We start from the raw sequence: 57,671 nt of genomic DNA on the forward strand, positions 1-57,671 counted from the left end.
ATGGAGGAATAAAACCTATTGCTAGTTTCTTGAAAAAACAATAAAATGTCGAAACTTCTAGAAAAAAGGAGTTTATCTAATGTAATTCAATGTGTATGCATGTTTATTCTTTCGACTTCAACAATATTTCCACGGAAATCTCGACATCATCCACTAGACTTTTAGTCTTTTTTGTCGCAAAGAAAAACAGAGGCGGGATGCCTCTGTTCATTTGTTTATTTTGAGATTAATCTCAAAGCAGTTTGCAGCTGAATATCATTTTTCTCTTTTTTCATTTCCTTTATTGCTTCTTCTTCAAGCTTTGCAGCGGTTTTTGTATCAATTTTCCCTGTAGGCTGCATTTTATGATTCTGCTGGAAGGCTTTAACCGCTGTCTTTGTTTCAGAACTGAAATAACCATCTGTTCGTCCCGGTGCAAACCCTAATGCATCTAAGATTTCTTGTGCATTTTTGACCTGCTCGCTGTTCATATCCTCTTGAAGCGGTTCTTCAATTTGAAGCGGATGCGTATCATAGATGGCTGGTTGTTTCACGTCTACGTCCGGTTTTATCCCCTTTTTGTGAATCCAGTTGCCATCCGGTGTCAGCCATTTATATAGAGTCAGCTTTATATTGCTGCCATCTCCCATCGGAACAGCCTGTTGAACGGTTCCTTTACCAAAAGTTGTTTCCCCGACTAATTGGTATCCAGCCGCTTCTTGTAAAGCACCAGCTAATATTTCAGAGGCTGAAGCACTGCCTTTGTTGATTAAGACAGCTACGGGGTATTTCTTTTTCTCTGTAAGATTAGAGAAGTGGCGTTCCTTTTCCCCATTTCTTTGCTCTATTTGAATAAATGGCTTTTCCTTTGTAACAAACTCTTTTAAAATATCCTCTACACTAACAAGCAATCCCCCAGGGTTTCCACGGACATCTATGATAAGTCCTTCTATATCTTTCCCTTCTAAACTACTCAGTTCCTTTTTAAAATCAGCGGCTGTCTCTTTTGAGAACGAGGTAATTTCGATGTAACCAATATTTTTCCCATCTTGTTTTTTCACGGAGGCATGAACAGTCTCGAGTGGAATTTCATCACGTGTGACTTCAATGGTAAGAGGTTCCTTTAAGCTCTTCCGTTCGACCTCTAACTTTACTTTTGTTCCCTTCTTACCGCGTATTTTTAATGTCGCCTTGTTGAGGTCCAGTCCTTCTACACTCTTGCCGTCAATCTTTAAAATTTCATCATTTGGCTTTAACCCTGCTTTTTCCGCCGGTGAGTTTTTAAATGGAGAGATAATGACAATTTTCCCATCGACCATTCCCACTTCTGCCCCGATACCTTCAAACGAGGAATCTAAAGTCTGAGTAAATTGCTGTGCCGTTTCCTTGTTCATATAAACAGAATAAGGATCATCTAAGACGGTGAGCATTCCTTGAATAGCCCCTTCCACTAAGGTGTCACTATCTACCTTTTCCACATAACTGCTCAAAATTAGCTCATAGGCCTGATTAACCTTTGCAAGGTCCTCGATTTCTGCTTGACCTGTAACAACTGTTTCAGACTTTGTTAATGTTTGTTCAAGCGCTGTGTTTTTCTCTGTTGTATCCAGCCATTGCATTCCTGCATATGTGCCCCCCGCCCCTGTAAGAAGCGATCCAACCATCATTAGGGCAATCCATTTTCTGTTCATCCTGTTCCCCCTCATGTGCAGCGTCTATTGACTTTCATTATCGAAAAAAGTGTCTCTTTCCTGCCCGTTTATAAACTATTATGTAAGGTATGGACGAGTTATTCCTGTAAAAGTTTTAAGCAAAAAGAAAAGGAAGAAGCATGGCTTCTTCCTTTTTCCTATTATGGCATTGGTACAATTCCGACTGGATTGATCGCATTGCTCTTGCTCGCATTCCATTGGCCTCTATGGAGTTCAAAGTGTAAATGTTTCCCTTGTGAATCACCGGTATTACCCATAATACCAATTTGCTGACCCTTTTTAACAACTGCACCAGAGCTGACATTTCTCGTTTCCAAATGAGCAGAAACCGTAGTATAAGTTTGTCCATTAATAGAGTGGGCAATAAAAACAACATTCCCATAACTGCTAGAATAGTAGGATTGAATAACAACACCATCAGCAGCTGCCCAAACTGGTACATTTGCAGCACGATTAGCTATATCCACACCATAGTGGAATGAGCCCCATCTAGGAGCAAAACTTGATGTGAAGGTCCCATTCGCCGGCAATGTGAATGCCCCGCTAGAAACAGGTGCACTTGGTTGTGGTGCACTTGGTTGTGGCGAAGTACTACCTCCTCCACCGTTACCAGACCCAGCGTTATTATTTGCAGCAGCTGCTGCGGCTGCGGCTTGTGCGGCTGCAGCTGCCGCTGCTTCTTCCTGATGTTTCTGTTCAAGCGCAATGGCCTTTTGGAGGGCTGATGATTGGGCAGCAAGTAGTTGTGCCTCTTCCTGCAGCTCCATTTTGTGCTCGTGAATTTCTTCTTCTTGTTTCTCTAGAGAAGCTAGTAATCTATCCTTTTCAGCTCTTTGTGCATTCAATTGCTGTTTCATTTTTTCTAAATCATCCAGAATCGTTTGAACGCTTGCAAGCTCTACTTCTAGCTTAGCTTGATTTTCCTCTAAACTCTTTTTATCCGCTTCATGCTGTTTTAAGATATCCTGGTCGGCCTGCATAATTGTCGCAACCGCGCTCGCACGGTCAATAAAGTCACTAAAGTTTTGCGAACCCATTAAAACATCAATGTAACTAACCAACCCACCTGTTTCTTGATAGTTGCGGGCGCGTTCTTTTAAAAGCTCATTTCGCTTTTCAATCCGTTCCTTTGTAACTTTAATTTCTTCTTGAAGTCTTTTAATTTCTGCCTCTGTTTTCTCCAATTCAGCTGTCTTCTCACTGATTTTTCTATGAGTTTCATCAATAGAAAGATCAAGGCGTGTCATTTCTGCTTTCACATTTGACTGCTGTTCATTTAAACTATTAATCTGTTGGTCTGCATTATTTATAGTAGAATTTAATTCAGATTTCTCTTTTTCGATTTTATTTTGCTGATCTCTTAAACTTGAAAGGGAGGCAGCTTCAGCAAATCCCCCAAAAAAACTGGTCAACGTAATCGTTCCTGCAACTGCAAATGTTAGTATTGGTTTTTTCAAAGTCCAATTTCTCCTTCCCATTTATGTACATCTGAATCCATATCAGTAATCAGGAAGGACTGTACTCATTGCCCTTCCTGATGACAATTAATTTAAACCTTTAAGAACTTTCTAACTGACATTACACTGCCCCAGATTCCAATCAATCCTCCCATTAAAATAAGAACGCCAGATACCTGGTAGATAAATGGATTATAAGGGAGAATTTGAATAAAGTTCCCGACAAGCTTTGGTGCTAGATATTCATAAGCGTTATAGTAGGCAATTGAAATCAAGATAATTGGCAGGATAGCACCAAGGATACCAAGCCATAATCCTTCTAAGAAGAATGGCCATCTAATAAAATTGTTCGTTGCTCCTACCAATCTCATAATCTTAATTTCTCTACGTCTTGCAATGATGGTAATTTTAATAGTATTGGAAATAAGGAAAACTGCAGTGAAAAATAATCCAGCAATTAGTACAATTCCCACGTTGCGGCTAGCTTCTATAAAGTTAAATAACTTTTCAACTGTTCCCTTACCATAAACAGCCTTTGTAACATACTGTAGCTTTCCTATGGCTTTCGCTGCCTTCATTGTATCCTGTGGATTTTTCGTTTTTACGATAAATACATCATTTAGCGGATTGTCTTGTTCAAATAGTTTAAATGCTTGTCCATCCTCACCCATACTCTTAATGAGTTCTTGAAGTTCCTGCTCCTTGGATGAAAACTTTACACTCTGTACTTCTGGAATATTTTCAATCTCACTCTTTAATTTTTGCTGATCCTCTGGATTAGCAGCCACGTCGATGTGAACGCGAATTTGTACGTCCTCTTCGATCGTTTCGGCTACTCTATTTAGGTTCATCATAATAACGAAAAAGACACCGACTAAAATGAGTGTTACCGTTACGGCACTCACTGAGGCAAACGTCATCCAGCCATTCCTGCCAATACTCTTAAAGCTTTCACGCGCATGACGGCCAAGGGTTCTAATTTTCATAACCGTAATCACCTCTTTGTTCATCACGAGCGATTTTTCCAGCTTCAATCGCAATTACACGATGTTTAATTGTGTTGACGATTTCTCTATTATGGGTTGCCATGACAATCGTGGTACCCCTATTATTGATTTCCTCAAAAATACTCATGATTTCCCATGATGTCTCTGGATCAAGGTTACCTGTTGGCTCGTCCGCTATGACAATTTTAGGCGAGTTTACAATCGAACGCGCAATTGAAACACGTTGCTGCTCCCCTCCCGATAACTCTGTTGGAAGCATTCTAGCTTTATGCTTAAGGTTAACAAGGTCAAGGACTTCCATCACGCGCTTTTTTATGAATTTCGGCTGAGCTTCAATAACCTCAAGTGCAAAGGCTACATTCTCATAAACGGTTTTCGTTGGCAGCAGTTTAAAATCTTGGAACACAACACCAAGGTTGCGTCGGAATATAGGTACTTTTTTGTTCTTTATTTTTGCAACATTAACACCATTCATGGTAATCGTACCGGAGGTCGGAACCTCTTCACGATACATCATTTTAATGAAGGTTGATTTCCCTGCACCACTTGGACCCACCACATATACAAATTCGCCTTGATTAATCCGAACATCTATTCCATTTATCGCAGTAACCCCATTTGGGTACTTTTTAAACACATCTTGCATTTCTATCATTTAGATCACCTTTATCAGTTAGTTTCGAAACAATAAGATTCGACAATAACCTCTTATTTTCTTGCACAAAAACAAAATCCTAGACAAAATACTGCAGGATTTCGCACAATTTCATTATAACACTCTATACTGGTAAAAAAAGCGGTAAAAATATTACAGTTTCTTTTCAAAACATGCATAAATTGTTATTTATAACCTATATTTTTCGACAAAAGGTAATAATATCTTAATAAAGTCATAGATTAACAAAAATAAAAAAACGTTCTGTAAAAATCACAGAACGTTGAGGTAAATTACTTTTTCGCTGCCAACCACTCAGCAACCTTGTCTAAATCATCGCCTTCGATAAGGCCTGCAGGCATTCCGCCATTAGTACCATCCTTAATAATAGCGGCAATTTCATCTTTTGATTTGCTTGCTCCTACTGCTGTAAGCTCAGGCCCCATGCCTCCCTTTAGGTCACCGCCATGACAGCTTGAGCATTTTTGTGAATAAATTTTTTCAGCATCCCCAGCTGCGGCTGTGTCGCCACCAGCTTCATCATTGCCGCCGCCACAGGCAGCTAGACCCATAACAAGTGCAGATCCCAATAGCATCTTTAACAGCTTTTTCTTCATAACTACTCCCCCTTCAGAAGAAATTTCCATACAAGGAATAGTATAGCAGTATTACGCCCTTTTGAAACCTTCTCCCAACACTTCAGACGCATCCATAACGACGACAAATGCAGACGGGTCAAGGGATTTAACCAATTGTTTCAATTTTGTGAACTCACGCTGGTCGACGACGCACATAAGCACTGGACGCTCGTTGTCTGTAAACCCGCCATAAGCCGATAGTTTTGTGACTCCTCGGTCGATTTTATTCAATATCCCTTCTCTTACTTCTTCTTGCTTGTTGGTAATAATCATTGCGGTTTTTGATCTCCCAAAGCCTACTTGGACTAGATCTATCGTTTTGCTTGTTACATATAAGGCAATCAATGCATATAGGCCTCGTTCAATATCAAACACAAGAGCTGCAGAGAGGACAATGAGTCCATCAATTAGAACCACACTGGTACCAAGAGTAAGCCCAGTGTACTTCGTAATAATCTGAGCGGCTAAGTCGGTTCCACCGGTCGAGCCGTTCCCCCTAAAAACAATTCCTAGTCCAAGACCGACTACAATCCCGCCAAATAGTGCGCCAAGCAAGGCATCATTTGTCCAAGGGTCAATATTCTTTGTTAAGAAAACAACAAAAGGTAAGAATATTGTTCCAATTAGCGTCTTTACTCCAAACTGTTTTCCTAATAGAATTACTCCTGCAATGAACAAGGGAATATTAAAAGCCCATTGAACATATGCCGGCTCCCATCCAAATACACTTAATAAAATCGTACTTATGCCGCTTACGCCGCCTGACGCAATTTGATTTGGCAGAAGAAATACATTAAAGGCGAGCGCGATAACGGCGGATCCAACTAAAACGTTTATGTATTCTAAGGCACTTGCCAATCTTGGTGCCGGCTGACTGTTTCTTCTTTTATTCATACTGCGATTCCCCTCTATATTACCATTTTGCTATAATTTTCTTACTTAACCGAAGTGAGTATAGCATGGCATTAATTTGCTGTAAATGGCATTCAGATAACGCATTAAAGGGTTAAATTTTTATTAGTATTTGTCAATAAAATAATTTTCATAAGGGATTCTAAGAATACGATGATTTATTTTAATAATGGTATAATTGTCGAATAGCGGAGGTGATACAATGGAACAACAATTACTGAAAATGATGGAACAAATAAATAATCAGTTTGATAAAATGAATCAACAATTTGCTGCAATCGATAAAAGATTTGATGGTATGGATAGACGGTTTGATAGTATAGATAGACGTCTTGATAAGGTAGAGTCAAGAATAGAGTCCCTCCAAGAAACAGTCGAAAACAATGCTGTTGAGTTTAGAAGTTCTTTTAGACATATTGAAGAAAAACTAGGCCACCACGATAAAATGTTTGAATTGGTTTCTGGAGAATTGAACAATAAAAGGTGGTTGTAATTTATTTATAAAATCACACATACAATAAATTTCCTGCAAAATCCTCATTAATTCCACCAAGAGCGGTAAAAAAAATCCCAATAATGAAGCCTTTGCCGACTCAATGGGCAAAGGCTTTTTAAGTTTATTAAGAAATTCTCGAACGGAGGTACGCATCAATAAATGGGTCTAAGTCTCCATCCATAACTCCCTGAACGTTTCCGCTTTCGGTATTTGTACGGTGGTCCTTAACCATAGAATAAGGATGGAAAACATAGGAACGAATTTGACTTCCCCAGCCGATTTCCTTTTGTTCGCCGCGAATCTCCAACAGTTCTTTTTCTTGCTGTTCAATTTCGCGTTGATAAAGCTTGGCTTTTAGCATTTTCATCGCTGCTTCACGGTTCTTAATCTGCGAACGTTCCGATTGACATGTTACCACAACTCCTGTTGGTGTGTGGGTAATCCTCACGGCAGAATCCGTTGTATTGATATGCTGTCCGCCGGCACCGCTGGCACGATACGTATCTATTTTAAGATCCTCTGTACGGATATCAATTTGAATTTCATCATTAAATTCCGGCATGACCTCACACGAGACGAACGATGTATGACGGCGTCCTGAAGCATCGAACGGCGAAATCCGCACCAATCTGTGTACACCTTTTTCCGCTTTTAAATAACCGTAGGCATTGTGTCCTCTTATTGCCAAGGTTACACTTTTAATCCCCGCTTCATCGCCTGGAAGATAATCAAGTGTCTCTACCTTAAAGCCCTTTTTCTCAGCCCAGCGTGTATACATACGCAGCAGCATTGAGCCCCAGTCCTGTGATTCGGTTCCACCAGCTCCAGGATGCAGCTCTAAAATCGCATTATGTTTATCGTATTCTTCACTAAGAAGCAGTTGAAGTTCAAAATCATTGAGTCTTGAGGTTAGGTTTGTTAATTCTTCTTCCAACTCTGCTTGTAATTCCGCGTCACTTTCTTCTTTTACAAGCTCGTAGCTCACTTCTAGATTCTCAAATGTTTCATACATCTGGGTAAACTCATTAACCTGATCCTTTAGCGCATTGGCTTCACTGATGACAGTTTGGGCTGCCTGCTGGTCATTCCAGAAATCAGGATGAAGCATTTGATCATCAAGTTCAGCTATACGCGCTTCCTTATTTTCAAGGTCAAAGAGACCCCCTAAAGTCCGCTAAACGCTTAGCTGTTTTTTCTAGCTCATTTCGAATTTCTGCTAATTCCATTTTCTTCACCTCTATAAAAATTACGGTCAGTTTCTAGCTTATGTCCTGGTCGTACGATTGTTCCTTATTCATTATAGCCTGTAATAAGGAGAAATTTCAAAATTGATTACATATGACTACTCCAAGGGAGCATGTGGAAGACAGGAAAACTCAAATATCACCTTATTAGGTAAAATAGGTATTTATCTTCTGTGGATAACATTAGTAATCCACAGATATTACAGCGATATGGAAAATTCACATTGATATCTGTGTGGATAAATCAGATTATATACATAATATTAAAAATAATCATAAAATTTTATCCACATATCTACATATTAACAATACTTATCAACATTTACGAATGATTCCCAAACAAAAAACGAGAGGTCTTGATTCTCTCGTTTTTAAGAATTATTTTGATTATAAGTTATTTACTAACAAGGTAAGCAAAGTACTAAATACGATGGTTCCAAGCATGATACTTACATAAAGAATATTTTTCTTCATTTTTTTCTTACGAAGTGCTTCTTCCGGCGTAATCCAAAGACTTTTTGACATCAATATTTCTCCTTTGCATTGGTTCATTTATTCTTCACATAGATATACTGTTGTTTCCAACATACCGAAAGTAGAAATGATATATTAAAATAAAATATTTGTCTTTCAATCATTGATTTATATTGTAATTATACAATATCTTTTAATTTTTAGTATAGTATCACTTAATGTAAAAAAACTTACTTCATTATATTAAGAAATCAAATATTCATCCGCAAACATATTCCCAAAACAACGAAAACAGCTGATTTATAAGGAGAAATATCATTTATAATAACTACATAATGGAATAGATATAATTGGAATTATCATTATAATAAATATGTTTTATTTGTGAATTTCCTGTACTAAGCTTCGTATAAGCAGTAGAGTTTTTTCTTACTTGCTCTTTAAAGCTAAAGGATAAATCCGTTCCAAATTTTACTTATCCACATAAAAACGGGAAGACTGTTCCTCGCGTTTTTATTGCTCATTAGAGTTATCCTAGTCTAATGTGAAGATTAGTGAGTTCGGGTTAGCAACTTTTAATAGAAAAGGGGAGTTTTAAATGTCTCATTAAAAGTTAATTTATTATTTGAGATGCAACTATATATTTTTCATTACAAAAATTTTTAATCACACCTTATCACTAAATACCATCATGGTTTCTGCAAACGATACAAACTTTAGCAACTGATTTCCTGCAAATACCACCATGATAGATTTAAGTCAAATTCCAGCTAATAGTTACCATCTAATCCCACTTTCCTTGAGATATCATTAAAATCCTAGAAATAACAAATAGACCTATTTTAAAATTGATCTATTGACAACTTGCTGCTAGAAAAAAATTCGTTATTCTTTGTTAAGAACAATTAATTCTAAATAAAGAGTATTTCAATGGAACATAGAATAATGTAGAAGTTTGTCGAAGACATAATAGTTTTCGTATTCAATCACACCAATTATTTTTGCAGATTTACCATAATAATAGATATTTTTTCGGAAAGAGGAAGATCACCACATAAACAAATTCGTATTTAATTTCTCAACAAAAAAACGAGAGGTATTCCTCTCGTTTTTCCTAAGGATTTCTAACCCTTTTTGGAGCATGTGCTGCTTCACTAAAAGAATTGTTATTACTATGACATTCAGAACATGCTTGTATATTGTCTTTGTTATGGGCACTTCTTGCAGGGTTAATGGCTATCCCTGTTGTTTCATCGTAAATTGCCCTCCCGATTACACCGTAAATCGCTGTTTCTCCGTTATGGCATGCTATACAGAAGGCACGTTCCTTCGCCGCATCCCATTCACCAGTAGGTGCAACAAAAGTCTTAGGATTTTCATGACCTATTTGTACTTTTAAATTATAAACATTGTTCGAACCATGTGTATCATGACACTCTGCACATGGAATATGTCCTGCTAAAAAACTGCCATCTTGTGCTTTTATAATGTGCCCTGAGAAATTCTTCTCTTGTTCAGTGATTTCCCGATTAGGGAAGGACCCAGTACCATTTACTAATTCATATTGTTTCTTTATTGTTTCTGTCAAATTATTATAATAAATTTTAATGTCAGGAGTTAGGTCATATTTTTGTTTAAAATTAAGATTATGGCAGCGTAAACATAGCTCATAGTCTTCACTTATTCCTACTGCAGTATTCCATTTTTTATACTGGAAAATACGGTATTCCACTGCAGGATTTGCAATCCTTTCAGCACTATCTGATTCGTGACAGGATTCGCACATTTGTTCTTTGCTGCTAATTATGCCTGTTGGTTTAACCATATCTGGTTTAGCCGGGTCAGGTGGTAGATGAGTATAGATTATATGATCCTGGGTTAAGTTGGGATTTTGTTCTGACCACTCCAAATGCGGATTATGGCAGCTAGCACAGGAACTTCCACTCGGTTTCCCTTCAATGTTTACTGCAGCATTATGGGTATGTGTGCTTTCCATATTCTCAGACTTTGGAGCAACTGTACCGTCATGGCAAGCCATACAATAATCATCTACTGAAAAATTTTGTTGAGTTGTACCATCAGGATTTTTCCGGCCTATTAAACCTAGGCTGGAAGATACATGTGTACTGTGGCAATTTGCACATGTATTAACGTCATTCCCATAACTACCATGGGGGTTTGCGTGCTCCTCTCTTACTTCATCTGGGGGAGCACTAACAGTCGTGAAAGACCAAAATTTAGGGAAAGCAATATTTCCAGCCGAATCCATCAATCCCAATGGACTAACAAAGACTTGATATTTTTTACTTGTTAACAAATCTGCTGAAGGCGTAAAGGTAAGTTCCTTTGTTTCAGAATTATAAACTGTCACCCCTGGTACATTTATACCATTTTGCGATAGTTTAATACTATTTGATATTAATTGTTCATTTAAAGCAGTTGAATCTAAGACTGTTACTTTAATAGTAGTATTTATTGGAACTTGCGTCATGTCCTGTTTTGGATAAACATTTCTTGAAACAATAGGACGTGACTTATCCAATATGTACGAAACTTCTTTAACGGTACTAATGTTACCCGCTTTATCTGTTGATTTTACAAACACTGTATGGCTGCCATCAGCCATTTGCAAATCCTCATATTTCCAAACACCAGAACTATTTGCTGAAACAGACACCCATGTGCCAATTACTTGATTCTCAGCGTTTTTGGCACAATCCGTACAAATCTGAATGGTTGCATTTGCTTCTGATTTCCCCTCAATAACTTGAAAGTTTACATACTCCCCATTAGTTGGTTTCTCAATCGTAATTTCTGGAGGAGTTTTATCCAATGTTATTGTGACTATGTCTGATGTTGCTGTATTTGAGTCTAAATCAGTCGCAACAGCAAATATACTTTGGGTGCCTTCCTGGGATAATGCCGTTATTGTCCAGTTATTTCCTGTAACCCCATCAATTGAGCCAATAACACTTGAACCACTATAAAGGACAATAGCTGCTCCGGTTGTGAAATTTTCAACTGTACCAGCAACAGTAAAGGTAGTTTCATGAAGAAAATCACCCGTTTGTGGTGAAGTGATTGTTACTTTTGATTCTGTTACGGTTAATTCTTCGGCTTTAACAGGTGTGGTATTTAATAATTGATAGTATCCAACAAATTGGAAACATAAAATAAAAGTAATTAGTACATGTAACTTTGTTTTATGCAGGAGTCCTTTTTGCCTCATTTAGTCCCCCTCTTTTCTCCTTATTCCGTAATTACACAATGAAATGCTTACCTTTATTTTAATTGTATTGCGGAGAAGGTTCTAGTAAATACGACTATTATTCAATAAATATTCATATATAGAATGTAAAAATGTAGCAAATATCTTGGGAAATACTGAGGAAAGCACATTTTATTATTCCATTTTTTCTTAAACACTTTAACCCTAGCTTTACATTTATAGGGTAAACTGTAAAGTATAAGAATTGACAATTTGGTGTCAAAAATTTTACAATAGTAGTAATTAAATAAGGTGCTATGCATTAGCATAACACCCTATTTTCAGACATTTAATTTTTGCTAACAATTAGTTGCAGCTGATTGTTAGCTTATTTTTTTAGCGTTGGATTGTTTTTGTTGATCCGCCAAAGTCAACATCAGTTAACGGCATTCCGTTCGGATGATTCTCTGGACGGTTTGTGTTCTTGATTGTTGTAGCTTTAGAGCTATTATGACAAGCCCAACATACTGTCATATTAGTGAACTTCTTAAGTGCCGAAGATGGGTTAGTGTCAGTCATATAAGTTAGAGCAGCAGTTTTATCGCCCTCATACTTACCACCAGTAGCAGTTAAGTCAGCAACTGTATTACCCTCAGCATCCATCATGATTTCAGCATCAGTACCGTGAGCAAAGTGACAGCGTACACAGCTGTAGCTAGCGCTGTTAGTAGTGTGACGGAAAGATTTTTCAAATGTACCCGATTTTATTCCAGTACCAGTACTTGATTTTGCAAGATAGTCAACGTGACATGAAGCACAGTATTCAGACATTTTAACACCTTGACCTACGAAGTCTTTAGTAGTACCTGTATTATTAAGAGTCTTCTCAGTCCAATAGGCAGATTGGTTGTTTTTGTATATTTTTAATCCGTCAATATCTTGTACTACTTGAAGGTCCATATCAACAGTGTAAGCTAAAGATACTTGACCAACTAAAGAAGTAGAACCAGTTAAGATTTCGTTACCTTTTACAGTTTCAGCTTCGAAATACCCACCTTCGTTGTTGAAGTGAACATCAGCATTACCATACTCGATACGACCAGTTCCATGAGTTGGATGAGTATACGCTAAGTGAGTGAAGTGTGGAGTTCCGTGTGAACTATAACCATATAACATTGGAGTTGTAAGTTTAGTATTACCTTTGTAAAGGAATATTTTCTTACCAAATACGCCTGGCTCGATTTCATGAGTACCATCTTCTATTACTAAACCATAAGTGTTAGCAGCTGGCTTTGTAACAGAAGGCACTAGACCTTGAATTTGATTCCCACCAATGTTAACTCCGTTTTGCATGTTTATTGGAGTTGTAGCCATCCCGTTTGGATTGTAATGTAATAAACGGTCAGAGTAAGATCCGTGTGGAGCATGGCAGCTTGCACAGTTAAATGAAGCAGCCCAAGTACCAGTTCCATTTTTATTTCCACCTGGTGCAGCTTTTACTAAAACAGCGTCGTTTGATTGGTGAATACTCATGTTGTTTGCATGGCTACCACCGAAAGTACCAGCGCCGTCCAATGAAGCATTTTCGCCAGTTTCAAATACGTTATAGAATCCTAATGTACCATCATGACATGCAGCACATGTTTGGTATGTGGTATCAGCAAATAATAACTGCTTCCCCTTTGAAGTATGCGTTTGGTGACAGCTAGCACAAGAGTTTGTGTTATTTTGGTATTCTCCGTGAGTCTTGTGACCATCTACGTTTTTAATTACTTCCGCCTTTTCGCCTGTTGCAGGAGCACCAGTATCCGCTCCTGAACCAGTTTTGTTAGCGTTCTCTGCAGTTGGTTCAACAGTTCCTGGATCTAGTTCTACGTTATGATCCGGAGCAGTATCTACAAGATTTCCGTTGTTTGCTTCATCTGGTTGTGTGTTTGTTATAGTTGTGGCCGCAGATGCTGCTGCTACAAACATAAATACCATCATGAATGAAAACAACAAGCTTAAACTAATTTTTTTCAATCTAAAAACCTCCCAAGTAAATCTCTCTTTTTTCTCTCTGTTTTTTTTAGTGTTTTTATCCACTGAAGAAACTCGACTATCCCTACTTTTCTATACCACCCCCTTTAAAAAAAGATGATGTTTATATTTCACTTATTTGATTTTGTTTTAGTTGAATACGGAAACTCTTAGATTTAGAGTGTCAGTAATAAAGACATTGTCCTCTTCATCAATAAATAGTCCATTTGGTAAATAAAATTTGCCGTTTTCTTCACCCATTCCTCCGAATGTGAAGACTTCTTTTCCGTCTTTGTCGAAGCCATAAACCATGTGAGTTAGGTTACTAACAACATACATAATTCCCCGGCTGTCAATGCCAATTCCTCGTGGATTTACAAATACGGATTCTCCTTTACCATCTTTAGAACCATTAATGATTTTTACAAACTTCCCTGTTTTATCAAAGAGTTGGACACGTTGATTTCCTGTATCCATTACGTAAATATTTCCCTCACCGTCAGCGGTGATCCCGTTCGGCGCGATAAACTCACCTGGCTCCTTACCAGCTGTTCCAATTTCAAGGAGCAATTTACCTTTCATATCTAAAATAAATACCTTATTTGCTTGGATATCTGTAACATATACTTTTTCATCAATTATCCTTAATGCTGCTGGTGATGTAAGTTTTTTATCAGTCATAGTTTGCTGAGCAAAATACTCAATGAATTTACCTTTTTCATCATGAATTGAAATTTTACCGTTATACATATCAGCAACAAAGACTCGCCCTTTGTCATCCACCGAAATCCCATATGGGAATTTAAATTGACCTGGCTCGGTACCCTCCTCACCGAAGTGGTACAGGATATTTCCGGCATTATCAAATACAAGAACTCGCTTATTATTGGTATCTGTTACATACGTAAAAGATTTTGATGCAGCTACATCCATCGGTTTATCTAAGGAATTTTCAAAATCCCCAATTAGTTGGTGACTATACTTTGGTGCGCCATTTGGGTTAAGGACATCTACTAAACCTGTATCTACAGCTTTTGAATTATTGAGAAAGGTGAAGGTAAAAACGGCCGCGGTAATGAGTGCGATGAGCACCATACCTGAATAAACATTACGTCTTTTTATTGTCATCTTCATTCACCTTCAGTCTCAGTATCTTTGTCTTTTATGCGATCAAGTGCGACAACAGCGTCCTCAAAAAGAGGGTCATATGATAGTGCCTCTTTATAGATATCAATTGCCATTTTATAATCCTTTTTAGCTTCTGCTACCAAGCCAATTTGATAAATGATATCTGTGCTAGCTGGACTAAGTTGGTTTGCGGTTTCTAGTGATTTCATTGCTTCATCATACTTTTCCATATATCGATATGTGATACCTAATTGTACGTGTCCCTTAAAATCTTTTGGAGCGATTTTTACTGCTTTATCAAATGCTAGAAGAGCTTCATTATAACGTTCCTCTTCTATGAACACTAAACCCATATTATAATGAGCGTCATAGTAGTTTTTATCTTGCTCTAACACATATTCAAACTCTTTAATCGCATCTTCGTTATCACCTTTTAGGTAATAGGTATATCCTAAGATAATACGGTTTTCGAGATTTGCGGGATCTTTTCTTACCTGCTCTTTATAGTATTCTAGCTGTTCATTTACCCTTTTCATATCTACTTCATTCCAAAAGTAAAAGTGACCGAGAGCATACCCTGAGCCAGAAGTTATTACTAGTGTAAGTACCAGTAACAGGATACTTTGTATTAATGTAAATGTCTTTGGTTGCTTCTTCCTCTTAGCTGGTTTCCCCTCAACTTCTTGAGGTTGTTTTTCTGCTTCCATGTTAATTCACCTCTCGGAGTTTATTCATTATCTTTATGACTTCCATCTTTGTGACACTTTGCGCAAGTTTCTTCGACGTGACAAGTTAAACAAGTTTTATTAAACTTCTGATTTGCCGCCAGTTTGACTGGATGTCTGTCTTTCTGCCAGCCTTTGTGTGAGCTTGGATGGCATGAAGCACATTGAACCTGCGTAACAGGTGAATCACTTAAAATTCGGTTGTCATGACATGTAAGACAAGTTTTTGTATCCTCTGATAGACGACCGTGCTCTGTTATAAACGAAGCACGTTTATGACTCGATGGTTTTTGTCCATGGCAGTCTTTACAGAATGTATTTGTTTTAGCATAGGTTTGAACTGTTACACTACTTGCTTCTGTATCATCTTCATTTTTCAAATACCGCTTGTAGCTGGGGTCTTCTTTAAATAAATCATACTCTACGGATGACATATATGAATGACACTTCTCACAAGTTTCAAGGTCTGAAGGCTTTATTTTCCCATGTCCGCCAGTTTTGAATTTTTCAGTTTTATGATCATCTGGAACCATTGTTGATTCATGACAGGCCGTACAGTCAAGTGGAGCATTTTGTAATTTATGACAATTCATACATGTATCCATTTGAGGCCGTATGTATTTTGTGTCACTCATTATATGTGCCCCTAGTTTTTCATTCCATTTTCCATAGTCACTTTTATAGGTAACTTTTCGATCAGAAATTTCACCATGCGCAGTACCACTATGACATTGTACACACTCAATTCCTTCTGTCTTATGTTTATCATGTGGGATGATTAAATCCCCAGAAGGAGTGACTCCTCGAGCATTCATATTGTGACACCTTTCGCATGCTTCATCCGGTATCAGGTTCGGCATTTTGATTGGAGCAATATATGAGTCTGTCTGCTTTTTATAAAATTCAACAACACCATTTGCTTGAGCTTTGGCATAATTTTTCGCACCTGGATCAACGTGACAGCTGACACAATCAACCTCACTATGACTTGAAGCCTTCAATGTATAATACTGTGGCTTCATCTCATGACAGGAGGAGCAGAACTCCTGACTTGAAGTCGTTTCTACTCCTATTAACCCTAATGAGAAAAATACAACGATAAACATTACTGCTACTGTTAAATATTTAAATAATTTGTAGCCTTTCCGGGGAGGGGGGGTTTGTTCAACTTGTTCCTCGTCCATACATCATCCCTCCTGTAATAACTTTATTTATTTCTTCACATCATCTTTAAAGCCAGTTCTGTGACAGTATTGGCAATATACATCTGTTGGTGCTTTAACATCTGTGGAATCAGCTTTTGGCTCTTCACGATCGTGACAGACAAAACATTCTGCTTTCATTTCAGGAGTTTGTGCTTTATCTGCGTGGGAAGTTAACCATACATCACTTTCTACGTGGCTTTCAGGGCGTTCACCGTGACAAGCGCTACAGAATTTGTTGATACGAGATTGTTCTCTTACAACGTTAATATTTGCTGTATATTTGTGTTCTTTATCTTCTTCCTTGACCTCAGCCATTTTCAACATTGACATTAGGTCTTCTTTCGGAATGTCCCTAATCCACTTAGAATCTTGGTGACAGTCAACACATGTGTCTAGCTCTTGAATGGCTGTACCTCCGTGGTCGCCGCCCCAGTTTGCGACTCTATGATTCTCTGGAACTTTTACACGTTGATGGCAAGTTTCACATGCCATAGAAAGCTTGACATCTTTTGTTTGCTTGCCAACCGCCTCTAAAATAATTGCTTGTGTTTTTTTGTCATGTGCAGCAACAGCTTCAGCTGCTTCTTCCTCTGTTCCCGCTTCATGTTTAACTGCATTTTTAGTTTCTTTTGTTTCCTCTTTCGCTGCCTCTTCTAAATGTTCTGGATTTGGCGGAACGAGGTAAGCTACGTCCTTCCATGGCTTTTCACCGTTATTCACTTTATCGTGACAGTCAATACATGTTCCCATGTTTGGTGCTAGGTATTTTTGTTCCATCATTTGCTCTGCAACTTCAGTTGTCCAGTGTCCGCGTACTTCTTCGGTATTGATACCGCGTGCTGCAATTTTCGCATGTGCTACACCGGAGTGACAGGCGATACATGGAACGCCTTCCTCAATATGTCCTTTGTGGTTAACAATTAAGTCTTTTGATGCAGTTACTAGACGGTTCTTCGAGTGACACTGTAAACAGTTTTCATCTGAAACTGCTTCATGCTCGGTTTGAACGATTTGTTCCGGTATACCCATTACATGGTGATAGACTTCCTTTAAGGAAATCACTTTGTGGGTCATCATGTTCACAAAGCCAGGTTTGATGTGGCACTGAACACAGGTGATTTCACTGTGTGCGCTTGCTGTAAAAGTTGAAACCTCTGGAGCCATTTCGTGACAGTTCGCACAAAAGGATGGCGAGTTCGTAAAGGAAAGAACTCCGTAACCTCCACCAAAAATAACAATAGACCCGATTAGGGCGACAAATAATGCTTTCCATCTTGTAACTGGATCCTTCCAGTCTATGTTTCTAACTTTCTGCCAAAGTCTACGAAAAAGTCCAGGCTTCTTTTTACTCTCTCTAGATTCGGGATTCTCTTTATTTTTCTTCCCCCAAAAAGCCACTTGACTCACCCTTCCCATTATTTATTTTTATCTCTCTATTTTTTAAGTTAACCTCTCTAATGGTAGTATCTAACATTGCAAAAGTATTTTCCAATGTACAATTTGTGAATATTTTTTCATACTGTTACCATGTAATCCACTTACTAAAAACAACATGTAAACATTGATAAATGAAGGTTTGATTACCAATATAAGCAAGTTGTAAACCTCTGTTAGGAATTTATAATTATACATAACCACGTATAATAATCTATCATTCACCATTTTTTCTCATGAAATATGAATGATAGGTGCATACAAAAACTTGACAATTTTGAAATAGGGGAATTAAGTGTAAGGATAGAATTCTATGATTCACTTTTTTGCAAATATGGCTAAAACGGTAACAATGTTGTCACTCTAATATGGAAGTGGTAAGATATAAAAGATATTTATCGATACTTTTGATAGGATTTTTTTGTATATAAAGCGAATTTCTAAATAAGAAAATCAGATATAAAGGAGCGTTTCATCATATGATGGGGATTTTAAATAAAGTGTTCGACCTTAATAAACGCGAGCTGAAACGGCTGGACAAAATGGCGAATCAAATTGAGGCTCTAGCCGCAGAAACAGAAAAATTAAGCGATGACCAGCTCCGTGAAAAAACAGAAGAGTTTAAGCTTCGCTATCAAAAAGGCGAAACGCTTGAGGATTTACTAGTTGAAGCCTTCGCAGTTGTTCGTGAAGGAGCACGCAGGGTACTAGGTTTATATCCATACCATGTTCAATTAATGGGGGGAATTTCTCTCCATGAAGGTAACATTTCGGAGATGAAGACAGGGGAAGGTAAAACATTAACGGCTACAATGCCAGTTTACTTAAATGCCATCTCAGGAAAAGGTGTGCACGTTGTTACTGTCAACGAATACTTGGCCAGCCGTGACGCCAACGAAATGGGACAATTATATCAATTTCTCGGGCTTACAGTAGGTTTAAATTTAAACAGCATGTCAAAGGAAGAAAAACAAGAGGCATATGCATGTGATATAACATACGGTACAAACAATGAGTTTGGCTTTGATTATCTGCGAGATAACATGGTCTTATATAAGGAACAAAAAGTACAGCGTCCTCTGTTCTATGCGGTCATTGACGAGGTTGACTCGATTCTAATTGATGAAGCTCGTACACCGCTGATTATCTCTGGTTCGGCACAAAAGTCGGCAGCTCTTTATATTCAAGCAAATGCGTTTGTTCGCACACTGACAAAGGACCAAGATTACACGTATGATGAAAAAACCAAAGGCGTTATGCTGACGGAAGATGGTATTAACAAGGCAGAGCGTGCTTTTGGGATAGAAAATCTATTTGATATTTCTCATGTAACATTAAACCATCATATTAACCAAGCCTTGAAGGCAAATGTCAGCATGCACTTAGATGTTGATTATGTTGTTCAAGATGGAGAAATTGTCATCGTTGACCAGTTTACCGGCCGTTTAATGAAGGGCCGTCGTTATAGTGAAGGTCTGCACCAAGCGATTGAAGCAAAAGAAGGCTTGGAAGTTCAAAATGAAAGCATGACTATGGCTACAATTACTTTCCAAAACTACTTCCGTATGTATGAAAAGCTTGCGGGTATGACTGGTACTGCGAAAACGGAAGAAGAAGAATTCCGTAACATTTATAATATGAACGTTATTGTGATTCCAACAAATAGACCAATCGCCCGTGATGACCGCCCAGATTTAATCTATGCTTCCATGGATGGCAAATTCCGTGCGGTTGTTGAGGATATTGCGGAGCGCAATAAAAAAGGACAGCCTGTTTTGGTTGGTACGGTAGCCATTGAAACATCCGAGCTTATTTCTAAGTATTTGCAGAAAAAAGGCATCAAACATAACGTCCTTAACGCGAAAAACCATGAACGCGAGGCAGAAATTATTGCTGAAGCAGGTCATAAAGGCTCTGTTACCATCGCGACAAACATGGCAGGACGTGGAACAGACATCAAACTTGGTGAAGGTGTTCTTGAATTAGGCGGTCTAGCTGTTATTGGTACAGAGCGTCATGAAAGCCGACGAATCGATAACCAGCTCCGTGGACGTTCCGGCCGTCAAGGAGATCCAGGGGTCACTCAGTTCTACCTGTCAATGGAAGATGAACTAATGCGCCGCTTTGGCTCTGACAACATGAAAGCGATGATGGAACGCCTTGGGATGGATGATTCTCAGCCAATTCAAAGTAAAATGGTTTCAAGAGCGGTTGAATCTGCCCAAAAACGTGTGGAGGGCAATAACTTTGATGCCCGTAAGCAGCTTTTACAATATGATGACGTTCTTCGCCAACAGCGTGAAATCATCTATACCCAGCGTGATGAAGTATTAGAATCAGAAAACCTGCGTGAGATCGTTGAAAAGATGATTCTTTCTACGATCCAGCGAAATGTTGAAGCGCATGCAAATAAGCATGAGGATGAAGAAGAATGGAATCTGCAGGGTATTATCGATTACGTAAATGCCAACCTGCTTCATGAAGGTGACATTACTGTCGAGCAATTAAAAGGTAAAGATCCTGAAGAAATGACAGAAGCCATTTTTGCTAAGGTGAAAGGACGTTATGATGAAAAAGAACAGATTCTTTCTCCAGAACAAATGCGCGAATTCGAAAAAGTTGTTACGCTGCGTGCAGTTGATAGCAAGTGGATCGATCATATTGACCAGATGGACCAACTTCGCCAAGGTATCCACCTTCGTGCGTATGGACAGATTGACCCTCTTCGTGAATACCAGCATGAAGGCTTCGCAATGTTTGAGGCAATGATTCTCTCCATTGAAGAAGAAGCTTCTATGTATATCATGAAGGCAGAGATCCGCAACAACCTTGAGCGTCAAGAGGTTGCAAAAGGACAGGCTGTTAATCCGAAAGAAGACGGAGAAGCAGTTAAGAAAAAGCCAAAAGTAAACCAGATCGACATCGGCCGTAATGATCCATGTTACTGTGGAAGCGGGAAGAAATATAAAAACTGTCATGGTGCAGGGAAATAAGAACATTAGAGGGACAGCAATTTGCTGTCCCTCTTTTAATTGTCGAGAAAGGTATATTTCCTCTTAGTCTGTGTTTTATAAAAATATTCTATTTGATCTTTGAGGAGTATGTGGATGCTCCTGACTAAAGGATTTGTCCTCAATCAGGCGGATTGAAGACTAATTGTACATCCTACTTAGAAGGATGTGTCCTCAAGAAGGGGGGTTGAGGACTAATCGTTCATCATACTCAGAAGGATGTGTCCTCAAGAAGGGGGGTTGAGGACTAATCGTACATCCTATCCAAAAGGATTTGTCCTCAAGCAAGGGGGTTGAGGACTAATCGTTCGTCCTATCCTGAAGGATATGTCCTCAACCAGGGGGATTGAGGACAAACCGGATGCTCTGCTAAAAAGATTTGTCCTTAATCTAGGTGATTTAACGGCACCTATAGTAGAAATCGCTGCGGATTGTGATAGTTTAAAAATTAACGGCTGTCGAGACTATCACGATAGCCTAGAAAGGGACAGCAATTTGCTGTCCCTCTTTCATTTATAGTGAAACGTTTTTATCAGAATTGTAATTAGTGTCTTTACCAACATATTTAAATACATTGACCATAAATAAGATAACGCCGATTACCACTGCTAATGAACCAATGATGGTTGGCGGCAAGGCTGCGGAAACACCCAAAACTTGCAGTGCAATTCCTCCGAGCATGACCGGAACCCCAATATTGTGTAACCAGAATTGTGTTTTAGCAAGCTTTGAATTTGCAGCATTTGGATAAAAGTGATAAATAAGTCCGAATAATGCCATGGATACCCAGCCAAGTAAATTAACATGCGCATGAACGGATGTGTATCGGAAATCATGAATAATTCCCATCGTAAGACCGGCCAAAACCCCAATTGTAAAATAAACACTTGCTATTTTTAAATAAGCCCTTCCCACTTTGTACCTACCTCCTTAGTTAAAAATTCACGACTATTATACTATATTTCAAGAAAATAACAATATTACCAATATATAAATAGTATTTTTGACATTGAAAAAACCTCCTAGAAAAGTAGGAGGTGATCAGATTATGACTTTTTCATAAAATCAAGAACTTCTAGGTCAATGAACCCTGAACTCTGTTCTCTCATTTCAAAGTTTTCGGTATGTATATAGGCGGTTAGCGCTTTAAAAATCTCCTCATCGCTCGGTGCCTCATTGCTTAAATAGGACAACCTATTCAAATGATGAACTAATTCGTTCTTAATATCCCCTTCAATAGCAGCGATCCGCTCAGACTTTGATGGAGCAAAATACAATTGCTGCAATTGATAAATTCGAATTAATTCTTTAATAGGATCGGGATGGTCATCAACTCTTAGATCAATATAACGATCATTAAAACCGCCATAACCGCCTTTATCCTTTACGATATACAGTGCAGCAGACTGCTTTCCCCTGCTGTCCCCTCCAGGTTCTTGACCAGCATCTAATGCAGCCAACAATCTTTCTGCAAGAGACCCGCTCGTTTCCGTAAATACCTTTGCCATAGCTTGCACTGTTTCTTCATCCACTAAAATATTCCCCTGCGCCGCGAAATGGGTGCCTGTCACCCCGCCTGCCCAATCGTAACACTCTTTTCCTGTAAATGTTGCTGGGCTGCCAGTTGCGTCAATCAGCCCAACCTGACGCATTTCTTTTTCAGGGTCCTCCGCTAATAACAGTTCGAGCGTTTCCTCTGCTGATTTTCCCTGCTCCATTAATTCAAGTGCTTTTGGGCCATATGCGGTATTGGCATAAGATTGGGTTGCTACTGCCCCTGCACCCGCCTTAGCCCAAGGTACCACTGCACCCACTCCTAAAAATTTTGACTGAACGGCAATACCCCATTCTTTTTCGATTGGATCATAGCCCACAATTGAAAAGGTCATTAGAAATCCTCCTGGAAAAAGTAGATTATATGTAAACGCTTTATTATTTAATAATATAAAATATTAGAATAATAGAACATGTAAAAAACGCAGCTCCAAAATGCCCGGAACTGCGTTATGTTTTTAATTAATGTGTTTCAATTAAGCCGTAACGGCCATCTTTTCGCTTATAAACTACGTTTGTACGGTTCGTATCAGAGTTATTGAACACATAGAAGTTGTGTCCTAATAGATTCATTTGAAGAATTGCTTCTTCACTGTCCATTGGCTTAAGATCAAACCGCTTTGTACGGACTAGTTCTAAATCATCTTCATCTTGCTCCAGGACTTCTGTGTTTTCAGAAGTTGCAAACGTAACCGGAAAATCGCCTTTTTCACGGAATTTACGATTTACCTTTGTTTTATGCTTACGGATTTGACGCTCAAGCTTGTCTGAGATTAGGTCAATGCCTGCATACATATCAACATTTGTTTCTTCTGCTCGAAGAACCAAGTTTGGAAGCGGGATGGTAACCTCTACTTTTGAAGTTTTATCTTGATTGAATCGTAAATTCACATTTACCTTTGCATCAGGTGCTTCTGTGAAATACCTTTCCAATTTAGAAATTTTCTTTTCAACGTACTCTCTAATTGCTGGAGTTACCTCAATGTTTTCACCACGAACGTTATAATTCATTAGTGGACTCCTCCTTTATATTCCTATGTATTACATTTCTATTTTACCCTTTCAATATCCTGCTAAAACGGAATAAATATTTTGTCGAAATTTTGACAAAAACAAAGGGAAAATAGTGACAACCTATCCATGACATCTTTAAACCCTTTTAAAGTATCTTACATCTTTAGTCTATTATCATTAGGGACAATTTACCACATATATGTCTAATGAATAAAGTACTGAGATGAAAAGTGACTGGAGGAGTTATGCATGGAACAACAAGAAAGAAGAACACTCGCATGGCATGAAACCTTAGAACTTCATGAACTCGTAGCATTTCAATCTGTTGGCTTAATGAAGTTAAAGTTATCGTATCGAAAGGTTCCTGACCAAGAACTCAAGGAAATTTATAATAAATGCATTCATGATCTTGAACATAATCTTAGTGAGCTATTAAAGTTTTATCCTTCTGCCCCTGGTTACCCGGGCAGAGAGGACGATGAGGATTATCGTGAGGATGTTGGTTTTTATGCAGGTGACCTTCTAAGTCTTTCGAAAGCTTTAGTCCGGAATTTATCTGTTGCCATTACGGAAACAGCAACACCGGCATTGAGAAATGTGTTAACAAAACAATTAAACGCCGGCATTAAAGGACATGAGCGAATTTTTAATTATATGTACAAAAATGGACTATATCCTTCGTATGATTTAGGCCGCCTGCTGGGACTTGATATTCAAAATGCCCAAAAAGCTTTAAGGATGAAGTATAAATAAGGGTCATCTTGCGAGCGTTAAGGATTGCACTCTTTTCGCTCCCGATTCTACTAATAACTTTGCTGCATGCCTTAACGTGGAACCTGTGGTATAGATATCGTCGATTAGCAGGACACCTTTTCCTTTTATATCAATTTGAGGGTCGACTTGAAATACCTGTTGAATATGAATTCGTTCTAAACGAGACTTTTTCGATTGTTTTTCCGAATGAATCCGGGTAAGAGGCTTGGTTGGGGTAAAACCTGACTCAATCAGCAGTGCTTCGGCTTGATTAAAGCCGCGCTCATACAGACGCTCATGACTTAATGGAATTGGCACCATTATGTCCGGCTGTATTTTGTTAAGAACATCCTTTATTTTTTCAACAAAAATGAAAGCCAATACATAATCACCTCGATATTTAAAAGTTGCCATTACCTCTTTAAAAAAATCATTATATAGATAAATGGAGTGATTGGAATCAAGATAGCCGTTCCAATCGTCATCCTCCTCCCAGCGTTTACAGTCATGACACACATCTTTATGACGGAACCTTTCTTCCAAAAATTGAAACGGACGGCTGCATAGCCTGCATTGTTCTCCTTCAATTAATTCAAGTTTCCCTTCACAAGCTGGGCATATGGTCAGCTCTTTTTCTTCTGAAAAGATAGCCTTCCACCCCATTCTTGGCTGGATGAGTTCATGGCATATCAGGCATTGAGATTGAGAAAATAATTTCATACGTCGATCAGCCCCTTTCTTACACCCTCTTGATTCATTGTATTAATTTGTTTTCGTGCCTTCAGCATGTCCTCTGTTTTCCCATAATGAAAGAATGTTACTGCTCCATCAGGGAAATCCCTGCTCCTTCCTGCTCTTCCGGCAATTTGCACAAGTGCACTTTCTGTAAATATGTCATCTTCTGCACCAACGACTGCAACATCGATGTTGGGAAATGTTACACCCCGTTCTAAAATGGTTGTGGTTAGTAATAAAGGAATCTCTTTATTTCGCATTTTTTGAACCTTATTTTTACGGTTTGGATCCTCGGCATGGACAGCCTCAATCTTGGGGGATAATCTCCGGAGAATGGGGAGGGCTTTTTCCATTAAGTGAATGTGCGGAAAAAACAGTAACGCCTGCTTTTTATGGTCTAATCGATCCTTTACCCAAGTGAGAATATTTACAGGCAGCTTGTCTTTTTTTAATTGTTTTTGCCAATTTCCGCACCACTTGAAGTGAGGTACAGGGAGTGGGTATCGATGGAACCTGGCCGGGATGGTGGTGAAGTCTCTTTTACCAATCCTGCATTCTCTTTGCCATTTTTCATTAGGTGTGGCCGTTAGGTAAATCATTGCGGAGTCCGGCTTTCTTGCCTGTACGGCAGCAAATTGGAGCGAATCTTCTATTGTATAAGGAAACGCATCGACCTCATCCAAAATAATCGTATCGAAGGCGTGGTAAAACCGAAGCAGCTGATGGGTAGTTGCAATTGTTAACGGGGCATAAAGGTGCCGCTCCTCACTTCCGCCATATAGGGAGGCAACATTAATTTCAGGGAAAGCGGCTTTTAGCCTCGGTGTAAGTTCGAGGACTACATCAGTTCTGGGCGTAGCAACACAGACTCTCTTCTTAGATGCAAGAGCAGATTCGATTCCAGCAAAAAGAACCTCGGTTTTCCCCGCACCACAAACCGCCCATACGAGCAGCTCAGTCATGTTCTGTACTGCCTCCACTACTCTTTTGGAGGCGGTTTGCTGACCCGGTGATAACTGACCTTTCCACCCTAGTATGGTTTCAGGCAATTGATGCTCCGGGGCTGTTCCGTTCCAGCCTATTAAAGGAGTGCATGCACTGATTCTTCCCATCATCAGGCATTTACGGCAATAATAGCATATCTCTCCACACCTGGAACATGGAAAACGAGCAAACCAATTCTCTGCCTTGTTACCACACCGGGAGCAAATCGGTCGGTTTCGCTTATATTCAATTCCCTTACGGTAGGTAATATATCCATTTTCATAGTGATTTTGAATTTCTTCGATTGGGAATGGCAGGTCATCCAACAATAGCTGTTTTCCTGTAAGAAGCTTCTGGAGGTTGGGATTGTAGGAAAAATCAGGGTTTAAGGCTGGCTGTGGGATGGTTTGTATTTGAGAGATAGGAAGTGAGTGGTCACGCTCTATTTGGGGGACTAAACAATTGTCTTTTACAAGAAAACGCACGTAAACAGCACCCTTTCTTTTTTGTAAATTGCTTTTAAGAAAATTCAACATGAGTTGGCAAAATACCTGCTGCTTTGTCGAAAAATAATAAAAAGCCAGGTCTAGATAACATTGACCTGACTTCCACTCACATTTAACTTTTCATCCAGCCCAAACCCATGGCACCTTCTCCTAAATGAGTTCCAATAACCGGTCCAAAGTAGCTAATCGTGAATTCAACGTTTGGATACAAGGTTTCAAGCTCGGACTTCCATTCTAGTGCTTCTGCTTCACGGTTAGCGTGAATAATCGCCGCTTGGTAGTGCCCGCCGCTGGCAGCGTCTTCTCCTAACAAATCAACAATTCGTTTCATCGCTTTTTTCCGGGTGCGGATTTTCTCGAATGGTACAATGACCTTGTTCTCAAAATGAAGGAGGGGCTTCACTTGAAGCAGACTGCCGATAATCGCCTGCGCACTGGAAAGACGTCCGCCACGCTGTAAATGAGACAAGTCGTCCGCCATAAAATAGGCCCGTGCCGTTTTTTTCAAATCCATAAGACGGGACATAATTTTATCACCGTCCTCCCTATTTAAAGCCATTTTTGCAGCTTCAATCGCATATAACCCCTGTGGCATACAACTTACTTCTGAATCAAAAGGGTAGACCTTAATCGTGTCTACCATGGTACTAGCCGTTACAGCTCCTGCAAAGGTCCCGCTAATCCCGCTGGAAAGGTGGATAGAGATGACAGCATCGTAGTCTTTAGACAATTGCTCAAACAGCTCGACAAACTGACCGATTGGAGGCTGTGAGGTGGTCGGAAGTTCTTTTTCTTTTACCTGTTGGTAAAACTGTTCTGCAGTAATATCGACTTCTTCCTGATACACCTCGTTACCGAAGATAACATTTAACGGGATCATATGTATATTCCATTTATCGCGTATTTCTTTTGGTATGTAGGCGGTACTATCCGTAACAACTGCCGTTTTCATAATGGGAACCATCCTTAAATATATGTTTTTATCTATTCTAAATGAAAATGGTGCAAAATGCATTTTTTATAAAACAAGAGCACGCCCTCTAGTAGAGCGTGCCCCTTTTCATCTTTATCGAACTTCAACCCAGCCATTTTTGATGGCTACGACTACTGCTTGTGTACGGTCGTTGACGTTCATTTTTTGCAGGATATTACTAACATGGTTTTTAACCGTTTTTTCACTGATAAATAATGCTTCCCCAATTCCGCGGTTGCTCTTACCATCAGCCAGCATTTGCAGTACTTCACATTCGCGGCGAGTTAACAGGTGCAGCGGACGGCGTAATTCCAGGGTTTGAACAAATGCACCGCCGCCAGTACGTCCTGCTGTCAGCTTGCGATACTCATTTACTAAATTATGAGTTACCTTTGGATGCAGGTAACAGCCGCCTTCGGCTACTACTTTGACTGCCTCAATTAAGGCATCAGCATCCATTTCCTTTAGTAAGTACCCTCTAGCCCCAGTTTGCAGTGCATGAGTTACATAGTTCTCATCATCATGGATCGATAAAATGATAATTTTGGTATCTGGGAATTTCTCAGACAGCTCACGTGTGGCTTCGATTCCATTCACGTTCGGCATATTTATATCCATTATTACTACATCAGGATTATAGGCATTAACAATTGTTACCGCTTCGCTTCCGTCATCACCTTCGGCAACAACCTGAAAAGCTTTTTCGAACTCTAAAATTCGTTTAACCCCTTCTCTGAATAGCTGATGGTCATCGATAATCGCAATCTTCGTCATCATTTATTTCCCCTCCTGCTCCAATGTTCATGCATGTTATTTTCGTTTTAAGATGGTAATGGAACAACAATAAAAACAGCGGTTCCTTTTCCTATTTTAGATTCAAATGTTATATTTCCTTCAAGAAGCTCTACACGTTCCCGCATTCCAATCATTCCAAAAGATTCGGGCTTTTTTTGATTAATATCAAATCCGGAGCCGTTATCCTTTACTAGAACCGTTAATTCTTTTTTGGTCATTTCCAATCTGACTTTTATTTCACAAGCATTGGCATGCTTTAATGCATTTTGAACCGATTCTTGAATTAATCGAAATAGACCCACTTCATACTTAGGTGGAAGCCTTCGTTCTATACCAACTGGAATAAACTCAATTTTAGAGCGATTATGATATTCTTCGATGGTCTGTAAATATTTTCTGAGGGTAGGTACTAGGCCTAAATCATCAAGGGCCATCGGGCGAAGGTCATAAATAATTCTCCTGACCTCGTAGAGTGCGGAACGAACCATTTTTTTAAAGCTTCCAATCTCCTTAAAAGCTTCCTCAGGACCTTGCTCCTTGTAAACCCGATCCACTAAATCAGATCTCATAATAACATTTGCCAACATTTGCGCTGGGCCATCGTGAATTTCTCTAGACAGGCGTTTTCGCTCTTCTTCTTGGGCTTCAATGATTTTCAAGCCAAAGTCTTGTTTGGCTTTTGCATTCTGTAATTCTTCACCCATAAGCTTTAAGTCACTCATTAGATAATTCATGACTACCGAAATCTGAGAAATGAGCTGGTCAGCACGGTCAATCGTTTCGTCCAAACCCAGCAGCCGGCGCTCTAGGTCCGCTCGTTTATCCAATAGCTGTTTTTTATACTGCCAATTGATCGACAGGTCCATTTGAAGCTGATGCGCTTTTTCATAGGCTTCCCTGACCTCAGCTTCGCTGTATGTTTTAAAGTTCATACTTAACTCTGATAAGGTTAACCTCGCCTTAAGTACCAGTTCTTCCAGGCGTTCCTCTTCAGCATTCAGTTTCACCATCATATCTTTTATCATGCGTAATTCAGTTGTCATATTTTCGTAGTCTTTTCGGCATTGCTCACTTATTTGAAAGATATCACTTTTACTGCTCGTGACGGTTTCAATCATCTCTTCACGAATTTCATCAATCGATTTCACATTAATCTTCTGAATTTTCGCCATGCTCTCCTCCAGAGACCTTTTTTCTAGTTTAACGCGTATTGTAAGATTTTACTATCTCTATGCATTAAACCAAAAAATTTCCCAACTGTATAGTGCGTAAGTAGTATAATGTTTAATAGTAAAACTACTATTTTAAGAAAATTGATATTCACTATTTGAACATTATTTATTATAACACGGGAAAATTATTTCTATATTAAAGTTATATTACACCGAAGTTTTTTTTCATAGTAACAGAATAATGGAGGGAGAAACCATGCTATCTCGGTATCTTACAGTAAGGAAAGAAGTTTCACAACATGAAATAGTTATTCAAAAATCACGTTTTATTGCCCATATTAAGAGAGTAGAAAATGAAGGGGAAGCGCAAGAGTTTATCCAGGCATTAAAGAAAAAATATTGGGACGCCAATCATAATTGTTCCGCCTATTTAATAGGTGAAAATGACCAAATTCAAAAAGCGAATGATGATGGTGAACCCAGCGGGACTGCGGGCGTTCCGATTCTTGAAGTGCTGAAAAAAAAGAAACTGAAAGATACGGTGGTCGTAATTACCCGTTACTTTGGGGGTATTAAATTAGGTGCCGGCGGGTTAATCCGCGCCTATGGCAAAGCTACTTCAGAGGGATTAGAAACGGCAGGTATTGTGGAAAGAAGACTTGTCCAAGTTATCCATGTGATGATTGATTATACTTGGCTTGGGAAAGTTGAAAAAGAACTTCGGGAGTCAGAATACATTATAAAAGAAATTCATTATCTTGACATTGTTGAAGTGGAAGTTTACGTGAATGAAGACCAAGTGAGTACGTTTTTTGAATGGTTAACTGAACTTACAAATGGACAGGCCAGCCTTAAAAAAGGAGACACAGATTACTTGGAAGTTATACTCTAAAAAAAGTCACTGACTCAAATGCCACAGCCTGTGCCATCTTGAGTCAGTGACTTTTTATGATCGATCCTTAGCCGTCCTAATTCCAAATAAACGTAAAATTTTTAGTAAAGGATGAAAGTTGTTCCCCATCAAACCAATTTTTTCAGCAATAAATTCCATTAATAAAATAAGCAGGCAGATTAAGAAGAGGGAGATGCCAATTCTCGCCTGGGAATAGATAACAGCAACAAGTCCGAAGAAGGCCGCCATTGCATAAATCAATAGCACTGTTTGCCTGTGAGAATAACCCAGCCTGAGCAGACAGTGATGTAGATGAGATTTATCAGGGGCTGATAACGGCTGTTTATTAATAATTCTCCGCATGATGGCAAAAAAAGTATCAGAGATAGGTACACCAAGGATAATTACTGGAATGATAAAAGAAATGAACGTTACGTTTTTGTATCCTAACAAGGAGAGAACCGAAATAATAAATCCTAAAAATAACGCGCCTGTATCTCCCATAAAAATACTTGCAGGATGGAAATTGTAGAAGAGGAAACCCAATGTTCCCATTAAGACAATCGTACCGACTGCAACTACATATAAATTTCCTTGGATTAGTGCCATACCTGAAATGGTCACCAAGGCAATTGAGGACACACCTGCCGCTAATCCATCCAGCCCGTCAATTAGGTTGATAGCATTGGTGATCCCAACAATCCACAGCAATGTAAAGGGAATGCTCAAGTAACCAAGTTCCAACTGTCCTCCAAAAGGGAGATTAACAAAAATCACTTGCAGGTCACCTAAGAAAACCACCGTAAGTGCCGCTAAGAATTGACCAATGAACTTGTACTTTGCGGAAAGCTCAAATAAATCATCACAAATTCCTGTAATAATAATGATAGTACTTCCTAATAAAATGGCTATTGACGCTGGGTTTATTGGCTTTAAAATCATAATTCCTACAATAAAACTAATAAAAATGGCTAAACCGCCGAGCCTTGGCATAGTCGATTGATGAACCTTGCGCTGATTAGGCTTGTCCGTTGCTCCAATCAAGACAGCTAATTTTTTTATAAGTGGAGTAATAAGGATGGATATGATAAAACATATTATCAAGGTAAAAAAAAGCATTGTGAACCTCCTCGATAGTATCATATCCATAAAAGTAATTTCGAAAACGGAGATTGGACAGTAAAAAATAGGAAATCTTCATAACCAAAAAAGAAAAAGTCTAAACTCTGTTTAGACTAGGTGTTCATCAATGAAGCATTATTGTCTCCATTCCGCAGCTTGTTCGCGAGTCAGTATCCTCATATTGCTATCGAATTTAGAGATAGAAGCAGTGGCTTCTCTATAATTTGCCATACCGGTATCAAATGGGCCGATTAAAAAGAGAATGGAACCATCCCGCCCTCGCTTAGTATCATAATTATGACCTGTCTTAACAAGATAATTATGAATTTCCAACAAAGCAGGACCAGCATAACCACCAGTATCGATATAACGTATGATGTTTGTCGGCTGGATTACAGCTTGGTTCTTTCTCTTTAAATTGAACTTTGTAACAATTGTGTCGGCAAAAGCTCGACCGACTGTTGCACGATATTGGTTCTTTCTCTTTAAATTGAACTTTGTAACAATTGCGTCGGCAATAGCTCGACCGACTGTTGCACGATATTGATTCGTTTTCATTAACGCTAATTCTTCAGTATTTGTCATAAATCCTCCCTCAATGAGAAGGCTATCTGCATTTGTTGCACGTAAAATTTGAAAATCCGCTTCCTTCAGTCCACGGTTTCTACGATTGGTGCGGTTAACCACATAGTTATGAATATGCAGCGCTATATCTCGGTTTAATGCTGAAGCTGACGGATGAACGAAGGTTTCAATTCCGTTGGCTGATGGTGCGGCAGCATTGCCATGTACGGAGATATGGAGATGTGCCCCCCATTGATTGACACGATTAGCCCGTTCAGTCAACGGGACATCTACTCTGCCGGAAGGATCGTCTACACGTAATTGTTCAACATTCTCGTAATGTGACAGAGCTTCCATGGCATAGTCAACTACACCATCGTTAAAGTCCCATTCATACATTGAGTTGTCAAGCGCACGTTTTCCGGGTGTAACACCGAAGCCAGCATGTCCTGCATCCCAAGAAATTTTTAACATTACTTATCCTCTCCTTTGGTATAGTAAATGAACAATTGTTCATTTTGGTGTAGGAAAATAAGCAAAAATTTCCGTATAGATATATACTCTCTCAGAACAACAGGTATAAAAAAAGCCTAAAACAATGTTTTAGGCTTTTTTTATAAAAATTATCTATCTTTTACATTAATTGGTCTGAGACCTTTAATTAGCTTTAAAAGGGGTTTATAGTCTTCACGAATAAGCCCTATACTCTCAACAACTAATTCTATCGTAATTAAAAGTGCTAAAATGACAATGATAGAACCCCAAACAGTTGATTGGGAAAAAATAAATGCAGCTAACCCAAACAGTGCAGCCATCGCATAAATTAATAAAACCGTTTGACGATGTGTAAATCCTATTTTCAACAAGCAGTGATGAAGATGTGATTTATCTGGTGCTGATAATGGCTGTTTGTTAACAAGACGGCGGATAATCGCAAAGAATGTATCAGATATTGGCACGCCTAGAATAATAACTGGGATAATCAATGAGATAAATGTAATATTTTTATATCCAAGCAAGGACAATACGGCAATCATATATCCTAAAAACAGGGCTCCCGTATCACCCATAAAGATTTTTGCAGGGTGAAAATTGTAGAAGAGGAAACCAATGGTGCTAGCAGCCACAATTAGGGCCATAATGGTAACATATTGGTTACCCATTACCATGGACATTCCTGCGATAGATAATAATCCAATCGTCGAAACGCCGCCAGCTAAACCATCTAAACCGTCAATAAGATTAATAGCATTTGTAATTCCGATAATCCAAATCATCGTAATGGGAATACTTAAATAACCGAAGTCAATGATACCGCCGAAAGGCAAGTTGATAAATTCTACCTGCAAACCGCCATAGACCACAACAACTGCAGCAGCAGCTACTTGGCCAAGCAGTTTAATCCTCGGAGAAATTTCCTTCACATCATCTACCATACCAGTTAGGATGATAATGAAACTCCCGATAATAATCGACCAGTGAAATTCTCCATACATTAAGTAATTAGGCTTGCTAATGAGTGTTCCAATGATAAAGCTAAGAAATATAGCTAATCCTCCAAGTCGAGGCATAATACGTGAATGGACTTTTCTTTGATTTGGTTTATCCGTTGCTCCTATTTTAAATGCTAATTTCTTTACTAGCGGTGTCAGTAGAATGGACGCAAAAAAACAGATAGCTAGAGTAATATAAAGCATATGCCCCTCCAAGTTTTACGTATCAATGGTTTTTTTATTTATTTAGTAGTTTGATTGTCACCGATTTTACGTTATCCTAATGGATTATAGCATAGTCCATTATAGAAATAAACTAGGTTATACGACAATTTATTTGACTTTAATAGGATTGAAATATAAATGAAATACCGTAAAACTAATATAATAGGAATGAAAGCGAATTCTTAAAGTAATATAAAACTTCACGGATATGACAAATAACTACATTTATTTTGATTTCTCCACTGTTATAGACGGTAAAGGATTTAATAAGGTTACATAAATGTTCCCTTTTGCACAAAAAAAAAACCCCTTTCTTTAAGAAAAGGGCATGACAACGAAAATACATTTATGCGTTTGACTCTTCTAAATAAGCCGATAGTGCTTCTTTCCAATCGCGAAGAGGTTTAAGATCCTCCTGTTCAATCCTTTTCTTACTTAAGACTGAATATTTAGGCCGCGCTGCAGGACGCGGAAATTGGTCTGTCGTTAATGGATTAACCATTACATCCATTTCCGCCTGTTTGAATATCTCTACTGCAAATTCATACCATGAGCAAATACCGCTGTTGGTAGCATGGTACACTCCATACTTATCTGTTTCCATTAGTTCCACCATGAATTGTGCAAGGTCGACTGTATAGGTTGGTGAACCAACCTGATCATGTACTACACCGACTTCACCACGTTCTTTGCCAAGACGGATCATCGTTTTAACAAAATTATTACCATGAATTCCGAACACCCATGCCGTACGAACGATAAAGAATGCATCCAAGTGTTTTTGTAAAAGCTGTTCACCAGCAAGCTTCGTTCGTCCATAAGCACCTAGGGGCTTCGTTGGCTCATCCACTTCGTAGGGCTCATTTGCACTGCCATCGAAAACGTAATCCGTACTAACATAAAGCATTTTTGCACCAATTTGTTTGGCTGCCTTTGCCAAATATTCCGTACCCGCTGCATTGACTGCGTAAGCTGCATCTTCATTTTCTTCTGCAGCATCCACATTTGTGTAGGCTGCACAGTGAAGAATGACATCAGGCTTTAACTCACTGATATAAGTCAATACATCGTTTTCAACCGTTATGTCTAATTGCTGCCGGTCTGCTCCAAACGCTTGATGATTCTTTTTCTCGAGTTCTAAAAGAACATCCTTTCCCAGCTGACCCGCAGCACCTGTTACAACAACCCTCATTACTCTACCCCTAATCTGCCGCCATACTGGGATTTCACATAATCCTGGTATTCACCAGAGATGATGTTTTCCCACCACTCACGATTATTCAGATACCAATTAATGGTTTGTTCAATTCCAGTATCGAAGTTATATTTCGGTGACCAGCCAAGCTCAGTACGAAGCTTCGTTGCATCAATTGCATAACGGCGGTCATGACCAGGTCTGTCTTTAACAAACTTCATTAGAGACTCAGGTTTGTTTAAATGCTTAAGGATCGTTTTCACGATCTCTATGTTTGTACGTTCATTGTTGCCGCCGACATTGTACACTTCACCATTACGGCCTTTGTGAAGTACAAGATCAATCGCTTGGCAGTGATCTTCCACATGGAGCCAATCACGAATGTTCAAGCCATCTCCATAAATCGGCAGTTCCTTATCATGTAATGCATTGATAATCATTAATGGAATAAGCTTTTCTGGGAAATGGTAAGGACCATAGTTATTTGAGCATCGTGTAATATTTACAGGAAGCCCAAACGTTTCATGGTAAGCACGTACAAGCAAGTCAGCCCCTGCTTTACTAGCACTATATGGACTGTTTGCTGCTAATGGAGTATCTTCAGTGAAATAACCCGTTTCACCTAACGTTCCATATACTTCATCTGTTGAAACTTGAAGATATTTTGTCACACCAAATGTTTTTGCGGCATCCAATAACGCCAATGTTCCTTGAATATTTGTCTGAACAAAAATTCCAGGATCCGTAATGCTGCGATCAACGTGTGACTCTGCTGCAAAATTCAGCACATAATCAAATTTCTCTTCTTGAAAAAGACCATTAATAAATTCCCGGTCAGCAATGTCACCACGAACAAATTTATAGTTCGCTGCATTTTCAATATCTTTAAGATTCTCAAGATTTCCCGCATATGTTAACAGGTCAAGGTTAACTATGTTGTATTCAGGGTATTTATTTACCATATAACGGACAAAATTACTTCCAATAAAGCCTGCTCCGCCTGTAACTAATAACTTCATATTTGCTTTTGCCTCCTATTTCTCGTACACAAAATTTAGATGGGTAGCTTCACGTAATGTCGGGTGCTTCGTATCTTTATCAGAAAGAATTGGATTAGCAGCCGGCCAATCAATACCTAATTCGGGGTCATTCCAAAGTATACCGCCATCGTGCTCAGGAGAATAATATTCATCTACCTTGTAAGCAACAGTAGTATCTGGAACGATTGTGCAAAAGCCGTGAGCAAATCCCTTTGGAACGACAAGCTGACGCTTATTATATTCGCTTAAAATTACACCTACCCATTGCCCGTATGTAGGGGAGCCTTGACGGATATCAACCGCAACATCATAGATGGCTCCTGTCACACAGCGGACAACCTTTGTTTGCGCCTTAGGGTTTAATTGAAAGTGAAGACCTCTAAGCGTTCCAACAGCTGCAGACAACGATTGATTATCTTGAACAAAATCGTAGTGTAAGCCTAATGATTCAAATAAGTCTTTATTATAACTTTCCATAAAATACCCTCGGTGGTCCCCAAATACTTTTGGTTCTAAAATTTTTAAATCAGGTATTTTTGTATCAATAATATTCATGCTATAACCTCACTTATGGATTACAATCTTTGATTTGCGATTTTCAATAAGTATTCACCGTATTGATTTTTCTTTAAGGGTTCGGCTAACTCTAAGAGCTTCTCTTTTGTTATATAGCCCATTTTATATGCAATCTCTTCTAAACAGGCAATTTTTAAGGATTGCCTTTTTTCTACTGTTTCTATAAACTGACCTGCTTCAAGAAGTGAAGCATGAGTTCCAGTATCTAACCAGGCATAGCCGCGTCCAAGAAGTTCAACATTAAGCTCACTCATTTCTAGGTATGCCTTATTAATGTCTGTAATCTCTAATTCACCACGTGGTGAGGGTGAAATGCTTTTTGCTATATTAACAACACGGTTATCATAAAAATAAAGACCAGTTACTGCATAATTTGATTTCGGTACTTTAGGCTTTTCTTCAATTGAAACAGCTTTTCCCTCATCATCAAATTCTACGACACCAAAACGTTCAGGATCATTCACATAGTAGCCAAAAACAGTTGCACCTGTTTCTCTGCCTGCAGCTCTTTTTAATTGCTCTGTTAATCCATGACCATAAAAAATGTTGTCCCCTAACACAAGAGCAACGTTATCGTCTCCGATAAACTCATCGCCTAAAATAAAAGCTTGAGCTAATCCACCCGGATGCGGCTGAATTTTGTATGTAAAGTTCATGCCTAAATCAGAGCCGTCTCCTAAGATTTGTTCGAATCTTTCTGTATCCTCTGGTGTTGAAATAATTAAAATATCCTTGATACCTGCTAACATTAAAACAGATAGTGGATAATAAATCATAGGTTTGTCATATACTGGCAATAATTGTTTTGAAACAACTTTTGTTAAAGGATATAGTCTGGTTCCGCTGCCGCCAGCAAGAATAATTCCTTTCAAGTAAACCCCTCCAATTTTCTACATTTTATTATCTACAAAAACTGACAAGTTTTCCATTCCCCATTATAAAGAAGGTTGTCATAAAAAGACAAACATTAACATGAATGTTAGAAAAAAGTTATATTTTTAACAAATTAAAGAATATCATACAGTTGTTCTTTAAAATATCCCCTAAAGTTAGGTTAAATATGTTATATGCATAGAAAAAGGATATCTTCTTTACAAAGATATCGCTGTTAAAAAACATCAAGTTAATTACACGCCTTTTTAAAGTGTAAAGAACCTTTTTAAGGTCAGGAAGGCTATTTCTTTATTTTTAACGGTAAGTACTTGTTTAAGAAATCGCTTGGCTAATTGCATTCGATATTTTGAAACTAAATCTTTTTTAAAGTTTTGGTAGAAGTTCACTTCTGAGTCCAAAATACTTTGATACCGTTGTAATGATACTCTTGTATAATCCAATACCGACAATTCATGCTCCAATGTCACATCGATGAGTAAAACCTTCTTTTGCTTTTCATAAATCTTAAAAAATAACCAATGGTCTAAATAATCGAGCGAAAAGTCTTCATTGAATCCATTAATTTCATTTAAAAAATTGACTGAAATCAAAGCACCTGAGTTAATTGCCATAACAGGACGGTCCTGAATGCCTGGGGACGGGCGTTCCTCTTTTAATGGCCGAAGAGAATTACTGTATACAGGAGAAATCATTGTATTTTCACTATTTATTTTCGGAACTACAGCTGCAACTTCTTCTGGAACATTAGATATGTTTAGGATTGAGTTAAAGTATTCTTGAGTTAATTCGGTATCATGGTCAAGCAAAAGCAGCCATTGACTGTTATTTGCTTTAGCCATTGACCAAGCATGGTTATAAGCTGTGGCTATCCCTAAATTACGATAGTCATGTTTATACGTTATATGTATCCCCTCATGACGAGGGGATGAAAAATCATGTTTTTCAGGGCTGTTATCATATAAAATCAGCTCGATATCATGACAGGAATTGAAATTTGAATTAATTATTCTACTCAGCGTTTGGAACGTTTTACTTTCCTCAGGCTTTAGCTTGTATAAGACTACCACCATCGTTAATTTCATTGTAATTCCCCGCTTGCACTCGACTCTTTCTTTATCTGAGATATAACCAGCATAATTAAGAAGAAACTAATACCAATTGGATTATTTATAAACGGATTGATGTTCGTTAGCAACAAGACACCCATAAAGACAGACAATAGTGAAATTTCCAATGTGTCAAGCTTTTGTCCCTTTTTATAGGCTGAGTAATAGTTAAGGTAAATGATTAGAAACAAGAAAAACCAAATAGCTAGTCCAATCAATCCTTGTTCCACAAGAATATCGAGAAAGCTCATTTCTAAGCCATCTGTTCTTCCTGCAACTTCCGATCCATAGCCTGTACCAAAAATAAGATTAGCTGGCTGCATTAAGATATCCTTTGACGCAACGATAAATTCCATCCTTGCATTAACACTGACATCATTTACTTCCGGCTGTTCCTCGACTTCTACATCACCCGGAGCATGCTGAACCGTGGCAACTTCAAATCTTTCAAGCGTCATATACTTATACATAAACGGTACAGCTACAAGAACAAGCATGCTAATGACAAACTTTTTAATAAATTGCTGTGATTGAACCAATTTTTTTATCTTACTTGATAATCCTCTTATCGGATCAACAATGACCTTTACATCCAAAATAATAATCATAAATACGCTAAGCATAAAGGCAAGTAAAAATCCTCGTGTTTCTGACCATAAAATAGAAATCGAAGCTAAGATGACAATTGCAATATCTAGCTTATTATATTTTTTATTCAATAATTGATTAAGCGATAAGATTAGACCAATTAGTACAAAGAAATGACTCTTGTAAAAAACACTATTACTAGGACGGAAAAATAAATCATCGTTCATAATGGTATTCATAAAGACATAGAAAGGATAAAAATCGGCTGCAAAGACCGTTTTTCCTAATAAATCAATCGCGATCGTAAATATCGCAACGGCCAGTGCACTATATTTCAAAAGCGTAATTATACGGTTTAACGTAAATCGTTGATTTGAAATGTAGTAGGCTAAAGGAAAATAAACAGCTACATACGATACCCTGAAAAAGTCCATCACAATAATGGAAACAGGGTGCCCCTTTAGAAATCCAATGGCCGCACTCGCTATAAACCAAGCAATGAGTGCATAAACTCCTATCGTTACAGGATTAAATCGAATAAGGGTATTAACATTCTTATTTAAAAGTGCTTTTTCTTTAACGATACGGTAAGCAAAGGTTAATAATACAAGTAAAAATAATACTTGGCGAATGGATAGAACACCAAAGTCAATCAGTCTTCCCCCACCGCCAACAAATAACTCGATGAAAAAAATGGTTAGTAATATTTTTTCAAACCTATTCATGGGACCTCTCCTAGCATTTACGCAATACCAATGGTAAGGATTGCTTCTATTTTCAGTTAGCACTCGAATTAATTGAATTTTCGACGTAAATTTTCTTTTTCTTAAATATAGACCTGAATGAAGCTTTTTTGTATTTTAATGCCTGTTTCTCAATTAAGTACCAAGAAAGAATCGCGAATATCAATGTGACCGGAAAAGAAAACAAGAAATTTTCTAACGGTGTCAATTGATTATTAAACACTTGCGTCATAATCTGCTGGATTGGAAAAGCATAAATATAGATACCATATGAAAAATCACCAAATTTTCCAAAGTTATAGAACTTCACTTTTGAAGCGAATGCTAAATAAAAAATCAGATACGTTCCAAAAACGGAAAAAGAATATTCAAAGTACCCGTTCCTCGCAGTTAAAACCAAAATAATGAAGGATGCTGCTGCAATCCAGCCGTTTAATTTAATTTCTTTCCTGAAAAGATAAAATACCATACCCGCACTAAAATAACGGAATAAATCTGTATAAAATCCGCCTCTTCCAGCAAAATAAAGGGCAGTAGCAAGGATAAAACCAACCAATACAATTCTCTTATCAAGCAGTTTTGTAACTCCAAGAATGGCTACCACAAAATAAAAGAAAAATTCATACCATAATGTCCATAAAGAACCATTAACCGCACCAGGCCAGATATTATCTGGAAATAACCCCGGCAGGTCATATTGCATCCAATATAACGTAATCGTTTTTAAGTAATCATACGTTTCCCTGTTCGTAAAGTAATCCTTTAAGTTTAGATTCGTAAGGATTGGTCCAAGGATAAAAATAGATAAAAGAACACAAAAGATAAGTCCAGGAAAAATTCGCAAGCTTCTTGCTTTGAAATAGTTTACCGGGTTTTTCGACCGGTCATAGCTTTGTGTAATCAGAAACCCGCTTATCACAAAAAATACGGCAACTGCCAGCTCCCCATATGTCATTTCACCATTTGTCATAATCGCAAACGGCTCAGAGCCATTATTTCCTGTTGTTAATGGGTAGGCATGTGAAAACAGAACCAAGGAGGCAGCAATAAAACGGATAATATCTAAATTATTTTTTTTATTCGTAATGAAGTGTTCAATATTATTGCCTTTTAGAAGCACTAAGCATCCCACCTATTAATCAAGATTATTGTTATCCTAAGGCTGATATAAAATACAACACATAGGGTGCATTCCTTTTAACATACAGGAAAAATTATAGCATTATCTATTCAGGTTTTGTATCACTTATTTTTCCACATGTTTTTTTAGCGTTGAGAAAACCATAAAAGCCATTCTCATAAAAAACTTGAGAATGGCTCTATAAATGAAAATTTTATTTATATAACACATCTAAACTATACTGTTTACCAACCAATAAGTCATATTGGATCAATTTATAATCTTTCAATAGTTGCTCCTGCTTTTTTGTTGGACTGGTAACAAATTTCCGATCGCTTCCTATTGTGAGATCGCCTTTAAGAGCAGAAATACCCATCTGTTCTCTTAATTGATCTAGCAGGTTATAGAATGAAGGTTTTTCCATTCCAGCTAACTCATAAATAATTGGTCCTAAATAAAATGGGCTGATAAAATCATATCTCTCTTGTTTCGAATTAAAATTAGAGTATAGTAACAGTGGTGTTTCCGAATATTTAAACTTGTTTTCTTCAGGGTTTTCATCGTCATAGCCTGCTTCTATATATAATGCTTTATTTTCCCCTAGTATGGGTAGATGATCCCCCCAGAACACTACAACAGTTGGTTCGTTTATCGTCTGTAATTCCTCAACTAATAATTGTAAAGCCTCATCTGATCTTCGAATTCCTTCTGTATAAACTTCTAACATAGGCGTATTACCCGGCGAAAGACCAGAAATTTTTATTTCGTTCTCTTCATACGCTCCAGCATTATATGGCATATGGTTCTGCATAGATACTGCATGAATAAATAGAGGGTCATCCTGTTCTTTAATGTTATCGAGGATTTCACGGGTCAAGGATTGGTCGTTAATCACCCTGCCCTCCTGCCGCTCATTATGCTTCATGGATTCTTGGTCTAAAAACTTATCGATACCAAATATGTTATAAACAACATTTCGTTTGTAAAACACCTTATTAAAAGGATGAATGGCTAGCGTACGATATCCTTTTGCCTCTAAATCACTGATAATCGAGGGAACAAATGATTTTTTATCCATCATTTCTTGGTAGGGAATCACCCCAGGATTTAAAAACGAGGTACTAAATCCTGTTAAAGCTTCAAATTCAACATTCGCCGTAGCACCTCCAAACACCGGAGATAGAACGGAGCCAGAAGAATGCTCAGTCATAAGTTGGCGGAGGTTGGGGATCGGATCACTGCTAAACTCTAGATTTAGTTTAGTCGGATCCCAAAAAGACTCACTCATTAAATAAATAATATTAGGAGTTCGACCAGTATAAGTTGTTTTGCTAGGCGAGTTGCTTATGTATTTTTGTGCTGTCTGTAAAACCTTTTGCTTCGAGTACCTTTCAGGTTCTTTGAAACTGTTATTTTGAAGATTTGAAATAAAACCGAACAAAAATCCATTTATTCGATAGTTTTCGATTGGATTCCATTTAACAATCGTGACATGATTGTTGGCAACAAAGGACTTCATAAACGTTTTAGGAAAATTTGTATAGGAATACAACATCATAATAGATACAGCAAAAATAATACCTCTTGTCAGATAACCCATTCTAATATTTCTAAGGACCACTATGGCACATGAAAGAATAAAAACCAAAATCGAAGCCACAAAGATCTGTCTTAATGAAATGTATTCGGTAATCATCGGAATTACAGCTTTCATTTGTAAATACTGCTTAAAATCAAATGGATATAATGGTTCCACTCGAATATTCAATTTATTGTAATGAATAAACCCTATTACCGTCAGAATAAGGCCAGTAAGAAACGTACTTATATAGACATTACCAATGACCGCAAAGGTTAATAAGAATAGAAAGAATAAATAGAGTACTCCTGCAAAATAAATAGTTGGATTCGATATGATCCATTGAACGGTTAAGAGCGAATCCTGTAAATGTTGAAAGTATTGAAAGAAGTAATTTATTAGGATGGACGCTCCCAAATAAACCAACAATAAAAAAGCAATTTTAAGCACATGTACCAGCCAAGGTTTATTCTTCTTAATAAATGAAAATATTTTTAATTGCCACATCGCACTCGATATAAATACGAAAAATAAAATAACAATCGACATAGCCATTCTTTTTGTATTCACATGCATGGATTCAATTAAAGGAACAATATGAAAGTTATCTCTAATCATGTAATAGAAAAATAAAACCAACAAAGAAAAAATAAGGTTCGCAGCTATTACTAATAACGTTTTATTAATAAGTGTTTTCAACAAAAATCAAACTCCGCTACAATCATCATAAATGCACACAATAATCTTTATTCTTTCCAAAAATTAAAAAAGTATGTTTCTCATTATGAAAAACATACTTTCCTAAATTCCTATTTTTTATTTAAATATGATTTTAAGAGCAAAGAAGAAATTTGAAATCTCCACAGGATTTTTTCTTTTAAGGATGATGTATTCTCAACACTCGTTACGGTCGCATCATGTCTCCGATAGTAAATCAGATTTTCTGGTATCAGCAAAGCAGATTTATTCATGTCCGCCACCAGCCCAATCCACATATCATGCATCGGTACATTCCTTGGAATAGGCAGTATCTTCGTCTTTAATTGATTTCGGAATGACATAGCACAGCCAATATAGCTATTTTTGACGATATTTTTAAGTACACCTGCGCGGCTTCCTCTAAATTCGTAAAACGAATCGATCGTCGTATTCAGCTGATTATCGACGACGGTGATATCGGACATAATCATTTGAACTTTAGGATTTTTTTCGTAGTACCCCTTAATGGTACTAACTTTTTCAGGTTTCCAAACGTCATCCTGATCACTTAAGAAGATAATGTCATTTTGAGTTCGTTTAATCGCATTCTCAAAATTCGAAGTCACTCCTGATTCTTCGTTCATAAATAGCTTTACGCGAGGGTCGTTTTTGATATATCTATCAATAATAGCAATTGTTCCATCTGAAGAGTGATCATCTGAAATAATTAATTCATCATCACTGCCTAATTGCATCAGAATACTGTCTATTTGCTGTTCGATGTATTTTTCCCCATTATAAGTGGCCATTGCTACAGAAACCTTCATTGTCATTCACCACCACTTTTCGAATAAAACCCATGCTTATCTTTTTGCGTTAATCCTAATACATCCAATACAAAATAGTTAATTGAGTATCTCTCTTTCACCTTTTCATCGACAGGAACATAGGGAGTGGTCATAAATTCGGTTGGAACGACCACAGAGCTTCGATCGACAATGCAAATATTATTAGGATGATAAAAATCATAATACTCGATATCAGTATTAGTCGTAATGATCTTCTTATTTGCTCCGAGCATTTCGATTGTTCTCATCGTAAGACCTGTCTGCTTCGGATGCTGAATGTCAACAACAGCCTTAGACTGTTTTAATTTCGCGGTCAATTGTTCGCTTGGCAAACCGACAAAAGAAAAATCAGTGATTTGACTGCCTTGTAATTCACTTGTTAATAGTTTTCGCTGATAATACATGATCTTACTTGGAATATATAAATAGTAAAAAACGTTTAAGTTATTTTTTTCAAATTGCTGTCTTACTTCATTTAATATCAGGTACCGATCACTATGTACGGTACCAACGAAAAATAAATCATAAATGAGTTCAGATTCTTCCTGTGCCAGTTCTTCATATTCCTTGTCAAAAAACAAAGGTCTAAAGGTCAGTCCAAATTGATCGCAGTCCTTTTTATCAAAGGAAAAGACCTCATCAAATAAATCTAATTTCTCAAGTGTATTCACTTTATTCGCAACAGAATCCCATAACATCAGTACCAATCTCGCATTAGGGTTCATTTTCCTAACATTTCTCAAAAAAGATTTTGGTGTCGCTTCTGCCTGGCAAATAAACACGTAATCATAAGTTTTGCCATTAATTTTAGAGGTAATGTCTTCATAATGCTTATTAATCTGTACAGTAACAAAGTTCCGATTGATTCGCAGCAATGCTTTTGACAGAAAAGTATTGGAAGGGCGCTCATCAAAGTAATCGACTTGAGCACCCATTGCTTCCATTGCCCGCATTATTTTTTTATGATAATTAAAAAATAATGGACATAAAAACAAAATCTTTTTATTTTTTAGCTGGCCATTCATTACTTGTATAATCCTTTTTTCTTCATTTCTTCAATCGATTTTTGGTAACGGTCTTCAACAACCTCTTGCTGATTTACCCAATCAACAAATTTGCTGATACCCTCTTCAAAGCTGACTTTTGGTGTAAATCCTAACTTCTCTTTGATCTTCGTCAAATCTGCAAAGTTATGCCGGATATCACCTAATCGGAAATTTCCGCTGATTTGAATTTCAGTGTCAGACTGATATTTTTCCTTTAAAACGTTTGCTACTTCAATAACCGTTGTCGGCACACCTGTCCCTACATTGAAGCTTTCAAAGTTTGCTTCTTCCTTTTCAATTCCAAGGATGGTTGCATCTACGATATCGTCAATAAATACAAAGTCTCTTGATTCTAGACCGTCCTCGAAAATGTTAATGTTATTGTTATTTTTAATAATCGTTGAGAAAATAGACAGGATTCCTGTATATGGGTTTTTTAATGATTGGCCTGGACCATAAACATTTTGATAACGGTAGCCAACAACGGGAATATTTAAAGATTTACCAACCACCATACACATTTGCTCTTGAACTTGTTTGGTAATTCCATAAACAGAAGTTGGATGAATCTTGGTTTCTTCTGTTGTAGCCATAACTTCTACGTCTCGGTTACAAATTGGGCATTTAACTTCGAAGTCACCTTTACTCATATCTGCTTCTGTTCTTTCAACAGGGTAAACCGTTCCATGCTCCGTACAGTGATACATTCCTTCTCCATAAATGGCTCTTGAAGCAGCTACAACAATTTTTTTCACTTGATGTTCTTCATTTGTCAAAATATCTAATAAATTTGAAGTTCCCTTCACATTTACATCAATATATTTATTAATTTCATACATCGATTGACCAGTACCTGTTTCAGCCGCTAAATGCACGACGACATCCTGCCCCTTTAAGGCCTTTCTCCAATCATCACTATTCACAACATCACCTTTAATAAAGGTAACTTTATCTCTTATTTTTAAGAACAATTCTGACGAGATACCGTCTTCTCCATGAATTTGTGGAGATAAGTTATCAAGAACGGTTACCTCATATCCTTTATCCAATAATTTCAAGGCTAAGCTGCTTCCAATAAATCCTGCACCGCCAGTAATTAATACATTTTTTAACATCATGAGTTCCTTCTTTCTTTAATAAAAAAGTTTTAACCTTCATTTTGGGAATGTATTGATTTCTATTATACAAAATGTGTTCAAGAGTTCAAATTTTCTCCTTATAAAAAAGGACAAGTTTCCTATGTAACAAGTTAAGAATGTTTACGTCTATATAGGTAGAAATTCAGCAGACGGTTACAGAGAATGACAAATCCCAACAAATCTCAGCCTAGATTTGGACCGTCTCCAAAAATTGATTATAGCAGTATCGTGTCAAACTTTGTACTTTTTTTGTAGATTATTAGCTTTTCCAGTTGAACTTCTGTATGTTCGGGTTTATAATTTATTCTGTGACTTTCTGACTGTTTTTCCCAAAAAAATTTAACCTTTAATAGTAGGAGAATACTATATATGATTAATACTAGAATTAGAAAAAAGAAGAAAAAGAAGCTTAAAAAATGGATAACCTTTACTCTTTTGACCTTTTTAATCTTACTTGCCGGCGGCGGTTTATATTTCTTTAATGTTTACAATGATGTAGCAAGTGCTGTAGATAATATGAACAAACCGATTTCCAGAGAGGTCTCTGAAAAACGGGAAGAAAAGGTCGAATTTACGAAAAAAGACCCAATTTCGATTTTAATGGTGGGTATTGATGAACGTGACGGGGACAATGGACGTACAGACTCCATGCTGGTTTTAACAGTTAACCCTGAAATGAAATCTACTAAAATAGTAAGTATACCACGGGATACACGCACAGAATTAATCGATCCTGAGGATCCTGAAGACCCTTCTAAAGATAAGATTAATCATGCCTATGCTTATGGCGGAATTGAGATGAGCATAGCAACCGTTGAGCACTTCTTAAATATCCCAATCGACTATTATGTAGAGATTAATATGGAAGGATTTAAGGATGTTGTTGACGCTGTTAATGGTATCGATGTTGATAACCAATATGCCTTTGAATTGGATGGGGTAACGTTAGAAGAAGGACCACAGCATTTAAACGGTACTGAAACGCTCGCATACGCTCGAATGAGAAAACAGGATCCTCGCGGAGATATTGGACGTGGAGAACGCCAGCGTGAAGTAATCTCAAAAATAATTCAAAAAGGAAAATCATTATCTACGTTAACGAATTACGACGATATCCTTGATGCTCTTGAAAATAACATTAAAACAAACCTAACCTTAAGTGAGATTATCGGTATGCAGTCATCCTATAAGCCAGCTGCAGAAACCATCGATAAGATTGAAATAGAAGGTTCTAATGGATTCGTTGGAGAGGTTTATTATTACATGGTCGAGGATGAAACGAGACAATCCCTATCAGACCAATTACGACAACACTTAAACCTGCCTCCAGACACCGTGGCGGAAATTTACTCAAAATAAAAAAAACCCGATTTGACTGTCACTGACAATCAAATCGGGTTTTTTAGTTGATTAATTTTTCATACGCTCTATAGGTCAGCTCAGCTGCACGCTGATAGGAATAGTCTTCAAAATAACTTTCCGGCGGTTTTACCCTGTCCTTCTTAAGTGCAGTAAGGATGGCTTTTTTAACAGACTCTGCATCGTAAGGATTACAAATCTCTCCATACTGATCAAATTTGTAGTAATGAACGGGGCAATATTCCACCGACGAAGCGACAATATTACAACCTGAAAAGAGTGCTTCTAAGCTGGACAGCCCTGGTGATTCTCTAAATGAAGGTAAGACATGAACCGCAGCCTTTCGATATAGTGCAAAGATTTCTTCATGGTCAATTTGATTAATAAAATGAACATTGCCCCTTTTATCAGCCAATTTCTTTACATATGCTGCGTATTTTTCATTATGGACCCTGCCGACAAACACAATTGGGATTTCAGGATGATTCTCCAAAGCCTTTACAACACTTGCCTGATTTTTTGTAGGTTCAATTCTGCCTACTTCAAGAACAATATTCTCTAATTTATTCAGCCAGTCAAGCGACAATTTAGTCTCAGATGAAGCCTTTAAATCTACTGCATTAGGAACAACGATGGTTTTTTTCATTAATCCTTCAAGGCCAAATTCTCTTTCTAAAATTTCTAGTTCCTCATTGGAATTAGGCAGTAAGATATCTGCTTTTTCTAGAACTTTTCGTCTCTTTTCCACATAGTTTTTGCTGCCATATTGATCCCCTTTATTAAGGAGTAAGCCGGCAAATTTTTTCAAGTTCATCACAAGATCTTTATAATTGTAGCTGTTTTTATTTATATTCATATAATTAAAGGTATTAATTAAGAACGTGTTGTAGATGTAGTGAGACAAATCCCAATAAATCGTGGAAAAGGTAAATTTCTTATTGTACTTTTCACATAAATCTACATACCTTAACGTTTCATCTATCGTTTGAATATTAAAGATATGAACCAAATCAGCATCTTGATGCTCTAAAAAATCAGTTTCATTTAAAGCAATCTCAATCTTTACAGGAAAGTTCTTTTCTAAAAACTCTTTCGTTTTGAGCATTTGTACCGTATCGCCGCCCCGGTGAGTCAGTGCGTCATTCCTGGTGGCAAATAAAACCTTTATTTCTCTCATATAATTACATCCATTCCTTTAATTTGCTTTTAAGAATAAGATATGTCTCATCATATAGCCAACCATCAAAAAGTATAAGAAATACGTAAGGCTATATGCATATGTGACACCAATTAACCCAAACATTTTGATAAAAATGATGGAGAGAACCGTAAGTGTGATGGAATAAAACAGTTCTGTAATGATTACATGTTTTGTCATTTCTTTAACAAGCATATTAAAAGAAATGAGCCAGCTGGCAATTTTGAAAAAGTCCCCAATGAGTTGAAATAAAAATAATTCTCTCATTTCTAGGAATTCCGCAGAATATAATATCAAAATGGCAATGTCCTTCATGAAATAAACAGCTACCAAAATAACCGTCAGTATTGGGATAATAAGTTTATATCCATCAAATATTTCTTTTTTTAGTTTCAGATCATCTTTGATTTCTGATAAACGCGGCAAGTAATACACACTTAACGACATGGTGATGAACATTAAATAGGTATCAGAGATTTTCGTAAGGCCCTGCCAATAACCAGCGTCGTCAAAAGATAAGGTATCCGTAATATAATTTCGTATGATAATAAACGATACCGGAACGGTTAAAATATGAATCATTGACATAATTGTATAATTGGAATAACTTTTCAGAATCGAGCGGTCGACTTTCCTCAGCCTAATTTTTCTAACCCAATCTTCCTTCAATAAAAAGCCAATCGAGATTAAAAGAACCAGGGTTTGAGAAAGTACATACGCATACATTGCACCTCTAAGTTCCCATTTAACCGTTAATAAAATCGAAAGAGCTAACCCAAAAAAGCTCTGTGTAACATTAATAAGTGTAAACTTCCTGATTTTCTTAAAACCATTTACGGCCGCAAGCAGGATACTGTTAACCGCATATAGAATAAGAAAGATTCCAATATAAATAAAAATGTCTGCATACTTTTCTGACCTAAATAACAGAACGGAAAGATACTTATGAAGCACAATGATCAGGAGCCCTGTAATTAAAGAAGCAATAAAAGAAATGGTGATCGCTGCATTTATGTATTTGATTTGGGTATCCTCTTCCTCACCATGGAAAGAAACATACTTTGTAACTCCCTGACTGATTGAAAAGTTACTCAAGTTGGAAACAATAGAAAAAAAGTTTTGCAATTGCCCGATCTGTGCAATACCCGCCGGTCCAACATACAGGGCAAGGACCTTATTGACAATAAATCCAGTTAAAATTTTGATAACTGTTGCAATGGAAGAAAGAAAACTAGTTTTTAGTAAGTTCATAATAATTCCTTTAGTATAGTAATATTTGTCGTAAAAAAATGGATTATGTCGCTCTATAATCAGTATTCATTCTAGCAATTATCCTATGTGAAAGCAAATGAATATCCAAGCCCAAAATAGGTTTTGTATGTAAAAAAACTGCCTATCAACTAGGATAGGCAGTTCGATTTATTTATTAATGAAATTGTAAAATTCTAGCGCATTATTGGCTATTTTTGCTGCCCATGCTTCATCTGTTGCATATTGGTGCCAGCTATTGTCAAACCTCATATTATCAATCGTTGGTTTGCTTGTATAAGGGAAATAACCACCGGTATCCCATGAACGGTCGACATAATTCCCTTTTATGAAGTAGGCTCCTGCGATAATTCCTCCTTCTGGAGTATCATAGTTATAAGCACCCTCATCTGGTCTTGAATCAATCGCACCTATTCCGTAAAAGTTATATTTTGCTTTTACAATTGATGAACTTCCCCATCCAGTTTCTAAGGCGGAGTGCGCCAGTAAGTAAATGGCATTCAGTCCTGTTTCTTCCTGGGCTTTCATATAGGCATAGCCCATATTGGTCATAACAGTTGTTTTTCCGCCCGTCTTAAAGTTTATGAAACTATTAATTTGTTCTGCGGTAACATTTGCTTTCGTATTTAACGGAGTAAACATCGTAACTTGATTTGTAAACCCTAATTTATTGAACTCGTATTTAATCACGTTATAGCCTTCGTTACCCCAAGGGTTATTTGCTCCCCAGATCCACCCTTTTTGACCTGTTTGTGTTTGGATATAATACCATTCTGTATAAGCAGAACCCGGTACTGTTACATGATCCAACAGATACACACTTGAGCCGCTCGGAATGGTACCAATACTAGAACTAGTTTGAGAAGGACCGCTTCTAAAGGCCCTAGCTTCTTTAACCATCCAAGTATCTTCCATTAAATTTGTTTCAAGATAATCCTTTTGAACCCAGCCGATTAGACCATCCATCGTCTTAATTCTGGCAGCATAAAGCTTTTCTTCCAAAACATACACAGTGTCACCATAACCCAGTTCTAGCAATCTAGTATATGTTGGATTGTAAAATACAAGATGCTTGCCATAATCAATTAATTCCTCAAAACTGCGGTACGCAGGTAATTTTATTGAAGATACATATTTCACATTTTGAGAAGAATCCACTACTGGCTCCTGTTTAATCGGATTCTCAACTGATGGGGCCGGTGTTGATACCTGTGTTTGGACCTGCTTTTTGAAGTCAACAAAGATGTTTGCCAGACCGACACCTTCAAAGTACTCAACCTTTACTGTATGTCTTCCTTTGTTTAGGGAGACTTTTCCTGTCTTAAGATGGCCAGAAGTGCTAACCCAGGAATCAATCACCAGCTGATTGTCCACCCAAATTCGTGATCCGTCGTCAGCTCGTATTTGGAATTCATAGGTACCTTCTTCAAATTCCATACTTTTTGTAAATCGTGCTGAATATCCATCTACCGGGATGGATGGATGAGGAGAACCGGATTTCCAGTTAAAGTTGATATTTGCCAGCTTTGAAGCCGAGCCTTTTCCACCTTCAACAACTGGATTTCCTTTTAACGTTTTGTTTGGATAATATTCCGCAACCCACGTATCCTCAATCGAGTTTTGGAAAGGTTCTAAGGAAACATCTACTTGGCTGTTTCCTGCTCCCTCGTAGTAGTCGACTTCAATCCAATGAACATCTTTTTCTTCTGGTTTAGCACCAGTTATATCTGCGATTTGAACTATAACAGCATTTTCTTTGATGACAGGTGCAGAACTCCAGCGGTCTAGTACCAACTTCCCATCCACATACACCCGAATACCATCATCAGCTGTGGCACGCAGGATATATTCACCTGCTGAAATTCTCCTTGCTGAGGTAAAACGGGCTGAAAAAGAATCAGCCTTAATTCCCGCTATTGGAGAAGCCGTTCCATACTGTTGAGAAAGCTTTTTCAATTCTCCAGTTGGTGCAATAACCTTTGCAGCTGTTGGTGCACCTGACATGGTTTTATTTGAATAATGATAAGCCAGCCAGGAATCAAATGGAACTACATCGGAGAAAATACTTGCATTACCTCCGTCTTCGTAGTAATGGGTCTTAATCGTATGCAGACCTGTAGTAACACCTGTCCATAGAGCTTTGTTGGTCACCAATACAGGAGAATTACTCCAACGGTTGATTAGCAGCTGACCGTCCACTTCGACTTTAACACCATCATCACCTTGTGCTTGGATAAAGTAATCTCCTGCTGGCATTTCCTGAGTTTGGTCAAATACCGCAGTAAACTCATCTGCTGGTTTACCTGGACCTGGAGTGCCACTGCCCCAGTTATAGTGAACTTTAGTACCTTTCTGGGTCGGTATTTCCGTGTATTTCTTATAGTCAACAAATAGATTAGCCAATCCGACACCTTCAAAGTACTCTACTTTTACTGTATGCCTTCCTTTTGCAAGATCGATTCTTCCTGTCTTCAGATGACCTGAAGTACTAACCCAAGAGTCAATAACTAACTGGTCATCGACCCATAAACGTGAGCCATCATCTGCTCGAATTTGGAATTCATATGTGCCTGCTTCAAATTCGAGATTCTTCGTAAAACGCGCGGAAAATCCATCTGTCGGGATAGAGGGATCCGGCGAACCTGACTTCCAGTTAAAATTGATAGTATGAAGCTTTACAGCCGAACTTTTCCCGCCTTCAATAATTGGATTTCCCTTTAGTGTCTTATTTGGGTAATATTCAGCAACCCAATTATCTTCGATGGAGCGTTGAAAAGGCTCAAAGGAAACGTCTATTTGACTATTAACGGCTCCTTCATAATATTCCACCTCTACCGAGTGAATATCCTTTTCACCTGCTTTTGCATTAACCACATCAGCTATCATAAGTTTTACACCGTTTTCCCTAAGGACAGGTGCTGAGCTCCAGCGGTCTAGTACCAATTTCCCGTCTACATAAACGCGAACACCATCATCGGCAGTTGCTCGTAAAATATACTCCCCGGCAGGAAGTTTCTTCGCCGATGTATAACGGACGGAAAACTGATCGCTCTTAAACCCTGCAATCGGCGAACCTTTACCATGATTCTCAGAAAGTTTTTTTAACTCTCCAATCGGCTCGATGATTTTCGAAGCAGTTGGATTACCGGATAATGTCTTATTTGGATAATAGTAAGCCTGCCAAGACTCCAGAGGAACGGCGGCACTGTTTTCAACTATATTAGGTACATAGACGGGTTCATTTGCGTATACCTTAATACCTAAAGGAAGCATAAAAGTTATGAATCCTGCTCCGATATAACCTATTAAGTTTTTCCGTGACAAATTCCTTTTCAACTCCTAGTAAATTTTATATCTATTAAAACGAAATTTTAGTTTAGTAAAATAAAAAAGCTGCTCTAGAAATCTATTTAAAAATAATTTCTAAAGCAGCTCCGGATAAAAGAATAACATAAATATGTCGTTTTTTTACAAATCATTACAAATACATTAAATTACCAATTAATTTACATTTAGTCGTAATATTTTAAAAAATTTGGATGGGATATCCATATATATTACATTTTTATAAAAATGTTTGCATATATGTTGTCTTTTGTCGTTTTTTGTCTACACTAATTTAATATACATTAAATTCTTACTGACTTTTAAAAGGAGTAACAATGTCACATATAAAATTTAAAGATACAATATCTGCATTCATCGTAAGCGCTATCCAATCGCTCTTAACGATACTTTTTATTGAAATGCTTTATCGTGGAGGATTTAGTGAAGCTTTTCAATGGACAAGGGAGTACACCAGACCTTTTACATATAATGTTTTGTTATTATTTTTGCTTTTAGCCGGCTTACATATCTTTAAAAGGAAAATGTATATCATCGTTTCCTTTATTGTAACAATCCCTTTGCTTTTTCTCGGTCTCGCTTCCTATATAAAACAAGGAATCCGCGGCGTTCCAGTATTGCCTACTGACCTCTCGCTGGCGGCAGAAGCCAGAAGCATGGCGGAATTTTTTTCAGGGACATTGTTATTTTGGACAATTGTTGGACTTGTTTCGATAACCCTAATTATTATTATATTGGTAATTAAAGTTCCAAATCCAAAAGGACATAATAGGATTAAATTAATCAGTTCTCTTGTTTTATTAGGATTGTTTCTACTAATTTTTAGAATAGAAAGTACTTCTGACACTTCTTTTCTAAAAAGAAAATTAATGATTGTTTATGTGATGACAGACCAAAAACTAACGTATCAGCAAGACGGTGTAATCGGCGGGTTTGTTCAAAACCTGAAATGGCTGAAACAAGAGAAGCCGCCTGGCTATTCTACCGCAGCGATAAAAGAAATAATCTCTAAATCTGAGGTTGCTGCTAATGCTACAGATACGGAAAAACCAAATATAATAATGATCATGAACGAGGCTTTTTGGGATCCAACTGTTATGGAAAATGTTGAATTTAATAAGGACCCAATTCCTTTTTACCATCAACTTGAAGAGGAACAAAGCTCAGGATCACTAAATGTACCTGTGTTCGGCGGTTCTACGGTTAATACCGAATTCGAAGCGTTAACGGGTTTATCCACACAGTTCCTGCCAACTGGTTCGATTGCCTATTTAAATTTTGTTAAGAAACCACTGCCCTCTCTTCCATCTATCTTAAGAGAACAGGGTTATGATACAACCGGCATCCATTCGTGGCATCATTGGTTTTATGATCGTTCAGGAGTTTATAAGGACTTAGGTTTTGATCGATTTATAAGTGTAGAGTATATGGCAGAACCACTTCCTTTTGGACCCTTTTTCCATGATAAGAGTGTGACGGATGAAATTTTGAAAAAACTAAAAATGGATAATGAAGGTAAACCGAATTTTATTTTCGCTGTTACCACACAAAACCACGGACCATATGCGACTGACCAAAAATTTAGTTTTGCAAATATCGAAACCCAACTGAAGGGTGATGTTGCTTTTTCAGCTGAGGCCGAAAACATGTTAGAGGTTTATTCCGATAATCTTACTGAGATTGATAAAGAACTCCAAAGACTAGTAGAAGAAGTAAACAAAATGAATCAAAAAACAATTATCGTTTTCTTCGGCGATCACCTGCCTTTACTAGGGAATAACTATCAAGTATATCAAGAGGCAAACTATTATAACGATACGAAAACGTATGAAGAATATTTAAAGATGTATACTACACCTGTGTTAATCTGGGATAACTTTTCTAACAGGCAAGATGATTTAAATATTGGTTCGACTATGCTTACGCCAGTTATTTTAGAGCGTGCCGGTCTTAGTGGGAATTATCTGACCAATTATCTACTTACTAAATACCAAAATGGTGAATTTTCTAAAATACCAAGGGCAGATTTCCTAGCAGAGGAGAAAATCGATAATCAAACGTTAAATGACATAAAAATGCTCCAATACGACGTTTTATTTGGAAAAATGTATGGCATGGAAGATAAGAAAATTGAGGTTAGCAAGAACTACCGTTTAGGTTACAGCGACCCCAAGGTTACAGGGATCTCTACGTCTACAGTGGATGGCAAAAAGGTTCTTATAATAAAGGGGAAAAATTTCACTTACAACAGTCATGTGTATCTGAACGGAAAAGCAGCAGACAAAATCTCAAGCGATGGAACAAAGATTATTATTCCTTATTCCAAAATAAAAGACGGTACAGAAATCGTTGTAAAAATAACCGACCAAAATGAAAAAGTAATCTCAAGTAGTAATAAATATAGGTACAAAAAAAGCTGACTGGCGTCCCCAGTCAGCTTTTTTATGATAGCACGTCGCTTTATACTTCCCCAAAGTCAATCGGTCTTTCATTACTTACATTAAAGTGATAAAGGATCGCCTGAACAATTCTTTCAGAAGCAAGGCCATCACCATAAGGATTAGAAGCTTGAGCCATTAAAGCATGTGCAGCTTCATTTGACAACAACTCATCGGCAAGCTGATAGATGGTTTCTTCATCTGTTCCAGCAAGCTTCAATGTACCGGCCTTAACCCCTTCAGGTCTTTCCGTTGTATCTCTTAAAACCAGTACTGGAACTCCTAACGAAGGTGCTTCCTCCTGAACACCGCCAGAATCAGTAAGAATTAAATAGGCTCTAGATGCAAAATTATGAAAATCAATCACATCTAAAGGTTCAATTAAATGGATGCGGTTATTTTCTCCTAATATTCGATTAGCAATTTCACGAACCACCGGATTCATATGTACGGGATAAACAACCTGGATGTCATCGTGCTTTTCGACTAATCTTCTAATCGCCTGGAACATATTCTCCATTGGCTTTCCGGTGTTTTCCCTGCGGTGAGCAGTCATTAAAACTAAGCGATCATTACCGAGCTGATCTAATACCGGATGAGAGTATTGAGTTTTGACGGTCGTTTTCAGCGCATCTATCGCAGTATTACCGGTAACGAAAATCGATTTGGCCGGCTTATTTTCAACCAATAGATTTTCCTTTGATTGTGAGGTTGGAGAAAAATGCAAATCTGCCAATACGCCCGTAAGCTGCCTGTTCATTTCTTCAGGATACGGAGAATATTTATTCCACGTCCGAAGTCCCGCTTCAACATGCCCGATTGGAATACTATTATAAAAAGCAGCCAAACTTGCTACAAACGTTGTGGTGGTATCCCCATGCACTAAAACAATATCAGGTTTTACCTCTTGAAATACTTTATTCAATCCCTCTAGGCTGCGTGTAGTAACATCAATTAATGATTGACGGTCTTTCATGATATTCAAATCATAGTCTGGTTGGATTGCAAAAATTTTCAAAACCTGGTCTAGCATTTCTCTATGCTGAGCCGTTACCGTTACAATCGATTCTATTTTATCATCATGCTTCGCTAATTCTTTTACAAGTGGAGCCATTTTAATAGCTTCAGGTCTGGTCCCAAATACAGTCATTACTTTTAACTGGTTCTTCATAAAAACCTCCAATTGGATTTCCTTCAATATGCTTAAGACACCTACATAATATCAAAAAACATCTTTAAAAGCACTAAAACAGTTGTACCCTCTTTAACTCCTTCAGATAAACAGCGCTCACATGCGGTGTTGATTTCTTCCCTCGTTTTTAACTTGTTTCTTTTGTAAGGATGATTTTAGAGATAACAAAAGTAAAAGGAATCGCCAAAACAGAAGCAAATAACGGAGAAAT

Annotated in this window: 48 protein-coding genes (1 of these 48 running past the window's edge); 7 read left to right on the plus strand and 41 right to left on the minus strand. The window is 37.8% G+C overall.

The genetic code is table 11. The features are described 5' to 3' along the window. Nucleotides 1–215: 215 nt before the first annotated feature. The 6 genes from QNH29_RS25950 to QNH29_RS25975 all read right to left on the minus strand — a co-directional run bounded on the left by QNH29_RS25950 (nucleotide 216) and on the right by QNH29_RS25975 (nucleotide 6,342). A complete protein-coding gene (locus QNH29_RS25950; RefSeq protein WP_283862142.1) occupies nucleotides 216–1,670 on the minus strand; it encodes a S41 family peptidase in 1,455 nt (484 codons plus the stop codon). 161 nt (nucleotides 1,671–1,831) lie between these two features. Then, entirely contained in the window at nucleotides 1,832–3,148 is a 1,317-nt protein-coding gene (locus tag QNH29_RS25955; RefSeq protein WP_283862143.1) for a murein hydrolase activator EnvC family protein, read from the minus strand. Between the two features lie 92 nt (nucleotides 3,149–3,240). After that, nucleotides 3,241–4,134: a permease-like cell division protein FtsX gene (ftsX, locus tag QNH29_RS25960; RefSeq protein WP_283862144.1), complete on the minus strand. Its 894-nt coding sequence runs from the start codon at nucleotides 4,132–4,134 to the stop codon at nucleotides 3,241–3,243. Beyond that, nucleotides 4,124–4,810, minus strand: a complete 687-nt coding sequence (gene ftsE / locus QNH29_RS25965) for a cell division ATP-binding protein FtsE (protein ID WP_283862145.1) — start codon at nucleotides 4,808–4,810, stop codon at nucleotides 4,124–4,126. The genes ftsX and ftsE overlap by 11 nt, the downstream gene beginning before the upstream one ends. A gap of 293 nt (nucleotides 4,811–5,103) precedes the next feature. Then, nucleotides 5,104–5,427, minus strand: coding sequence for a cytochrome c551 (gene cccB / locus QNH29_RS25970; protein WP_283862146.1), 324 nt, complete (start codon nucleotides 5,425–5,427; stop codon nucleotides 5,104–5,106). Nucleotides 5,428–5,478: 51 nt separating this feature from the next. Then, on the minus strand, nucleotides 5,479–6,342 hold the full coding sequence (locus tag QNH29_RS25975) for a YitT family protein (RefSeq protein ID WP_283862147.1): 864 nt from the start codon (nucleotides 6,340–6,342) through the stop codon (nucleotides 5,479–5,481). Between the two features lie 220 nt (nucleotides 6,343–6,562). On the opposite strand from QNH29_RS25975, the gene QNH29_RS25980 reads away from it, so the two are divergent. Next, nucleotides 6,563–6,853 carry a hypothetical protein gene (locus QNH29_RS25980; protein ID WP_283862148.1) on the plus strand — a complete coding sequence of 97 codons (291 nt, stop codon included), beginning with the start codon at nucleotides 6,563–6,565 and terminating at the stop codon, nucleotides 6,851–6,853. 127 nt (nucleotides 6,854–6,980) lie between these two features. Here QNH29_RS25980 and prfB read toward each other — a convergent pair. The 8 genes from prfB to QNH29_RS26020 all read right to left on the minus strand — a co-directional run bounded on the left by prfB (nucleotide 6,981) and on the right by QNH29_RS26020 (nucleotide 18,275). After that, nucleotides 6,981–8,082, minus strand: a protein-coding gene (prfB, locus tag QNH29_RS25985) for a peptide chain release factor 2 (RefSeq protein WP_283862149.1) whose coding sequence is annotated in 2 segments (ribosomal slippage) — nucleotides 6,981–8,009 and nucleotides 8,011–8,082 — 1,101 coding nt in all. Because the reading frame shifts where the segments join, the coding sequence is not laid out codon by codon here. A gap of 405 nt (nucleotides 8,083–8,487) precedes the next feature. Beyond that, nucleotides 8,488–8,625, minus strand: coding sequence for a hypothetical protein (locus tag QNH29_RS25990; protein WP_283862150.1), 138 nt, complete (start codon nucleotides 8,623–8,625; stop codon nucleotides 8,488–8,490). 1,063 nt (nucleotides 8,626–9,688) lie between these two features. Then, nucleotides 9,689–11,803: an Ig-like domain-containing protein gene (locus tag QNH29_RS25995; protein WP_283862151.1), complete on the minus strand. Its 2,115-nt coding sequence runs from the start codon at nucleotides 11,801–11,803 to the stop codon at nucleotides 9,689–9,691. Between the two features lie 375 nt (nucleotides 11,804–12,178). Further along, nucleotides 12,179–13,780, minus strand: a complete 1,602-nt coding sequence (locus QNH29_RS26000; protein ID WP_283862152.1) for a cytochrome c3 family protein — start codon at nucleotides 13,778–13,780, stop codon at nucleotides 12,179–12,181. 171 nt (nucleotides 13,781–13,951) lie between these two features. Next, complete coding sequence (locus QNH29_RS26005; protein WP_283862153.1) at nucleotides 13,952–14,929, minus strand: 6-bladed beta-propeller; 978 nt, start codon at nucleotides 14,927–14,929, stop codon at nucleotides 13,952–13,954. 2 nt (nucleotides 14,930–14,931) lie between these two features. Next, a complete protein-coding gene (locus QNH29_RS26010) occupies nucleotides 14,932–15,636 on the minus strand; it encodes a tetratricopeptide repeat protein (protein ID WP_283862154.1) in 705 nt (234 codons plus the stop codon). A gap of 20 nt (nucleotides 15,637–15,656) precedes the next feature. After that, on the minus strand, nucleotides 15,657–16,838 hold the full coding sequence (locus QNH29_RS26015; protein ID WP_283862155.1) for a cytochrome c3 family protein: 1,182 nt from the start codon (nucleotides 16,836–16,838) through the stop codon (nucleotides 15,657–15,659). A 27-nt stretch (nucleotides 16,839–16,865) separates the two neighbouring features. Beyond that, complete coding sequence (locus tag QNH29_RS26020) at nucleotides 16,866–18,275, minus strand: NapC/NirT family cytochrome c (RefSeq protein WP_283862156.1); 1,410 nt, start codon at nucleotides 18,273–18,275, stop codon at nucleotides 16,866–16,868. Between the two features lie 497 nt (nucleotides 18,276–18,772). Between QNH29_RS26020 and secA the strand changes: the two genes are divergently transcribed. Both secA and QNH29_RS26030 read left to right on the plus strand, forming a co-directional pair. Then, nucleotides 18,773–21,286 carry a preprotein translocase subunit SecA gene (gene secA / locus QNH29_RS26025; protein WP_283862157.1) on the plus strand — a complete coding sequence of 838 codons (2,514 nt, stop codon included), beginning with the start codon at nucleotides 18,773–18,775 and terminating at the stop codon, nucleotides 21,284–21,286. Nucleotides 21,287–21,631: 345 nt separating this feature from the next. Then, nucleotides 21,632–21,823: a hypothetical protein gene (locus tag QNH29_RS26030; RefSeq protein WP_283862158.1), complete on the plus strand. Its 192-nt coding sequence runs from the start codon at nucleotides 21,632–21,634 to the stop codon at nucleotides 21,821–21,823. On the opposite strand, the gene QNH29_RS26035 is transcribed toward QNH29_RS26030, so the two are convergent. The 3 genes from QNH29_RS26035 to hpf all read right to left on the minus strand — a co-directional run bounded on the left by QNH29_RS26035 (nucleotide 21,818) and on the right by hpf (nucleotide 23,869). Next, nucleotides 21,818–22,219, minus strand: coding sequence for a cytochrome-c oxidase (locus QNH29_RS26035; protein WP_283862159.1), 402 nt, complete (start codon nucleotides 22,217–22,219; stop codon nucleotides 21,818–21,820). The genes QNH29_RS26030 and QNH29_RS26035 overlap by 6 nt on opposite strands. Nucleotides 22,220–22,350: 131 nt before the next feature. Next, nucleotides 22,351–23,193 carry a DUF1028 domain-containing protein gene (locus QNH29_RS26040; RefSeq protein ID WP_283862160.1) on the minus strand — a complete coding sequence of 281 codons (843 nt, stop codon included), beginning with the start codon at nucleotides 23,191–23,193 and terminating at the stop codon, nucleotides 22,351–22,353. A gap of 127 nt (nucleotides 23,194–23,320) precedes the next feature. Next, nucleotides 23,321–23,869 (minus strand): ribosome hibernation-promoting factor, HPF/YfiA family, encoded by a 549-nt coding sequence (hpf, locus tag QNH29_RS26045; RefSeq protein WP_283862161.1) that lies wholly within the window; start codon nucleotides 23,867–23,869, stop codon nucleotides 23,321–23,323. Nucleotides 23,870–24,121: 252 nt separating this feature from the next. Between hpf and QNH29_RS26050 the strand changes: the two genes are divergently transcribed. Then, nucleotides 24,122–24,625: a spore coat protein gene (locus QNH29_RS26050; protein WP_283862162.1), complete on the plus strand. Its 504-nt coding sequence runs from the start codon at nucleotides 24,122–24,124 to the stop codon at nucleotides 24,623–24,625. A 3-nt stretch (nucleotides 24,626–24,628) separates the two neighbouring features. Here QNH29_RS26050 and QNH29_RS26055 read toward each other — a convergent pair whose 3' ends face one another. The 5 genes from QNH29_RS26055 to QNH29_RS26075 form a co-directional block, all read right to left on the minus strand. Continuing rightward, nucleotides 24,629–25,345, minus strand: a complete 717-nt coding sequence (locus tag QNH29_RS26055) for a ComFC family protein (protein ID WP_283862163.1) — start codon at nucleotides 25,343–25,345, stop codon at nucleotides 24,629–24,631. Further along, nucleotides 25,342–26,829, minus strand: coding sequence for an ATP-dependent helicase ComFA (locus QNH29_RS26060; RefSeq protein ID WP_481858758.1), 1,488 nt, complete (start codon nucleotides 26,827–26,829; stop codon nucleotides 25,342–25,344). Before QNH29_RS26060 ends, QNH29_RS26055 begins: the two co-directional genes overlap by 4 nt. 133 nt (nucleotides 26,830–26,962) lie before the next feature. Beyond that, nucleotides 26,963–27,802, minus strand: a complete 840-nt coding sequence (locus tag QNH29_RS26065) for a DegV family protein (RefSeq protein WP_283862165.1) — start codon at nucleotides 27,800–27,802, stop codon at nucleotides 26,963–26,965. Between the two features lie 114 nt (nucleotides 27,803–27,916). Next, nucleotides 27,917–28,597: a response regulator gene (locus QNH29_RS26070; RefSeq protein ID WP_283865748.1), complete on the minus strand. Its 681-nt coding sequence runs from the start codon at nucleotides 28,595–28,597 to the stop codon at nucleotides 27,917–27,919. A gap of 47 nt (nucleotides 28,598–28,644) precedes the next feature. After that, on the minus strand, nucleotides 28,645–29,790 hold the full coding sequence (locus QNH29_RS26075; protein WP_283862166.1) for a sensor histidine kinase: 1,146 nt from the start codon (nucleotides 29,788–29,790) through the stop codon (nucleotides 28,645–28,647). Nucleotides 29,791–30,046: 256 nt separating this feature from the next. Between QNH29_RS26075 and QNH29_RS26080 the strand changes: the two genes are divergently transcribed. After that, nucleotides 30,047–30,682, plus strand: coding sequence for a YigZ family protein (locus tag QNH29_RS26080; protein WP_283862167.1), 636 nt, complete (start codon nucleotides 30,047–30,049; stop codon nucleotides 30,680–30,682). Between the two features lie 54 nt (nucleotides 30,683–30,736). Here the strand turns inward: QNH29_RS26080 and QNH29_RS26085 are convergent, their stop codons facing one another. The 14 genes from QNH29_RS26085 to QNH29_RS26150 form a co-directional block, all read right to left on the minus strand. Next, a complete protein-coding gene (locus QNH29_RS26085) occupies nucleotides 30,737–31,801 on the minus strand; it encodes an MraY family glycosyltransferase (protein ID WP_283862168.1) in 1,065 nt (354 codons plus the stop codon). Between the two features lie 138 nt (nucleotides 31,802–31,939). Further along, entirely contained in the window at nucleotides 31,940–32,842 is a 903-nt protein-coding gene (locus tag QNH29_RS26090) for an N-acetylmuramoyl-L-alanine amidase (RefSeq protein ID WP_283862169.1), read from the minus strand. A 149-nt stretch (nucleotides 32,843–32,991) separates the two neighbouring features. Continuing rightward, nucleotides 32,992–34,065, minus strand: coding sequence for a glycosyltransferase family 4 protein (locus QNH29_RS26095; protein ID WP_283862170.1), 1,074 nt, complete (start codon nucleotides 34,063–34,065; stop codon nucleotides 32,992–32,994). A gap of 367 nt (nucleotides 34,066–34,432) precedes the next feature. Beyond that, a complete protein-coding gene (gene rfbD / locus QNH29_RS26100) occupies nucleotides 34,433–35,278 on the minus strand; it encodes a dTDP-4-dehydrorhamnose reductase (RefSeq protein WP_283862171.1) in 846 nt (281 codons plus the stop codon). Continuing rightward, nucleotides 35,278–36,300 carry a dTDP-glucose 4,6-dehydratase gene (gene rfbB / locus QNH29_RS26105; RefSeq protein ID WP_283862172.1) on the minus strand — a complete coding sequence of 341 codons (1,023 nt, stop codon included), beginning with the start codon at nucleotides 36,298–36,300 and terminating at the stop codon, nucleotides 35,278–35,280. The genes rfbD and rfbB overlap by 1 nt, the downstream gene beginning before the upstream one ends. Nucleotides 36,301–36,315: 15 nt before the next feature. After that, nucleotides 36,316–36,876, minus strand: a complete 561-nt coding sequence (gene rfbC / locus QNH29_RS26110; protein WP_283862173.1) for a dTDP-4-dehydrorhamnose 3,5-epimerase — start codon at nucleotides 36,874–36,876, stop codon at nucleotides 36,316–36,318. A gap of 20 nt (nucleotides 36,877–36,896) precedes the next feature. Beyond that, nucleotides 36,897–37,769, minus strand: coding sequence for a glucose-1-phosphate thymidylyltransferase RfbA (gene rfbA / locus QNH29_RS26115; protein WP_283862174.1), 873 nt, complete (start codon nucleotides 37,767–37,769; stop codon nucleotides 36,897–36,899). Between the two features lie 267 nt (nucleotides 37,770–38,036). Then, complete coding sequence (locus tag QNH29_RS26120) at nucleotides 38,037–38,873, minus strand: glycosyltransferase (protein ID WP_283862175.1); 837 nt, start codon at nucleotides 38,871–38,873, stop codon at nucleotides 38,037–38,039. Further along, nucleotides 38,870–40,210, minus strand: a complete 1,341-nt coding sequence (locus tag QNH29_RS26125; RefSeq protein ID WP_283862176.1) for an O-antigen ligase family protein — start codon at nucleotides 40,208–40,210, stop codon at nucleotides 38,870–38,872. The genes QNH29_RS26120 and QNH29_RS26125 overlap by 4 nt, the downstream gene beginning before the upstream one ends. 52 nt (nucleotides 40,211–40,262) lie before the next feature. Then, nucleotides 40,263–41,348, minus strand: a complete 1,086-nt coding sequence (locus QNH29_RS26130) for an acyltransferase family protein (RefSeq protein ID WP_283862177.1) — start codon at nucleotides 41,346–41,348, stop codon at nucleotides 40,263–40,265. Nucleotides 41,349–41,562: 214 nt separating this feature from the next. Beyond that, nucleotides 41,563–43,629, minus strand: a complete 2,067-nt coding sequence (locus QNH29_RS26135; RefSeq protein ID WP_283862178.1) for an LTA synthase family protein — start codon at nucleotides 43,627–43,629, stop codon at nucleotides 41,563–41,565. Between the two features lie 107 nt (nucleotides 43,630–43,736). Next, the gene (locus QNH29_RS26140) at nucleotides 43,737–44,453 is read right to left on the minus strand and encodes a glycosyltransferase family 2 protein (RefSeq protein ID WP_283862179.1); all 717 of its coding nucleotides are present in this window, start codon (nucleotides 44,451–44,453) and stop codon (nucleotides 43,737–43,739) included. A gap of 2 nt (nucleotides 44,454–44,455) precedes the next feature. Further along, entirely contained in the window at nucleotides 44,456–45,499 is a 1,044-nt protein-coding gene (locus QNH29_RS26145; protein ID WP_283862180.1) for a WaaS/CpsH family glycosyltransferase, read from the minus strand. Next, a complete protein-coding gene (locus QNH29_RS26150) occupies nucleotides 45,499–46,638 on the minus strand; it encodes an SDR family NAD(P)-dependent oxidoreductase (protein WP_283862181.1) in 1,140 nt (379 codons plus the stop codon). Before QNH29_RS26150 ends, QNH29_RS26145 begins: the two co-directional genes overlap by 1 nt. Before the next feature lie 390 nt (nucleotides 46,639–47,028). On the opposite strand from QNH29_RS26150, the gene QNH29_RS26155 reads away from it, so the two are divergent. Further along, entirely contained in the window at nucleotides 47,029–48,018 is a 990-nt protein-coding gene (locus QNH29_RS26155; RefSeq protein WP_283862182.1) for an LCP family glycopolymer transferase, read from the plus strand. Between the two features lie 43 nt (nucleotides 48,019–48,061). Here the strand turns inward: QNH29_RS26155 and QNH29_RS26160 are convergent, their stop codons facing one another. The 3 genes from QNH29_RS26160 to QNH29_RS26170 all read right to left on the minus strand — a co-directional run bounded on the left by QNH29_RS26160 (nucleotide 48,062) and on the right by QNH29_RS26170 (nucleotide 53,809). Beyond that, the gene (locus QNH29_RS26160; protein WP_283862183.1) at nucleotides 48,062–49,195 is read right to left on the minus strand and encodes a glycosyltransferase family 4 protein; all 1,134 of its coding nucleotides are present in this window, start codon (nucleotides 49,193–49,195) and stop codon (nucleotides 48,062–48,064) included. 18 nt (nucleotides 49,196–49,213) lie between these two features. Further along, nucleotides 49,214–50,467: an O-antigen translocase gene (locus QNH29_RS26165; RefSeq protein ID WP_283862184.1), complete on the minus strand. Its 1,254-nt coding sequence runs from the start codon at nucleotides 50,465–50,467 to the stop codon at nucleotides 49,214–49,216. Nucleotides 50,468–50,635: 168 nt separating this feature from the next. Continuing rightward, nucleotides 50,636–53,809, minus strand: coding sequence for a PA14 domain-containing protein (locus tag QNH29_RS26170; RefSeq protein ID WP_283862185.1), 3,174 nt, complete (start codon nucleotides 53,807–53,809; stop codon nucleotides 50,636–50,638). Between the two features lie 338 nt (nucleotides 53,810–54,147). Between QNH29_RS26170 and QNH29_RS26175 the strand changes: the two genes are divergently transcribed. Then, complete coding sequence (locus QNH29_RS26175; protein ID WP_283862186.1) at nucleotides 54,148–56,250, plus strand: sulfatase-like hydrolase/transferase; 2,103 nt, start codon at nucleotides 54,148–54,150, stop codon at nucleotides 56,248–56,250. Nucleotides 56,251–56,290: 40 nt separating this feature from the next. On the opposite strand, the gene wecB is transcribed toward QNH29_RS26175, so the two are convergent. Both wecB and QNH29_RS26185 read right to left on the minus strand, forming a co-directional pair. Continuing rightward, nucleotides 56,291–57,439 (minus strand): non-hydrolyzing UDP-N-acetylglucosamine 2-epimerase, encoded by a 1,149-nt coding sequence (gene wecB, locus QNH29_RS26180; protein ID WP_283862187.1) that lies wholly within the window; start codon nucleotides 57,437–57,439, stop codon nucleotides 56,291–56,293. Nucleotides 57,440–57,587: 148 nt separating this feature from the next. Further along, nucleotides 57,588–57,671 carry the end of a GtrA family protein gene (locus QNH29_RS26185; protein WP_283862188.1) on the minus strand. Its footprint extends 300 nt past the window's final position, so 84 of the gene's 384 nt are visible here — the last part of the coding sequence; the start codon falls outside the window, past its right edge; it ends in the stop codon at nucleotides 57,588–57,590.

Source organism: Neobacillus sp. DY30, assembly GCF_030123065.1.
In the GTDB taxonomy this organism is placed as follows: domain Bacteria; phylum Bacillota; class Bacilli; order Bacillales; family Cytobacillaceae; genus Neobacillus.

Excerpts from the sequence above, each read along its gene's own strand:
- QNH29_RS25950 (WP_283862142.1), bottom strand. The coding sequence starts at position 1,670 with ATGAACAGAAAATGGATTGCCCTAATGATGGTTGGATCGCTTCTTACA.
- ftsX (WP_283862144.1), bottom strand. The coding sequence starts at position 4,134 with ATGAAAATTAGAACCCTTGGCCGTCATGCGCGTGAAAGCTTTAAGAGT.
- ftsE (WP_283862145.1), bottom strand. The coding sequence starts at position 4,810 with ATGATAGAAATGCAAGATGTGTTTAAAAAGTACCCAAATGGGGTTACT.
- cccB (WP_283862146.1), bottom strand. The coding sequence starts at position 5,427 with ATGAAGAAAAAGCTGTTAAAGATGCTATTGGGATCTGCACTTGTTATG.
- QNH29_RS25975 (WP_283862147.1), bottom strand. The coding sequence starts at position 6,342 with ATGAATAAAAGAAGAAACAGTCAGCCGGCACCAAGATTGGCAAGTGCC.
- QNH29_RS25980 (WP_283862148.1), top strand. The coding sequence starts at position 6,563 with ATGGAACAACAATTACTGAAAATGATGGAACAAATAAATAATCAGTTT.
- QNH29_RS25990 (WP_283862150.1), bottom strand. The coding sequence starts at position 8,625 with ATGTCAAAAAGTCTTTGGATTACGCCGGAAGAAGCACTTCGTAAGAAA.
- QNH29_RS25995 (WP_283862151.1), bottom strand. The coding sequence starts at position 11,803 with ATGAGGCAAAAAGGACTCCTGCATAAAACAAAGTTACATGTACTAATT.
- QNH29_RS26005 (WP_283862153.1), bottom strand. The coding sequence starts at position 14,929 with ATGACAATAAAAAGACGTAATGTTTATTCAGGTATGGTGCTCATCGCA.
- QNH29_RS26010 (WP_283862154.1), bottom strand. The coding sequence starts at position 15,636 with ATGGAAGCAGAAAAACAACCTCAAGAAGTTGAGGGGAAACCAGCTAAG.
- QNH29_RS26015 (WP_283862155.1), bottom strand. The coding sequence starts at position 16,838 with ATGGACGAGGAACAAGTTGAACAAACCCCCCCTCCCCGGAAAGGCTAC.
- QNH29_RS26020 (WP_283862156.1), bottom strand. The coding sequence starts at position 18,275 with ATGGGAAGGGTGAGTCAAGTGGCTTTTTGGGGGAAGAAAAATAAAGAG.
- secA (WP_283862157.1), top strand. The coding sequence starts at position 18,773 with ATGATGGGGATTTTAAATAAAGTGTTCGACCTTAATAAACGCGAGCTG.
- QNH29_RS26030 (WP_283862158.1), top strand. The coding sequence starts at position 21,632 with ATGTCCTCAACCAGGGGGATTGAGGACAAACCGGATGCTCTGCTAAAA.
- QNH29_RS26040 (WP_283862160.1), bottom strand. The coding sequence starts at position 23,193 with ATGACCTTTTCAATTGTGGGCTATGATCCAATCGAAAAAGAATGGGGT.
- hpf (WP_283862161.1), bottom strand. The coding sequence starts at position 23,869 with ATGAATTATAACGTTCGTGGTGAAAACATTGAGGTAACTCCAGCAATT.
- QNH29_RS26050 (WP_283862162.1), top strand. The coding sequence starts at position 24,122 with ATGGAACAACAAGAAAGAAGAACACTCGCATGGCATGAAACCTTAGAA.
- QNH29_RS26055 (WP_283862163.1), bottom strand. The coding sequence starts at position 25,345 with ATGAAATTATTTTCTCAATCTCAATGCCTGATATGCCATGAACTCATC.
- QNH29_RS26065 (WP_283862165.1), bottom strand. The coding sequence starts at position 27,802 with ATGAAAACGGCAGTTGTTACGGATAGTACCGCCTACATACCAAAAGAA.
- QNH29_RS26070 (WP_283865748.1), bottom strand. The coding sequence starts at position 28,597 with ATGACGAAGATTGCGATTATCGATGACCATCAGCTATTCAGAGAAGGG.
- QNH29_RS26075 (WP_283862166.1), bottom strand. The coding sequence starts at position 29,790 with ATGGCGAAAATTCAGAAGATTAATGTGAAATCGATTGATGAAATTCGT.
- QNH29_RS26080 (WP_283862167.1), top strand. The coding sequence starts at position 30,047 with ATGCTATCTCGGTATCTTACAGTAAGGAAAGAAGTTTCACAACATGAA.
- QNH29_RS26085 (WP_283862168.1), bottom strand. The coding sequence starts at position 31,801 with ATGCTTTTTTTTACCTTGATAATATGTTTTATCATATCCATCCTTATT.
- QNH29_RS26090 (WP_283862169.1), bottom strand. The coding sequence starts at position 32,842 with ATGTTAAAAATTTCTTGGGATGCAGGACATGCTGGCTTCGGTGTTACA.
- QNH29_RS26095 (WP_283862170.1), bottom strand. The coding sequence starts at position 34,065 with ATGCTTTATATTACTCTAGCTATCTGTTTTTTTGCGTCCATTCTACTG.
- rfbD (WP_283862171.1), bottom strand. The coding sequence starts at position 35,278 with ATGAGGGTTGTTGTAACAGGTGCTGCGGGTCAGCTGGGAAAGGATGTT.
- rfbB (WP_283862172.1), bottom strand. The coding sequence starts at position 36,300 with ATGAAGTTATTAGTTACAGGCGGAGCAGGCTTTATTGGAAGTAATTTT.
- rfbC (WP_283862173.1), bottom strand. The coding sequence starts at position 36,876 with ATGAATATTATTGATACAAAAATACCTGATTTAAAAATTTTAGAACCA.
- QNH29_RS26120 (WP_283862175.1), bottom strand. The coding sequence starts at position 38,873 with ATGAAATTAACGATGGTGGTAGTCTTATACAAGCTAAAGCCTGAGGAA.
- QNH29_RS26125 (WP_283862176.1), bottom strand. The coding sequence starts at position 40,210 with ATGAATAGGTTTGAAAAAATATTACTAACCATTTTTTTCATCGAGTTA.
- QNH29_RS26140 (WP_283862179.1), bottom strand. The coding sequence starts at position 44,453 with ATGAAGGTTTCTGTAGCAATGGCCACTTATAATGGGGAAAAATACATC.
- QNH29_RS26145 (WP_283862180.1), bottom strand. The coding sequence starts at position 45,499 with ATGAATGGCCAGCTAAAAAATAAAAAGATTTTGTTTTTATGTCCATTA.
- QNH29_RS26150 (WP_283862181.1), bottom strand. The coding sequence starts at position 46,638 with ATGATGTTAAAAAATGTATTAATTACTGGCGGTGCAGGATTTATTGGA.
- QNH29_RS26155 (WP_283862182.1), top strand. The coding sequence starts at position 47,029 with ATGATTAATACTAGAATTAGAAAAAAGAAGAAAAAGAAGCTTAAAAAA.
- QNH29_RS26160 (WP_283862183.1), bottom strand. The coding sequence starts at position 49,195 with ATGAGAGAAATAAAGGTTTTATTTGCCACCAGGAATGACGCACTGACT.
- QNH29_RS26165 (WP_283862184.1), bottom strand. The coding sequence starts at position 50,467 with ATGAACTTACTAAAAACTAGTTTTCTTTCTTCCATTGCAACAGTTATC.
- QNH29_RS26175 (WP_283862186.1), top strand. The coding sequence starts at position 54,148 with ATGTCACATATAAAATTTAAAGATACAATATCTGCATTCATCGTAAGC.
- wecB (WP_283862187.1), bottom strand. The coding sequence starts at position 57,439 with ATGAAGAACCAGTTAAAAGTAATGACTGTATTTGGGACCAGACCTGAA.